The following is a 56,181-nucleotide window of genomic DNA, read 5'->3' on the forward strand; positions in this document are numbered from 1 at the left end:
CCCGGGCGGCGTCGCGAAGAACTCGGACGCGAGCCGCGCAAGCGTCGCCGGGTCGGGCAAGCCGGCCGGCAGCGGCGCGTGCGGCAGCGCGTGCGCGTCGCCGCCGGCCAGGCCGGGATTAACGGTAGGTGTCGGGATAGTCATGGAACTTGGCGATTTCGACGTCATCGAGGACAGCCAGCGCATCCGGCGAATGGACCGCGAGCGAGCAATACAGCGAGATCAGGTACGACGCGATCGCCTGGTTGTTGATCCCCATGAAGCGCACCGACAGGCCCGGGCCCTGCTCGCCCGCGACGCCCGGCTGATAGAGGCCGACCACACCCTGGCGCTTGTCGCCGACGCGCAGCAGCAGGATCTTGGTCTTGCCGTCCGCGACCGGCACCTTGTCCGACGGAATCAGCGGAATGCCGCGCCACGTGAGGAACTGCGAGCCGAACAGGCTGACCGTCGGCGGCGGCACGCCGCGCCGCGTGCATTCGCGGCCGAACGCGGCGATCGCTAGCGGGTGCGTGAGGAAGAACGCGGGCTCCTTCCACACCTTGGTCAGCAGTTCGTCGAGATCGTCCGGCGTCGGCGCGCCCGTCAGCGGGAAGATCCGCTGGTCGTCGGTCACGTTGGCCAGCAGCCCGTAGTCGGGGTTGTTGATCAGCTGGCTTTCCTGCAGCTCCTTGATCGTCTCGATCGTCAGGCGCAGCTGTTCCTTGATCTGGTCATGAGGACTGCTGTAAAGATCGGAGATCCGCGTATGCACGTCGAGCACCGTGCTCACCGCGTTCAGGAAATACTCGCGCGGCTGTTCCTCGTACGGCACGAAGGTCTGCGGCAGCACGCTTTCGTCCTCGAGCTGCGTGCACGCGGCACGCACGGCTTCCGGGTTCTTCACCTGGTTCAGCCGATAGATGCCGGCCTCGACCGGCACCCATTGCAGCAGGTGGGTCAGCCAGCGCGGCGTGATCGTGGAAAGCTGGGGGACGGTCTTGGTAGCGTTCGCTAGTTGGCGGGCGGCGTGATCGCTCAGCGCGGCCGTGCCGCTTGCAACGGTCGACATGTATGGCTCCGGGTTCTTTAGATGAAAAACGGGATTGCTTATGACGCTCGGTGATTATCGGAAGCACGCCCCTGCCGGCTCAACATGCTATAGCCGTCATGTCGCGTGCAACCGAAAGGGAAACGGAACGGGGCAGCCTCAGGTGACGTACGCGCCCGGCAGCAGCGTCGAGATCGACACGTCGAACGCGCGCGCGATCTTGTCTGCGGTGACGATCGATGCGATCGCCTCGCCGCGCTCGATCTCGCCGACATACGAGCGGTTCAGCCCCGCATGCTCGGCCAGCTGCTCCTGCGACCACGTGCGCGCTTCGCGCAGCTTGCGCACGTTGGCGCCGAAGTGATGGATGAGGTCGCTCATCGCGCCTCCTAGGCGACGCGCGCCGCCGCGCGCGGCGCGGTATTCGCTTCGCTGCGCAGCACGGCCTGCGTGATGTTCGCGCCGGCCGGCACGTCCTGCGTGAGCCACACGTTGCCGCCGATCACCGCGCCGCGCCCGATCGTCACGCGGCCGAGGATCGTTGCGCCCGCATAGATCACCACGTCGTCCTCGACGATCGGATGGCGTGCGAGCCCTTTCTCCAGATGGCCTGCCGCATCGCGCGGAAAGCGCTTCGCACCGAGCGTGACGGCCTGGTACACGCGCACGCGCTCGCCGATGATCGCCGTTTCGCCGATCACGACGCCCGTGCCGTGATCGATGAAGAAGCCCGCGCCGATGCGGGCGCCCGGATGAATGTCGATGCCCGTTTCCGCATGCGCCTGCTCGGCGATGATCCGCGCGAGCAGCGGCAGGCCGAGCCCGTACAGTTCGTGCGCGAGCCGGTGGTGGATCATCGCGAGGATGCCCGGGTAGCACAGCAGCACCTCGTCGACGCTGCCGGCCGCCGGATCGCCGTGGAACGCGGCCAGCACGTCGCTGTCGAGCAGCCGGCGAATCTCGGGCAAGCGCGCAGCGAAAGCCTGCACGGCCGTCGATGCAACGTCATCGACGTTGTCGACCGGCCCGTCGGCATTGCGCTGTCGCGCCGCGTAGCGCAATTCGAGTTTCACCTGCGCGAGCAGCGCATTCAGCGCCGCGTCGAGCGCATGGGCCACGTGGAAGTTCTCGCTCTCCTGGCGCAGGTCGGGCGGCCCGAGCCGCATCGGGAACAGCACGCCTTTCAGCGCGCCGATGATCTGCGCGAGCGCCTCGCGCGCCGGCAGGTCGCGCCCGCCCGGTTCGAGCGAGCGCCGCTGCTTCTCGCGCCATGCGCGGCGCACGCTTTGCAGCGATTGAACGATGTCGTCGATGTCGAATGCGGCCATGCTGCTTTCTCCCGTAACGGCCGTGAATCAGTCCTGTGCCCACGGCAGGCCGCGAAAACGCCAGCCATTGCTGCCGCCGCGATGCTGCCGCTCGTCGAGGTCGCCCTCGAATCCTTCGAGCACGTTGAATACCTGCGTAAAGCCCCCCTTCGTCGCGGCTTCGGCCGCCTGCGCCGACCGATTGCCGCTGCGGCACAACAGCAACACGACAGCTGTCTTGCCGGTCTTTGCTTCCAGTTCGCGCACGAAGCGCGGGTTGCGTGTCAGGCTCGTACCCGTTGCCCACGGCACATGCAACGACTCCGGCACGTGGCCGACGAATTTCCGTTCCTCGGCCGTGCGTACGTCCACCAGCAATGCGTCGCCGGCGGAGAACAGCGCCCACGCGGCTTCCGGCGCGACGCCGCCCGCATAGGGCGTGCCGGCCGCCGTAGCCGCCGCGCGCGCGTCTTCGAGCGCCTGCTGCGCAGCGGTTCGTTCTTCCAATGCAACCGTCATGACACTTCCTTGTTTTCGTTGATTCGTATGATCAAAAAACACCGGGAATGCGGCCGTTGCAGCTTGCGTGCTGTCTATAGCCGTCAGCGCCACTATGCGAGCGAGGAAGAGCAAGCAGAACCAATAAAAATTCATTTCCTAATCAGCGGCGCGAGAAATGCAATAGCAGACGTGCGCTATCGGGATGGGCTCGCCGGCGAGCAGGACGGGAAGGTGGGTGGCCGTTCGATGTCACGCATCGAAGGACTTTGAAAGGTATCGCGGGAGCCGATCAACGCGGCGTGCGGCGCGTTGCAATGGAATCCGAAATGGCATGCATGCACGGGCGTGCATGCATGGACGACTCAGGAAATCAGGCGGGTGGTCGGAATGCATCGACACGACGCCGGACGGGCATCGCCGATGCACTCACGCTTCAGCGCGTCACACCACCGGGTCAACCGGCGCGACCGGCACGCCGCGCGCTTCGATATCGCGCCCCGCGAGCAGGCACAGATCCTCGCGATGATGCGCGGCAACCACCTGCACGCCGACCGGCACGCCATTCACGAGCGCCGTCGTGACGGCCAACCCCGGCAGCCCCATCGCCGGCAGCGCGCGCAACGTGAGCTGCGCCTCCCACACGCGATCGAACCCGTCCGGCCCCTGCCGGTCGAGATCGTCCGGGAACGGCAGCTCCGACGACACCGGCAGCAACACGACCGCATACGCGTCGAGAAACAGCCGCCACTGCCGCGTCAGCGTCGTGCGCCGGACGAGCGCGCGGCTGATTACGTCGGCCGGCAGGTCGCGCACCTTGCCGCGCACCGCGTCGACCACGGCAGCCGCGCCCGGATCGCCGTCTTTCACGACCGCGTTCGTCAACGCGTCGAAGCCATCACCGAGCCAGAGTTGCTCCTGCAACAGTGCCGCCTCGCGCATCGGCGGTGTGTCGTCGATCTCGTCGACGGTCCAGCCGGCATCGATCAACCGCCGTGCGGCATCGCGCAATGCGGCCTCGACCTCGGGCACGACCTGCAAGCCCCCCGGCCGCACGCACAGTGCCGCGCGCTTCGGCACCTCGCGCCCGTCGAACGGCACCGCCACGTGCCACGGGTCGCGCGGGTCCGGCGCGGCGAACGCACGCAGCGCGAGCGAGAGATCGTCGATCGTGCGTGCAATCGGCCCCGCCGTCGACATCAGCTGCGCGCCGATCGCCCGCTCGGGCGATGACACATTGAACGCCGGCACGCGTCCGAGCGACGGACGAATGCCGTGCACACCGCACGCGTAGGCCGGATAACGCACCGAGCCGCCGATGTCGGTGCCGACGGCAAGCGGGCCGATCCCGGCGGCCACGGCTGCCGCCGCGCCGCCACTCGATCCGCCCGGCGTCAGCGACGGATGGCGCGGATTACGCGTGTGGCCATGCACGAGATTCGACGTGAACCAGCGCAACGCGAACGTCGGCGAATTGGTGCGGCCGAGCAGGATTCCGCCGGCCTTTCTGATGTTGCTGACCACCGGGCTGTCGGCGTGCGCGATCAGGTTCTCCTGCAGGCGCGTGCCGTTGGTCGTCGCGAATTCCGCCTGGTCGACGTTGATCTTCACGGTCACGGGCACGCCTGCGAGCGGCCCCGGATCGTCGCCGCGCGCGATCGCGCGATCGACTTCGTCGGCCTGCCGCCGGACATCGTCGGGCCGGTGTTCAATCACCGCGTTGATCGCCGGATTCACTGCATCGAGACGATCGAGCACCGCATCGGCCACTTCGCGCGCGGACACGTCACGATGCCGCACGCGTTTCGCGAGTTCGGTTGCGGGCAGTTGCCAGAGTTCCGTCATGACTTCTCCTTGTGGAAGGACATCACACTCACTCATGGCGCCGCGCTTCCCCACGAAAGCGCGGCGCCGCGTTCACTCACTGCGTATCCTGCTTCGCGCGTTCGGCCGCCGCGATGATCGCGTCGGCCACGGCCTTCGGCTGGCTCAGCATCGACACATGGCTGCCGTTCACGCGCGTGACCGTCGCACCGATCCGCTTCGCCATCGCTTCCTGCAGCGTCGGGTCGATCATCTTGTCCTGCGTCGCGACGACGAACGTCGACGGCTTCGCATGCCACGCGGCCTGCGTGACCTTCTCCGAGATGCAACCGCTATACCACGGCCCCTGGGTTGCCGCAACGAGGCGCTGCTGCGCGGGCGGCAGGTCGGGCGCGAAATCCTGTGCGATCGCCTTGTCCGACAGCGTCGCGAAACCGCCCGCGTCCTTGCGCAGCTCACCGGCCCACGCGGGCGCCGGCAGCCCCTGCGTGACGTCGGCGATCGACTGGCCGTTGTCGGGCGCGAACGCGGCGACGTACACGAGCGACTTCACCTTGTCGTTGTTGCCCGCCTCGCTGATCACGACGCCGGCCCACGAATGGCCGACCAGCACGACCGGCCCCTTCTGTTCGTCGACTGTACGCTTCGTTGCGGCCGCATCGTCGGCGAGCGAGCTCAGCGGATTCTGCACCGACACCACGTGCAGCCCGCGCGCCTCGAGCAGCGGAATCACGCGGTTCCAGCTCGACCCGTCGGCGAACGCGCCGTGCACGAGCACGACGTTCGTGCCCTTCAGATCTTCTTTCGGCGCGGCCTGTGCCGCCACCGCACCGAACAATCCGCCGATCACCGCGGCGGACACCAGAACGCGTTTCATCAAACCGGCCATCGTCATGCTCCTTGCTCTGTTGTGTTTTTCACATGTAGTGCTGCAGTGGTGGCCGCGCCCGCCTGCGGCGAGCGCGGCAGCAAATCACGAATGCGCGTACAGGTCGTCGGCGGCATTCCGTGCGGAGCGCGATTGAGCGGCATCGTGATGGCTGGCAGGCGTCGACGCATCGGCCACGTTGTCGCCTTGCGATTTCGACGGGCCGTTCTGGTCGGAACGCGCGACCTGCTGCGCGGCGACGGCGTTCTCCGCGGCCGCGATATCGTTCGGGTAGTTCGCTTCGCTGCTGGCCGGGCTGTAGCCGGCCTTCTCCAGGCGGACGAGATCGGCGCGCACGTCGGCGCGCGTGAGGCCGTGGCCGGTATCGGCGAACGACAAGGCGGGAATGGCAGCGAGGACGGCAACGGCGAGGATTCGAGCGGCTTTCATGATGGTTCTCCTTGAGAGAGGTAGGTCAGTCGATCATTCGGCATCCGATCCAGATCGCCTGGCATCGAACGTTTCCTGCATGTCGACAGTAGAACCCGCGCACGTATCTGCCATGTTTCCGAAACCGGGGCTTTCTGCATGCCAGTTTTTCAGGAACGGCCGCAGATACAGTGCGATACAAGCCGGGCTGCCGCATCGTTCACGGCCCGTCTGCCGATGGGCTACCCCCAAACCCACCCACCATGAAAAAAGGCGTGCCACGCATGGCACGCCTTTCCGTCGAACCCGTCACACCACGCACGTCACGGCGCAAGCCGCGTGAACACGTAGTCGTGGTTCTTCACACGCGCCTGATGGCACGCAAAGCACGTCTGATGCTGGCCGATATCGGCCGGCACGCCGTTGATGAAGCGTCCGAAACCCCAGCCGCCCGTCGACGCATAGCGGCGCGAGTCCTTCACCATCACCTGCACGGTCGTCGCCTGGCCCGGCACCGTCGCCGGCGCGAACTCGTCGGATTGCTTGCGCTTGTACGCGAGCTTCACGAGAATCGTCCCGTCCGGGAACGGTAGCGTCGCCTGTTCGAGCGCACGGATCGCGACGGGGTTGCCGAGCACCACGCGCAGTTCATCGAGTGGTGCGGCTTCCTCGGCCGGCGCCACCATCTCCCACTTCCGGTAGCCGGGCGGGATCGTCACGCCATAGATCGGCGAAGCGGCGGCGGCCGGCTTCGGCTGCTCCGCGAATGCGGCCGGGCCGCTCGCCGACCACGCACCGGCCAGCAGCACACCCGCGACGAACGCACGGCGCGCGCCGCGACGGACCGTACCCACGCGCGCCCGCATCACAGATGCTCCACTTGCAGGATCGCATCCGCGAACGCCTGCGGTGCTTCCTGCGGCAGGTTGTGGCCGATACCGCCGGAAATCGTCCGGTGCTGGTACTTGCCCGTGAACTTCTTCGCGTACGCGGCCGGTTCCGGATGCGGCGCGCCGTTCGCGTCGCCTTCCATCGTGATCGTCGGCACGGTGATCGCGGGGGCGGCTGCGAGACGCCGCTCGATGTCGTCGTACTGCGCCTCGCCCTTCGCGAGCCCGAGGCGCCAGCGATAGTTGTGGATCACGACCGCCACGTGATCGGGGTTCTGGAACGACGCGGCCGAGCGTGCATAGGTTTCGTCGGAGAACTGCCACTTCGGCGATGCGAGCTGCCAGATCAGCTTGTTGAACGCATCGCGGTTCGCCGTGTAGCCCAGCACGCCGCGCTCGGTCGTGAAGTAGAACTGATACCACCACTGGAACTCGGCCTGCGGCGGCAGCGGCTTGGCGTTCGCCGCCTGGCTGCCGATCAGGTAGCCGCTCACCGATACCAGCGCCTTCACGCGCTGCGGCCACAGCGCCGCGATGATGTCGGCCGTGCGCGCACCCCAGTCGTAGCCGCCGAACACCGCGCGGTCGATCTTGAGCGCATCCATCAGCGCGATGATGTCGACGGCCGTCACGGCCTGCTGGCCGTTGCGCACCGTGTCGGCCGAGCGGAACGTCGTCGACCCGTAGCCGCGCAGGTACGGCACGATCACGCGATAGCCGGCCGCGACGAGCAGCGGCGCGACTTCCGCGTAGCTGTAGATGTCGTACGGCCAGCCGTGCAGCAGGAACACGACGGGGCCGTTCTTCGGCCCGAGGTCCGCATACCCGACGTTGAGCACGCCCGCGTCGATCTGGTGGATCGTGCCCAGCGACGCGACGCCGGCCGTGCGCTTTGCGGGCGCAGCATCGGGCGCCGACTGCGCATGCGCCAGGGCGCCGAAGCCGAGGTCGGCGAGGCTCAGGCTTGCGAGCGTCGTACCGAGGATCAGGCGGCGGCGGGTGTTCACGGTTTCAGGCATGACTCGTTCTCCAGTGTCGATCGCTAAGGAAGGGGGCCCGCGGCGCACAGGGGCGCTCGGGAATCGGCGTTCGCGGCGGCGGAGCCGGCGCTGCGCTGCCGTGTGAATCGCTTCACCGGATTTATATCCGAACCGCCTGGAGGCTTTGTATCCCAACGTATCTGTGCGCGAACACGACACACGGGGATTCAAAAATCGGGCTGGAGAGGCGCATTTTCGGGGAATCGGCCCGCATTCCCCCCTTCAACCACGCGGATGCGAGAAGCCGCTCACACCTTCCGATCCGGCAGGATATGCGCGCGAATCGACCGTCCCCGCCACGACAGGTGATCGATCCGCGCGCGCAGCGTGTAGAGCGCCACCGACGACAGCGTACTGAACCTGAGCAGCGCGATCGGGTTGCCAATCCCGGCCGGCACCCGCTCGATCGAATCGAACAGCGGGAATCCATACCGGGTCAGGAACGCGCCGACCTCGTCGTCGCGTGCGTGTTCTTCGACATTGATCAGCAACAGTTCGGCCATGACGCCTCCTTTCTTGATTCGACCGCCGTCACCGGATCAGCCGGCGCGTATGGTGCGCGATCATCAGTTCTTCGTTGGTCGGGATCACCCACGCCGGCACGCGACTCGACGCCGTCGTGACCTGCGGGCCGCCGGCATGGTTCGCGTCGACGTCGATCTCGACGCCGAGCCAGGCCGCGCGGCGCATCACCCCTTCGCGAATCGCCGGCGCGTGCTCGCCGATCCCCGCGGTGAAAACGATCGCGTCGATGCCTTCCATGGCGGCGGCGAGCGACCCGAGTTCGCGCGCGATGCGGTAGATGTATAGCTCGATCGCGAAGCGCGCATGCGGATCGTCGCTCGCGAGCAGCGTGCGCATGTCGCTCGACAGGCCGGACACCCCGAGCAACCCGGAGCGCCGGTAGATCAGATCCTCGACGGCGCGCACGTCCATCCCGAGTTCTTCCATCAGGAAGAGCACGACGCCCGGGTCCAGGTTGCCGCAGCGCGTGCCCATCGGCAGCCCGTCGACGGCGGTGAACCCCATCGTGCTCGCGACGCTCTTGCCTGCAACGAGCGCGCACATGCTCGCACCGTTGCCGAGGTGGGCGACCACCGTGCGCCCGCGCGCCGCCTGTGGCGCGACGTCGGGCAGCACGCTCGCGATGTACTCGTACGAGAGCCCATGGAAGCCGTAGCGGCGCACGCCCCGGCTGGTGATCGACTCGGGCAGCGCGAACGCCTGGGTCACCGCGGGCTGCGTGCGGTGGAATGCCGTGTCGAAACAGGCCACCTGCTCGATACCGGGCTGCACCGCTTCGAGGATGCGAATCGGCGTCAGGTTGTGCGGTTGATGCAACGGCGCGAGCGGCGTGAGCTTTTCCAGTTCGGCCACGATCTCGGGCGTGACGCGCACCGGGCCGCTGAAGCGTTGCCCGCCATGCACGACGCGATGGCCCACCGCCGCGAGACGATGCCCTTCCTGGTGAGCCTCCAGGAACGCGGCGATCTGCTCGAGCCCTTCGTGATGGCCGAACGCCTCGCCGCCGGCCCATTGCTGCTCGTGCTGTTCCCCGTGATGGTCGACGGCGCTGAAGTGCGCGGTGGCCGTGTAAAGACCGTCGACCTGGCCGTGCACGATCAGCCCGAGCGTGTCGCCCTGCACGTCGAATGCGGAAAACTTGATGCTCGACGAGCCGGCATTCAACACCAGAATCACGTCTGCCATGGCATCACCCCGCGCGCGTGGCCGCTTCACGCCGCACGTTCGCGACGAGCATCGCGACCGCGCATGAAGCCAGCCGGGTGATCAACGAATCGGCGCGACTCGTCAGGATGATCGGCACGCGCGCGCCGAGCACGATCCCCGCCGCGTCCGCGCCGGCCAGGAACGACAGGCTCTTGGCGAGCATGTTGCCTGCTTCGAGGTCCGGCACCATCAGCACGTTCGCCTGCCCGGCCACCGGCGAATCGATCTGCTTGATGCGCGCGGCCTCGGGATCGATCGCGTTGTCGAGCGCGAGCGGGCCGTCGACGAGCGCGCCGGTAATCTGCCGTCGGTCCACCATCTTGCACAGCGCGGCGGCTTCGAGCGTCGACGGCACTTTCGGGTTGACCGTCTCCATCGCCGACAGGATCGCCACGCGCACCTGCGGAAAGGCCAGCGCATGCGCAAGATCGATCGCGTTCTGCAGGATGTCGACCTTGTCCTCGAGCGTCGGCGCGATATTGATCGCCGCGTCGGTCACGATCAGCGGATCGGCATGCGCCGGCACGTCCATCACGAAGCAATGGCTGATGCGCCGGCCCGTGCGCAATCCGGCATCGTGACGCACCACTTCGGCCATGAGCTCGTCGGTGTGCAAGCTGCCCTTCATCAGCGCGGCCGCCCGCCCGTCGCGGACGAGCCGCACCGCAGCGGCTGCCGAAGCCTCGCTGTACGGCGCATCGACGATCTCGTAATCGCTGATCGACAGCCCGCACGCCGCGGCGGTCGCTTCGATACGGGCACGCGGGCCGACCAGGACCGGTTCGATCAGCCCCTTGCGCGCCGCCTCCAGCGCCCCCTCGAGCGCGCTTCGATCGCACGGGTGCGCGACGGCCGTCGGCATCGGCGCCAGCGTCCAGCAGTGTTCGATGAGGCGGAGATATTTCTCGTGTCTGTTTTCCATCGCGGTTCCTGGCTGTCCGTCACTGCACATGATCGAGGGCCGCCACCGGCCCCTTGGCCGGCCGCTTCGCGGGCGACGCACCCAGCACCGCGCGGATGCGTTGCAGGGCCACCCACTGTTGCTCGCACACCGACGCGCTCTGCACGCGCGGATCGCCCAGCAACTTGTCCAGCAACGTCAGCAGCCGCTGGCGGTCCTCCGGCCGGGCCAGCAGGGCCGGCAGCGTGGCGACGGCCTGCTGCGGCTCGTAGGTCGCGATGATTTCCTGTTCGCCGTAGATGCGCCGCCACTGGTCGGGCGGCAGGTCCGGCAGATACTCGGCGTAGGTTTCGGCGAGTTCACGCTCGGTCGCCAGCTTCGCCAGCGGAAACGGTTCGCCGCTGCGTTCGAGCAGAAACGCTGCGCGCGCAACCGCTTCGGTGTAGCCACCCTGGTCGATCGACGCGAGCGCGTCCTTCACGAACGGCAAGTCGCGCGGGTCCGTCGCCACCGGCGAAGCGGCATGACGGTCACAATACTGTTCCGCGAAATGCAGCATGAAGGGCTGCGTGTACATCGTGAAAAACAGCGACTCGGTGCTCGCATCGCGCATCGCACGGAAAAAATCGAGCGACGCGCTGACGATGTCCGAACCGCGACGTTCGAGCTTGCGCCACGGCTCGATATCGTCGCCGGGCTGGCGGTTCGCCTTGACCGTGTCGGCAGCCGGCTTCAGCCAGCCAAGCCATGGATTCAGGTCCGAAAATGCCCAGCGCTGAAAGCGCAGCGGATGAAAATCGCGCAGCAGGCGCGCCGTGGTTTCGTTCGACGCCTGCTGCACGAACGGCTGCAGGAACAGTTCATAGGCGCGCTGCGTGAATTCGGACAGCTCGGCGACGGCCTCGAACGCATGCTCGTCCTTGCGCCCGAAGCGATTGAAGTGTTGCGCGATCTCTTCGAGACGGTGCTCGGCGAAGGTGACCTCGTAGGCAACTTTCCCGTCGGCGCCTTTCACTTCCTCGATCGACATCGCATAGAGGCCGGGCGGCAGCGTTTCGACGGCATCCAGGACGCTGACGATCTGTGCGTGCTCCTTCTTCGCGACCTTGCCCGACACGAAGATGCCGAGATGCCCGACATCCTCTTCCATCAATCCGATGATCACCTGACCGCGCGACTTGATCTCCTCCGTGCTGCCGTAGATGTCCGCGACCCAGTTGAACGCCTGCTGCGGCGGCGTGATGTTGTCGCCCATCGACGCGAACAGGATGATCGGCGATCGGATCTCGCGCAGGTCGAACGCCTTGCCCGCTCCGTCCCGCACGTCGCCGGACCAGAGCTTGTTGCCGATGAACAGGTTGCGCGTGATCCATTCGATCTCTTCGCGGTTCATCAGGTAGTAGCCGCCCCACCAGCGCTCGAACTCGAGGAAGCGTGGCGGTTCTGTGTCTATGTTGTCGTACACGTGGTAATACTTGTCCCACAACGTGTTCGCCGGGTTCAGGTTCTCGAAGTTCTGCACGAGATACGCGCCGTCGAACTTGCCGTTGCCGAGGTCCGACGAGAACGACGCGAGCCAGGTGCCGCCGAGCAGCCCGCCGGCATAGCGCATCGGATTGTCGCCGGGCCCTTCGCTCCACGCGCCGCTCCAGTACGACATCGGGGCGCCGTTGATGACGATCGGGCCCGTATCGTCCGCCGACGAGCTCGCGAGCATCATTGCGGCCCAGCCGCCCTGGCAGTTGCCGACGATGGCCGGCTTGAGGCTGTCCGGATGCAGCGCCCGCACTTTCCGGACGAACGCCTGTTCCGCCGCACACACGTCGAGCAGCGTCTGCCCGGGCTCGGGTTCCTGGAAGAACACGACGAAGTACACGGGATGCCCCGCGCGCAACGCCACGCCGACCTGCGAATCGTCCTTGAAGCCGCCAATACCGGGGCCGTGCCCCGCGCGCGGATCGATGATCAGGTAAGGCCGCTTGGCGGCGTCGACGATCACGCCGTCAGGCGGCTGGATGTGAACGAGCGCGTAATTGACGGGCCGTTCGAACTGCCGGCCATCGAGCACGACGTCGTAGTCGAAATGCAGCACCGGCTTGAGCCCCTGGCCCGCGCGCTCGACGTATTGCGTGCCGCGCTCGCGCAGCGTGTTCCAGAACAGCAGCGAGCGCTGGACGGCGTCGACCGCGTAGTGCCATGCGCTCAACGGCGAGAGCGCTGTGGTGAAGGGCGCGGCGCCCGGGTCGTGACTGAGGCTGTCGCTGCCGTCGAATGCTTCGCTCAACCGCTTCCCGTACTGCTCCAGCGCGTGCTGCGTGCGCTTTTGCAGGACGTGGACAATTTCCGCGGCGATCTCATGACTGCGCGCCAGTTGCGTGGCAGCATCCATAACACTGTTCTCCAGAGGGCAAGGTGAATCCCGACGCATTCCGGGAGCGGCCGTCTCGCGTCAGCCGAGCACGTGCATCCCCGCGTCGATGTAGTGAACGCCGCCGGTCATCGCGCGTGCGGCATCGCTGGCGAGAAAGGTGCACAGCGCGCCGACGTCGTCGATGTCGAGCGGCCGGCGCAATGGCGCACGCTGTGCGGTGTCGTCGAGCAGGTGATCGAAGTTCGGCAGCCCGGAGGCCGCTCGCGTGGGCAATGCACCGGGCGAAACCGCATGCACGCGGATGCCTGCCGGCCCCAGCTCGACGGCCAAGTAGCGAACGGCGGCCTCCAGCGCCGCCTTGACCGGCCCCATCACGCCGTACTCGGCGATGACCTGGTCGGCGCCGATATAGGTCATCGCCATCAGGCTGCCGCCGGACCTCATCAACGGCTCGGCAAGCTTCGCCATCCTGATGAACGAGTGGCAGGAGGTATCCATCGCGAGTGCGAACCCTTCCGGCGAACTGTCGACGACCCGCCCGTGCAGGTCGGCCCTCGGTGCATAGGCAACGGCATGCAGCAGAAAATCGAGGCCGCCCCACTGCTCGCCGATCGTGTCGAACACTTCGCGCATCTGGTCGGTCCGGCTGACATCGAGCGGCATCGCGATCGCCGGCTTCAACTGCTCCAGCAGCGGCTCGACGTACGGCAATGCGCGGTCGGATTGCCAGGTCACGGCCAGCTCGGCCCCCGCTGCATGAAAGGCGCGCGCACATCCCCAGGCGATGCTCTGCTCGTTCGCCAAGCCGACGACGATGCCTCTTTTGCCTTCAAGCGACCGCATGCCATTGCCAGGCGCGCGCGACTCGCGCACGTCGTTATTCGTCATCGCGAAACCTCGGATCGTATTTTTTCACCGGGCGAAACCGTGAAAGGGCCGATTGGCCTTTCTGCCGCGAATCATTGTATTGAGGGTTTCAAACCATCAGACGATTCATGCGATATATTGTTGATTTTTATCAAAATCGCTTTTAAATCAGATAATTACGATGGATTGTTTCGATCCGGCAGGATGGATTTCATCGATATGTCATTCAATCGTGTACGAAAACGCGTGTTACTTCTGCAGGCAGAAATAAAGTAACCACCGTTTCCGCGATAAAACAGAAACGAACGCAGGCCGCATGACTACCCGCCCGCGTTCGCCACTCCCCCTCGCTTACACGCGCCGCAACGGCCGGAACCCGGCACGCACTTCACGCGCAAATAATTCCGGTTCCTCCCATGCCGCGAAATGGCCGCCCTTGTCGACTTCGTTGAAGTAGATCAGGTTGTGATAACTGCGCTCCGCCCAGCTGCGCGGCGCCTGGTAGATCTCGCCCGGAAACACCGTGATCGCGGCCGGCAGCGAGATATCCACCGCGTTGAAGTTATTCGAGTGATCCTCCCAATAGATTTGCGCGGCGGACGTCGCGGTGTTCGTCAGCCAGTACAACGAAATGTCGTCGAGAATCTCGTCGCGCGGAATCGAACGTTCGGGCACGCCGCCGCTGTACGTCCACTGCGAGATCTTGTCGTACATCCACGCAGCCTGACCCGAAGGCGAATCGGCGAGCGCATAGCCGACCGTCTGCGGGCGCGTGACCATCATCGCCGAGTAGCCGCAGTTGTCGCGATAGAACGTCGCGAGCTTCTCGTACGCGGCCTTCTCCTTCGGCGACAGTGAAGCCGGCGCGGGCGCATCGGTCGCGAGCAGCGTCGCGATATCCGGCGGCACCGTCGCCGGCATGTTCACGTGAATCCCGGCCAGGCCCTGCACGCGCTGCATCGCCATCCGGTGCGAGATCACCGAGCCGCAGTCGCCGCCCTGCGACACGAAGCGCGTATAGCCGAGCCGCGCCATCAGCTCGCCCCATGCGCGCGCGATGTGATCGGAACCCCAGCCGGTCTGCGTCGGCCGGCCCGAGAAGCCGAAGCCCGGCAACGACGGCACGACGACGTGAAACGCATCGTCCGCGTTCGCGCCATGCGCGGTCGGATCGGTCAGCGGGCCGATCGCCTTCAGCAACTCGAAGATCGAGCCCGGCCAGCCGTGCGTCATGATCATCGGCATCGCGTTCTCGTGCCGCGATCGCACGTGAATGAAATGAATGTCGAGCCCGTCGATTTCCGTAATGAACATCGGGAAACCGTTCAGGCGCGCCTCGCCCTTGCGCCAGTCGTAGTCGGTGCCCCAGTAACGCAGCAACGCCTGCATGCGGGCAAGCCGCACGCCTTGCGATTCGTCGGCGACGGTCTCGCGGCCCGGCCAGCGCGTCGCGGCAATGCGGCGGCGCAGGTCGGCCACGGCGTCATCGGGAATGTGCGCGGTGAACGGGCGTATGCCGCTCGCGCCGGTCGCCGCATGCAGCGCGGTGGGCAGCATCGCCGAGACCCCGGCGGCCACGGAGGCGGCCAGCAGGTGGCGACGCATCGGGGAAAACGGTGTGGAAGACATCGTTCGGCATCTCCTTTCGTGAAGTGGAAAGTGAACATGCCGCGCGCGCGGGCAATGCGCCCGGGCTTTCAATCCGGCGCGCCCGCGTCACGCGGCGTCGCCCATTTGAAAGGTCTGATGTATCCCGTATTTGTCTGATTTGTACGCGTTTGTAGCGGCTGCACGGCGAGCGGCCCGGCCTCTGCGGCCGCCCGCCGGCGCGACGCTCAGAGCGCCTTGACGATCGCGCCGTCGACGCGAATGTTCTGGCCGGTGATGTAGCCCGCGCCGTCCGACAGCAGGAACGCGACCGTCTTCGCGATCTCGCCGGTCTTGCCGAAGCGGCCGGCCGGAATGCGCGCGACGATCTCCGGCGTTTCCGGCCAGCTGTCGATGAAGCCCGGCAGCACCGCGTTCATCCGGATGTTCTCGGCCGCATAGCGTTCCGCGTAAAGCCGCGTCCACGCGCTCAGCGCCGCGCGCAATGCCGACGAAACGGGCATCGGCTGCTCGGGCGCATCCGCCGCGAAACTCGAGATGTTGACCACCGCGCCGCCGCCCTGCTTCTGGAAGATCGGCGTCACGCGGCGCATCACGCGCACCACGTTCAGCAGGATCAGGTCGAGCCCCGCGTGCCAGTTGTCGTCGGTGATCGCCAGCAGATCGCCTTTCGGCGGGTGCCCGGTGTTGTTCACGACCGCATCGATGCGACCGTAGCGCGCCACCGTTTCCTGCACGAGCCGGTCGATGTCGGCTTCCTCCGTCACCGAGCCCTGGATGCCGAACCCGCCCAGTTCCTCGCCGAGCGCCACCGCGCTGCCCGACGGCGACATCAGCGCGACGCGATAGCCCGTCGCCGCCAGTTCGCGCGCGATCGCCGCGCCCATGCCCTTGCCTGCCGCCGTGATCAACGCTACTTTTTCTACAGTCACGATGTGCTCCTCGTTCGAATCCTGCCGCCGCGCAGCCGCCGTTCGGCGCGCCATGGTGGTAATGTAGGCGTATCCATCACGACTGTCGAACCAGTATTTCTGGCTCCAGCCGATAGTTTTTCTACAGCCTGACGATGCCGCCTCGCCCCTCCCGCCTGCCGCCGCTGAATGCGCTTCGCGCGTTCGAAGTGTCCGCGCGACACCTCAATTTCCGCGCCGCCGCCGACGAGATCGGCGTCACGCAGGGCGCCGTCGCGCAGCAGGTGCGCCACCTCGAGGACGTGCTCGGCCTGAAGCTGTTCGAACGCCTGCCGCGCGGCCTCGCGCTGACGCACGACGGCGCCGCGTATTTCTCCGACGTGCAGCGCGCGCTGCATGCGATTGCCGACGCGACCGACAAGCTCGTGAAGCGGCGCGCGGCGCTGACGATCAGCACGACGCCGTCGTTTGCGTCGAAATGGCTGATCCCGCGGCTTGCGCAGTTCACCGAAGCGCATCCCGACTACGACGTGCGCGTGATCGCCGACCCGCAGATCGCGACATTCCGCCACGACGGCGTCGATCTCGCGATCCGTTACGGCAAGCCGCCGTTCGGCAAGCATCTCGCCACGCATGCGCTGTTTCCGCTCGACGTGTGCGCCGTGTGCAGCCCCGCGCTGCTGGCTGCGCCCGCGTCGCCGCGCGCGCTCGCCGGCCACGTGCTGCTGCACGACGCGCACGACCTGTGGCCCGAGTTCCTCGCCGCGATGCCCGAGCCTGTCGACATCGATCCGCACAAGGGGCTGCGCTTCAACCAGACGTCGCTCGCGATCGATGCGGCCGTCGCCGGCCAGGGCATCGCCCTCGCCACCGATCCGCTGGTCGAGCGCGACATCGCCGCGGGCAGGCTGTGCAAGCCGTTCGACTTCGCGTTTCCGCTGTCGGTGGGGTTCTATCTCGTGTATCCGGCCGAGCGGCGCGACGACGATGCGATCGTCGTGATGCGCGAATGGATGGCCACGCAGGCCGTGTCGGACGGGCGCCCTTGAGCGGGCTTCGGCAGCGTCAGGGCGCGACCCAGCGGCCTTCGTAGCCGCCTTCGTGCAGGTCCAATACCGCGCGGCGATGGCCGGCGCGCGCGAGTTCGAGCCAGTCGATGCGCGTCACGGTCACGTGGAGCAGGCAGAAGTTGTCGTAGCCGTCGCCGGTTGAGGCGGCGCTGTCGACATGCGCGGCTTCCGGCGACGCAACCGGCGTACCCGGCGGCAACGGAGCGCGATACAGCAGCAGCGTATGCGGCCGGCTCGCTTGCCAGACCGCGCGCCGTTGCGCTTCGTCGTCGCAGATCGATGCCACACCTTCCACGCGAATCTGCACGAGCGCATCGAGATCGTTGGCGACGAGCGCGACGCGTGGATCGCGGCGCAGCTCCGCGACCTTCTCCGAACGCGCGTCGGTATGAAACGACAGCACGCGATCGGCGCGGCTCACCTGACGCAACACGATCGTGCGCACCTTCGGCGCGCCGTCGACACCGAGCGTCGCGGCCTGCAGCATCGTGAACGGCGAACGCTGCGCACTCACGCCGGATTCGAGGCAGGACCACAGGCGCTCGTAGGTTTGCGCGAGTGATTCGGAAGGGGAGTCGGGCATGACGAAGCGGTGATCGTGCGGGTTGCGATCGCGCCAGCTTAACCGTTTGCCGCGGCGACGGCACGCGTGCGACGCGCCGGCCGTCGCCGGGCGGCTCAGTTGTAGCCGAGTACGACCGGTGCCGCGTCGCCGAGGTCGGCCGCCGGCTCCGCGCCGAAGCGGCCGAGCACGTCGGCCACATACTGCGGCCCGGCGCTAATCTGCGACGACCGGTGCGCAACCGGCCGGTTATCGCCCGCGCCCGGCGCTGCGCCCATCGATACGGTGTCGTTGACGGTGATAGTCATGTCGGTGTCTCCTCACGCGGCCAGCGCCGCACCATACGCGCGCACGAGGCGCGCAACGCCTTCCCGGATCGCGTCGACGTCGGGCGCGGCGAACGACAGGCGCAGCGAGGCCGCGTCGACGTTGTCCGCGAAGAACGCCTTGCCCGGCACGAACACGATCTTGTTCGCGATCGCCTGTTGCAGCAGCACGTCCGACGACACCGCGCCGATCCGCGCCCACACGAACATCCCGCCTTCGGGACGATGGAATTCGATCGCATCGCCCAGGCCGTCGCGCAGCGCGTCGCACATCGCGTCGCATTTGCGCTGGTACGCGGCCGTGATGCGCGGCAGATGGCGTTCGAGCGCACCGTCGGCCAGATACTCGGCGGCGACCGCCTGGGTCCACGGCGTGCTGCACAGATCGACCGTCTGCTTCGCGATCACGCAGCGCCGCGCGATCTCGGCCGGCGCGATCGTCCAGCCCACGCGCAGCCCCGGCGCGACGATCTTCGACAGGCTCGCGAAATGCACGATCCAGTCGCGCGCGCCGTCCACTTCATCGGCGAGTGCCAGCATCGACGGTACGGCTTCGCCCGCGAAACGCAGGTCGCCGTACGGATCGTCCTCGATGATCAGGAAACGGTATTGCACCGCGAGACGCAGCAGCTTCAGCCGGCGCTCGCGCGTGAGCGTCGCGCCCGTCGGGTTCGCGAAGGTCGGGACCGTGTAGAGCAGCTTCGGCTGCGCGATCGCGCCGGACGCCAGCTGTTCGCCGAGACGATCGACGTCGAGGCCCGCGCCGTCGACCGGAATCGTCACGATGCGCGCCTGCTGCAAGCGCATCGCCTGCAGCGTCGCCGGGTAAGCCGGCTGCTCGGTCAGCACGACGTCGCCGGGCGACACCATCACGCGCAGCAGCAGGTCGAGGCCCTGCTGCGAACCGGTCGTGACGAGCAGTTCGGCCGGTGTGCACGCCACGCCGCGGCGCCCCATCAGTGCGATCAGTTGCTGCTTCAGTTCGGCGAGGCCGTCGGTCGGACCGTATTGCAGGCAACGCACGGGCTGCGCGTACGCGCGCTCGGCGGCTGCGTTCAGGCCGTCGACGTCGAACAGGTCGCTGGCCGGATAACCGCCCGCGAACGAAATCATGCCCGGTTCGGACAGGTACTTGAACAGTTCGCGGATCGGCGAGCCGGCGGGATTCTGGAATGAGGGAGTGAACGCGTACATGTCGTCGTGAGCTGGATGGCGCGGACGGCCGGGATAGCCGCCCGATACCGGCCACCGCGGCGCTTCTGGCGCCACGGCGGTGAAATCGAGCCACGATTGTCGATAGTCATTAAGGCCGCGGCAAACGATATCTATGCACTAGGTCTTGCGGTTTGGTCATCACATGGGGCGTGAGCGGGAGCAGCGGAACACGCTGTTGCGCCAGCATGTCGACACCGAGGTCCACGCACGTGTTGCCGGCGGAAAGCCAATCCGCCCGATTGTTTCGTTTCGCCACGCGCTCACCCTGCCCGTGCCCCGCTCGGCCGGGATCCAGCCGAATCAGTGCGCCGGCCCCGCGGGCGCGGGCGGCGGCGGCTTGGGCTTCCACGTCGAGAGCGCGCGCGTGAGGTCGTCCGACACGTAGTGCGGACCGTCGAACAGATAGACCGAATAGCCGCGATACGCGACCAGCTGCGTGCTCAGCTCGTCGGCGCTGGCGGCGCGAAACCCGCCCCGCTCGGCAGGCCGGAACGCCTCGGCGATCACCCGCACGCGTTGCTTGCCCAGTTTTGAAACGAGTTCGTCGAGGTAGCTGCGCGCGACGTACGGCTCGCGGGCATAGACGCCGCAGCCATCCTGGAAGAACACGCCGACGTCCGCGGGCAGCCACGCTGCGAGCCAGTCCGCGAGCGCCTTTCCGCCGATGTTGGTCTGGTCGTACACGCTCACCCAGAGCGGGCGCGGCAGCCGTTGCAGGATCGCGGCGAGCTTGGGCGCGTCCTGCCAGGTCGGATCGATTTCGACGGGGAAGTAGTAGCCGGTGACATGCAGCGGGATCGCTGCGCGCGCGACTTCGAGGGACTGGTCGGCGAGCGTCGACAGATGGGTGCGTGCACGTTTTTCGTCCTGATAGCCGGCGAGGCCCAGGATCACGTTCCTGGCCCATGGCTCACGACTGATACGTTCCCAGTCGGGCAGGTGCGCAGCAGGCTGGATGCGGGTGTCGGCGATGAACGCGGTATCGTCGACGACGGCCCATTGAATCAGCAGATCGTGTATGCCGAGTATCTGCCAGTTGCCGACGGGATTCGTCGTCGTGTTGTCCACCTGCCAGACGATGCCGTCCGCGTGCACGTCGTGCGCGGTCCAGCTGCAGGCGGCCACGACGAGCGATGCGCCGATCGCCGCGAGCGTCGCCGCGCGGGGCGAACGCGGCGCGTCGGTAAGCGGGCCTGGTAGCCCTGCGAGCCGAGGCCGGCCCATGCGCCGTCGAATCCTGCGCCAGGCCGGAATCGCATACGTGGTCATCGCTGGCTCCCCGGAAGCATGCCTGCGCGTCATCGTAGCCGATCAAATGCAAACGTGCGACCCGCGTTGTCAATACGGGTCGCACGGGGTTGTCGCTACGTCGGCGTCACTTGGCCGTCGTGCCGTCCACCCACGTGTAGCCGAGATTCGTGATGCCGGTAATCATGCTCTGGAAGTCCTGATACGCCGGCAATCCAAGATCCGGTTCGAGCCAGTACGGATGGAAGAAGAACGACGCGAAACCGTCCCGCACCGCCAGGCCATACTGGGCATTGGTCACGATTTGCTGCCACGTGTAAGTGATGCACGAGAACGGGTCGATATTGCAGATGTTGTACTGCACGCTGCCCAGGTTTTCCGGAATGATCCGCTGCCCGTAGTAATCGGAGTTGATGATGTACGGGAAAAACTGCCCGGCCGAAAAGTCCTGGTTGGCCGCACCCGTGCCGAGTTGCGGATTGGTCGACGTGTAATACACGGCTCGCTGGAACGTGGTCGGGAACGTGAGGGCCGTGGCCGACGAAGCAGCCGGCGACATCTGATACTGCGGTGCAGCCCAGCCGACGACCTTGTAGCCGTTGAGCGTGAACTCGAGCAGGCCGTCGGCCATTCTGCCTTCCGCCCATTGGACGGAGTCCTCATCAACCGGCCGGTTCTGCACGGCGTACCAGAACTCGTAGTCGCTGCCGCTGACTGCAGTCAGCAGGTTCGGCGTCGAATCGTACTGGTGCGTATAGCCGTGCATCACGATCGAGCCGCCGCGCAAGAGCGCGTAATTCAGCGCTCGCTTGAGGCCCGTTGCCTGCGCCAGATGGATCGTCTCGGGCACGCCGCCGTTGTAGTAGCCGTTCGGATCCGTATACAACGGGATGGTTGCCATCGTGAACGGGATCTTCTTCGAGTACATGTAGTTCGTCAGCAGCTGCATCGAACTCGTGGTCGTATGCGCGTCGAGGTCCTCCAGACGGACGAGCGCACGATGATTCACCGGTGCATTGGTCTGCAGGATGTCGTGCAGGATGTCGCATATCACCAGGTAGCGGTCCGTCGGCCCGATGTAGGAAAACGGCATGTCGGCGAAGTACCAGAAGTTGCCCGAGCGCATGACGTAGGGCGCGGTTGCGCCGCTCTTGCTGTTCTTGATGGTGACGAGCGCCTGCGCCTTGGTGGCATCGACGACCTGGGTCAGTCCGATATCCGGATCCGCGTTGATGACGCCGGTCGACGCGTTGTAGGCGTAATACTTGACCATCGGCAGGTTCTTGTACGTGACCGTGTCGTAGAAGCCGGGATTCGGATTGCTCGACGAAGGCGTCGCGTTCATCCCGGCAAGGCCCACGAAGCTGAACCCGAAGGTCTGGTTGAACGTGTAGGCCGTGTTCCATGCAAGTTGCCACAGGTTGTACTTGAACCAGACCACCGTCTTCTTGGTGGTCATCACGTCGCTCATGAACGCCGTCGGAATCGGGTTGTTGTAGTAATCGCCGATATAGAACGTGGCATCGTGATTCCCGACCATGCCGGCCGCGTAGTTCTGGATCGGAACCAGATCGACCGTCGTATTGAAGTGACCCAGCAGGTTCCTCAGCATGATGCTGTACATCAGGCCCAGCTTCGAAAACGGATCGTTGGCAGGATTGTCGTACAGGATGAGCGTGTGGGCAGTGGTGGCCTGCGCGTATGCTGTGCCCGGCAATGTCATTTGCGCGAGCCCCGCAAGCAGGGCGATGACGAGCAAGATTTTTTTCATGACCGTTTCTCCCTATTCACGTTCCACATTGCCATTGAGTTTCTTGACGGAATTCTTGCTGAACTTCGGGCGGCCCGTTTCCTTGTACGCCTTTTCCCAATCCTCGTCGGACATGCCGGCTTTCACGTTGACCTGCGCCGAACCGTTCGGCAGCGGAGGCGGCTTGATCTTCTGGGCAGAGGAGTTACTCGTCTGCTGCGCATCCACATCCTGAACGCCGACGGCGAAGACGAGTGTCGTGATCAATGCGGCGATTGATCCGGCGGCGCTCAACCCGTTTCCAAAAGATTGATTGCGATGCGAAGGCATGATTTTCATCCTTTGATATGCAAAATAAATTCATCTCGTTAGCGAAACGATTACGTCGAATCACCATCCGGAATCGGGGCGCCATGTCGTGAATATTTTGATGCGCAATTGAAACCAGACAAATAAATCCGGTAGGAGACGGCTTGATATTCAAGCTAGAACCGTACCATCGGTCGCAAATGGGCATAGCGCCAAGGCGCCGAAATTAGCGCATCGAGGCCCTTGAAAAATGCGTCGATAAAACGTTTCAGGCGTGCAACGCGGCGGTGTCACGAATTTAATCGGACAAACACGCGAAACCCGTTCATGCACCCGGGTGAAACCTGTTGTGCCCCACGCTTCGCAAGTCGTGATGCGACGATCGTCGCGGACGGCACGCTCGCACGCGCAACAGCGACCGACGCGCCCGATATTCGGTTCAGCGCCAATTCATCCCGCCCGTCACCGCCGGCATCGCGTAACGATGTGCAGCGGGCGGCAGCCGGGCACGTGCCGAGGGTCCGAGAACGATGTGTCATCGGGTCGATCCGCCGCGTGTTTCAGCACTGAAACATTTGGCTCGGATTCGGCGGGTCGATCCTGTGCGGCAGTCCGCGACGCACCCAACCGCAAGGGTCGCGCAGCGATGGCGCACGACTTGCTATATGAGCAGTACGTTGCGAAGTCGGTGCGGGGGCACTGCGTGTACGTCGGGTGGAGAGCGGCTGCAAGCGTCGAAGCGTGCAGGGACGGAGGCTGGCAAGCAGGAAACGGGCGGTCGAAAAGTCACCCACTGAACACGTTGCATCGCGCGCGATGCGACGTGGCCACATCGAGAAAGCTCGCGTGTTGACACGGCTTTTTTGGATGGCGGGAATGCGCGTGGCGCAAGCCACGCAGTGGACGTGACGGGGGCGACGAGGACGGGGAAAGTTTCGTCTTGCGTCGATACGACGAGTATTAAACAAATACAAGATATAACAGCGCGGGAAAAATGATGGATAACATGATTTGGAGTGCATATTTATATGCACTTAACCTTGTCGCCATTGTCACCGCAATCGTCATCCTGGTGAGCACCCTGGATGACCTCACGCTGGATGCCTGTTATTGGTCCTTTGAAATCCGTCGTATCCTGCGTCGCGAAAAATCGCAAACGATCGATATCGGCATGCTGCGCGCGCTGGAAGAGCGGCATCTGGCGCTGATGGTGCCGGCGTGGAAAGAATATGACGTGATCGCCAAGATGATCGAAAACACGTTGGCGACGCTCGAGTACGAGCGATACGTGATATTCGTCGGCACCTATCACAACGATGCCGAAACCACGGCCGAGGTCGAACGGATGGTCCGCCGGTATCCGGGCCGGGTCACACGCGCGATCGTCATGAACGACGGGCCGACCTGCAAGGCGGACTGCCTGAACTGGATCGTCGAAGCCATCCTGCGCTACGAAGCGGTCCATCACATTCAGTTCGCGGGCGTCGTCATGCACGACTGCGAGGACGTCATTCACCCGGTCGAACTCAAGTACCTCAACCACGCGGTGGCGGATAGCGACCTGGTCCAGCTTCCCGTGCTGTCCTTGCCGCGGAAATGGAACGAGTTCGTCGCCGGCTGCTACCTCGACGACTTCAGCGAAACGCACCAGAAGGACGTACCGGTGCGCGCCCGGCTGACCGGCATCGTCCCGGGCGCGGGCGTGGCGTCCTGCTACAGCCGGCGCTCGATCGAAGCGGCGATGAAGGAACGCAACGGTTGCCCGTTCAACACCGATTCGCTGACCGAAGACTACGACTTCAGCTTTCGGCTGCGGGACCTCGGCATGAAGGAAACCTTTGCCCGTTTCCCGCTTTCGGATATCGCACGCGACACCGGCGGCCAGCGTGCAACCGACAACGTCGTCAATCGAAACCTGCTGGCCACGCGCGAGTATTTTCCGAAGACATTTCGCACCGCGTACCGTCAGCGCGCGCGCTGGATTCTCGGCATCGCCTTCCAGGGCTGGGAGCAGCTCGGCTGGAAAGGCAACCTGCTCACCCGCTACATGTTCTTCCACGATCGCAAGGGCATCGTGACATCGTTGTTTTCGGTGATTGCCTATGCCGTGCTGCTCAACTTCCTGCTGCTTGCGGCGCTTCAGCGCGCCGGCGTTGTCCTCCCTGCCGGCGCCTCGGCCATCATCGCGAACTCGTGGGTCACGCCGCTGCTGTGGGTGAATACCGCCATGCTGTTTGCGCGTGCCGGGCAGCGCTATCACTTCGTCAGCAAGCTGAACGGCCCGCTCCAGGGGCTGCTGTCGATTCCGCGGATGTTCGTCAACAACCTGATCAACTTCTACGCGGTCTGCCGTGCGTGGCGCATCTATCTCGATCATCTCGTGAGCGGCAAGCCGATCGCGTGGGACAAGACCAGTCATACCTACCTGTCGTACAAGGAGCTCGGGAAGGCGCGCCTCAAGATCGGCGAGATCCTCGTCGGTTGGGGCGTGGTCACGCTGGAACAGTTGCAGGCGAGCCTCGAGAAACAACTGACCTGCGGCAAGCGGCTGGGCGAATTGTTGATCGAAGGTAGCGAGATCTCGACCGAATCGCTTGCGGATGCGATCGCCGAGCAATCCGAGCTGCCCCGGGTGAGCCTGGGCAACGTCGCGGTGGGCCACTTCGCAGATTCGCTCGCATTCGAGCTGCAGTACGCGTACCGGGCCGTCCCGTTTTCAACGGCAGACGACGGCACGTTGAACATCGCGGTCGGGCGACCGCTCACGCCGGACGAACAGGATGTCGTGCGGCGCGGTGCCCGGGCGAAGGTGGCCTATTTCATTGCCAGCGATTTGGAGATTACCGCCGAGCTCGCCCGCCACTCGCGCTTCGTCGAACTCACGCGGATGCGCGACGGCGACCCGGCCGCGCAGCAAGGTGCTCCCGCGCAAAGACCGTCGGGAGAACAGGCATGAAGCATTCGAGACTCCGGATCGCGGCCGGCCTCAAGCGCTGCGCACGGTTGAGCGCGCTGGCGATCGCCGTGTCGCTGGCCTGGCAGGCGCCGGCATCCGCCGCGCAGCCACTGACGCCCAAGGCCTACAAGCTCGCCGACAGCGCCTACAAGGCAATCAATGCCGGCGACCTGCCCCTCGCGGAAGTGTATGCGTCGCGCGCCATCAAGATTCAGCCCGGAAGCGAACAGCTCGGGCTGCTGCTCGTCGATGTCTACCGACGGGAAGGAAAGGTCGACGAAGCGGATTCGATGGTGGAATCGCTGATCGTTCGTTTTCCGAAGAGTGCAGCGGTACGCGCGCAGCATGGCTACCTGGCCCAGCGTCAGATGCACTACGACGTTGCCTGCCATGATTTTGCGGCCGCCGTCGCAACCGGGAAATGGAGCAAGGAACAGCAGCGCAACCTGCGTCTCGCCTGGTCGGACAGCGCGCTCGCGGCGAAGCTTCCGCATGAAGCCGGCATCGCGCTGGCGCCGCTAGCCGATGAAAAATCGGCCGTGATCCAGGTGCGCATCGCACAGATGAGCCTGCAGGCAGGCGACCGCGACACCGCCATCCGCATGGCCGACCTGGCGGCCGGCGACGCGACGACCGACGGCGAGCGCAACATGGCCGCATCGATCGCGGCGCAGGCGCGGCAGGACGATCAGGCCGCCGACGCGCCAGTCGACAATACCGCGCAACAGAAGTTGCAGGACGCCTATGACCTCCTGCGCGACCACAAGGATCGCGAGGCGCTCGACGCATTTCAGGCGGGATTTTCCGGCGGTGCCGGCAATGCGATGAACTACGCGGACGCGGGCTACGCCGCCAAGCGGATCGGGCTGAACCAGGAGTCCATCGATCTGTTCGAGCACAGCCTCGACGCCGATGAAAACGAACACGCCTTCGATGCGCAACGCAAGTTCGGCTATCGACGGGAGGTCGAGCAGCTTCAGCGCAGCTGGGGTTTCGTGCTGAGTGTGCCGTACCAGTCGGCCGCGTTCGGTCCACAAGGCACCATCAGCGTGCTGCAGCCGGGTGTGGAAGCGTATTGGCAGCCGCCGAAGATCGGCTATCAGAACGGCCGCATCTTCCAGTTCTTCGTGCGCGGATACGGCACGGCCTACGACGGATCGGGCAACACGACCGGACTGCCGACCGTGCAGGGTTCGGTGGGCGCGCGCTACAAGCCGCTGCCCGACCAGAACGTCGTGCTGACCGCCGAGCGGCTGTTCCACGTCGGCAGCCAGTCGATGACGGACTGGCTGATGCGCCTGGGTTACTCGTCGGAAGGCGGGACCGACCTGAGGGTCACCGAGCCGAGCTGGCGCAGCTGGCAGGCATACGTTGAAGGCGCTTACTTCATCAGCGCGGGGCGATACATCATTTATTCGGAGTTGCGTTACGGGCACACGTGGCGTTTGCCGATGATCAGCGATCGTCTGACCATCTACCCGCACGCCGCGGTGGCCGGCGATCACGACAATCGGCAACCGGACAAGACGGCGATCGGTGCCGGGCCGGGCATCCAGCTTCGATACTGGTTTCGCGAAGGCCGCTATAGCGCGCCGGCAAGCTATCTCGATGTCACGGTGCAATACCGGTTCGGGTTGACGTCAGCGGCACGCGCACGTGGTCTCGTGGTACGCGCGACATTGTGGTTCTGACAACGACGCTGACGCTTGCTCTTGAATGGCACCGTTCGCTTAGTTGGGCGCCTTGAGCGTGATGATCGTCTGACGCAACAGCTGGAAGTACGAGCTCGTCGAATACGGGACCATTTGCTCGACGTAGTTCCACCAGAAGAATCCGCCGATGAAACGCGGGTCGGTCATGCTGTTGACCATCGGGTAGTACGTCTTGATCAGGTTCTGCTGCACCGACGCCGGCGCGGCCGTATCCGAGGTACCGATTTCGCCGAAGCCGACCTTCGCGTTCGGGAAGATGCTTTCCAGCGCCGCGAAATCGTTCTTCCACGTCGGATTCAGCCCCGGGCAATCCTGGTACGGGTAGTAACTGAACAACGCGTAGTCGGCCTGCTGGCGGACCGTCGAGGACAGGAAGGTGGTCGGCCACGTCTTCCAGTAATCCTGCGGCTTCGCCCAGCAGTTGGTGCCCTTGCTGTCGTCGTTGTAGTACAGCGTGATAGCCGTCTTGCCGCCGTTCGATTTGACGATCTGGTTCGCCGCGGCAACCATCTGACCGATCTGCTGCTCTTCCGAGTTGACCACGGCGTTCGTGCCGCTCGGGTCGGTACGCAGCCATTCGCCGTTGATTTCGTTCGCGATCTCCCAGACGTCGACCGTGTTCTTCAACTGCGACACCAGTTCCTGCGTTCTGGCCTTGTACGTGGCGAGATCCGTCGGGAAATAGTAAGAATCGTAGACTTCGCCCATCACGTATGCGACGGCGTGCAGGCGCAGCAGCGGTGCGTAGTAGTCGGCGGCCGACGTACCCGGATCGAACACGACACGCACGGTGGGCTTGTACGGCAGGTTCTGCAGCGACGCGACGATGGCGTCCAGCTTGGTCAGGTCGTCGAGGGTCACGCCGTAGACGGGATTCTTCAGAGGTTCGACCTGGGCTTCAGCGGGCCGGGATAAAGGCAGGAGCCCGGCATAAGCGACACAGGCGGCGATGGCCGTGCGCGAGAGATTTTTCGTCAGTTTAATCAAAACACTTCCCGTCATAAAGTAAGAAGAAGCGCGATTTTAGACGAAAATAAAAGGTAATTATCGGAAGATATCGAGGGTGGCGAGCCCCAGAAAGATCGTTAGGATCGGTATCGAAAGAGGATGCGGCAGGATGTCGCGCCGAGGAAGTTGTTACGTGATACTTATTAAATGCACTGCAGCATCGGCACGGGAAGCGGGTGCGGAAGGAGAAGGCGGCGCGTGCGTATAAGGGTAAAGCCGAGGTCCGGGTGGCTGCGTGCAAACGATTGCCAACGTCCGAAGCAGGCCGCAGCCGACCCGCCAATGACACACGCGGCGCGACGACACGAACCACCCACGACACCTGCTCCCCAGGCGACCGGTTAGCGGAACCCGCTACCACCCGGATTCCGCTACGCGGCGCGTTGCGGAGCCGCCACGCCCCGCCTTCATTGCCTGCTCAGGCAGACGCGTTGCGATTCGCCTCGATCACCGTCAACGCCGCCATGTTCACGATCCGGCGCACCGTCGCGCTCGACGTCAGGATGTTCACTGGCGCGTTGACGCCCAGCAGGAACGGCCCCACCGCCACGTTGCTGCCCGCCTCGGTCTTGAGCAGGTTGTACGCGATATTCCCCGCATCCACGTTCGGGCAAACCAGCAGGTTGGCAGCGCCCTTCAGCGGCGACATCGGCAGCAGCTTCGACCGCAAGCCCTCGTCGAGCGCGCAGTCGCCATGCATCTCGCCGTCCGCCTCGATATCCGGCGCCTGCTCCCGGACGATCTCCAGCGCCCGGCGCATCTTCACGCCCGACGCCGCACTCCCCGACCCGAAGTTCGACCGCGACAGCAACGCCGCTTTCGGCGTCAGGTTCAGCCATTCCATCTGACGCGCCGCGGCAATCGTGAATTCCGCGATCTGCTCCGCGTCGGGATTGTCGTTGACGTGCGTATCCACCAGCGCGACCGTCCGCTGGTCGAGCAACAGGATGTTCATCGCCGCATAGGTCGACGCCCCCGGCTTCTTCCCGATCACCTCGTCGACGAACCGCAGGTGGTTGTGATACTCGCCCACCGTCCCGCAGATCATCCCGTCCGCATCGCCGAGCCGCACCATCATCGCGCCGATCAGCGTCAGGCGGCGGCGCATTTCCACGCGCGCCATTTCCTTCGAGATACCGTCGCGGCACCGCAGTTCCCAGTACTTCGTCCAGTACTGCGGGAAGCGTTCGTCATATTCCGGATTGGTCACTTCGACATCCTGCCCGAGCCGGATCCGCAGGCCGAATCGCTCGATGCGCGCCAGCAGCACCTCGGGGCGCCCGACCAGGATCGGCCGCGCCAGCTTCTCGTCGACGATCACCTGCACCGCGCGGAGCACGCGCTCGTCCTCGCCTTCGGTAAAGACGATCCGCGCCTTGCCGCCGTCGCGCACCAGCCGGCGCGCCGTCGCGAACAGCGGCTTCATGAACGCGCCGGAATGGTAGACGAATTGCTGCAGTTGCTCGACGTACGCGTCGAGATCGGTCAGCGGGCGCTTCGCCACGCCGCCTTCCATCGCCGCCTTGGCCACGGCCGGCGCGATGCGGACGATCAGGCGCGGGTCGAACGGCTTCGGAATCAGGTATTGCGCGCCGAACGCCACGTCGTACGCGCCGTAGGCCGCCGCGACGACTTCGTTCTGCTCTTCCTCGGCCAGCCCCGCGATCGCGTGAACCGCGGCGATCTCCATTTCACGGGTGATCGTCGTCGCACCGACGTCGAGCGCGCCGCGGAAGATGTACGGGAAGCAAAGGACGTTGTTGACCTGGTTCGGGTAATCCGAGCGGCCCGTCGCGATGACGACGTCGTCGCGCGTCGCATGCGCCAGTTCCGGGAAAATTTCCGGGGTGGGATTGGCCAGCGCGAGAATCAGCGGGCGCGGCGCCATGGCCTTCAGCATGTCGGCGGTCAGGATGCCGCCGACCGACAGGCCCAGGAACACGTCCGCGCCGCCGATCACGTCGGCCAGCTTGCGCGCATCGGTTTCCTGCGCGAAGCGCGACTTGGCCGGGTCCATCAGCGTGGTGCGGCCGCGATAGACGACGCCCTCGATGTCGGTCACCCAGACGTTTTCAACCGGCAACCCGAGGTCGACCAGCAGGTCCAGGCAGGCCAGCGCGGCGGCGCCGGCCCCCGACGTCACGACCTTTACTTCCGAAATCGATTTCCCGACGACCTTCAGCCCGTTGATGAACGCGGCGGAGACGGTGATGGCGGTGCCGTGCTGATCGTCGTGGAAGACGGGAATTTTCATGCGATCGCGCAGCTTCTGCTCGACCGTGAAGCACTCGGGCGCCTTGATGTCCTCGAGGTTGATGCCGCCGAAGGTCGGCTCGAGACCGGCGATGATGTCGACCAGCTTGTCCGGATCGGTTTCGTTGATCTCGATGTCGAAGACGTCGATCCCCGCGAACTTCTTGAACAGCACCGCTTTGCCTTCCATGACCGGCTTGGACGCGAGCGGGCCGATGTTGCCCAGGCCGAGCACGGCCGTGCCGTTCGTGATCACGCCCACCAGGTTGCCGCGGCTCGTGAAACGGTGCGCCTGCAGCGGATCGGCGGCGATGGCCTCGCACACGCCCGCCACGCCCGGCGTGTACGCCAGCGCGAGATCGCGCTGCGTCACCAGCGGCTTGCTGGCGACGACCGAGATCTTCCCCGGGGTCGGAAATTCGTGATAGTCGAACGCTGCCTGCTGCTGTGTCTCAGTCTGTTTCATGTTTTTCGATCCGGGCACGGGCGCCAGGCCAGTCCCGGCGCGATCCATGAAGGGGATTCTAGGGATCTGCCATAAGGTGTTGATTCTGTTTTAATATCGGTCCATCACTTTTTCATGATGCATACGTGACCAGTCAATGACTTTTGACGCAAACGACGTGGTCAGGCGGCTGGGCGCCCGCTTGAAGATGCGGCACCTGGTGCTGTTGCTGCAGATCCAGCAGCACGGGTCGCTGACGCGCGTCGCGGAGCACATGGCCAGCAGCCAGCCTGCCGTGACGAATGCGCTGTCCGAGCTGGAGAGCATGTTCGGCACGCCGCTGTTCGAGCGCTCGTCGCGCGGCATGCGGCCCACCGCGCTCGGCGCGGTCGTGCTCGAACGGGCGAAGGCGATGATCAAGGATCTCGACCACCTCGCCCGCGAGATGGAGGCCGTCGCCGCCGGGCACGCGGCCCACCTGCACATCGGCGTGATTCCGTTCATTTCCGGACAGATGCTGTCGGCGGCGCTCAAGCGGCTACAGGCGCGCATGGAGCGGCGCCTGACCGTGACGATTCACGAGGGCACAAGCGATCAGCTGCTGCTGCAGCTCAGGGACCACAGCGTCGACATCGTGATCGGGCGGGCCTCGTCGGCGATCGACCTGGGCCAGGTTTCCTTCGAAGTGCTGTACCAGCAGCAGCCGCGCATGATCGCGAGCCGGCGCCTTGCCGCGAAACTGGCCCGCACCGCGCTCGACTGGCACAAGCTGCACGCGCTCGACTGGATTCTCGGTGCACCGCATACGCCGATGCGGGAACAGGTCACCGACCTGTTCCTGTCGGCCGGCATCGCGCCGCCCGTTCCGATCGTCGAGAGTTATTCATCCAAGCTGATCGGCGAAATGATCGCGTCGAGCGACGAGGCCGTCTCGATCGTGCCGGCCGATATCGCAGAAGAACTGGTGCGGATCGCCGGCGTGGCGATCGTGCCGTACACGCTGGTGTGGACGCTTCCGCCCATCGCGCTGTTTACCCGCGCCGCCGATTCGCGTGCGCCGGCGCGGGATCTGCTCGTGGAGGCACTGCGCGAGGTGTGCAGGGAGACGTACGGGGACGCGCAGCGGTAGGCGGCTACTTGCTGGCGGCGAGGCGCCGCAGAATCTCCGCGCGCTCGGCGGTCAGCACGTGGTCCGAGCCCTCGCCGCGGTCATAGCGCCTGGTGGTCTGGTAGGAAAACCGCTTCCTGTACTGGCTGATGGCGGGATCGAACACCCACGCATCGACTTCGAACACGTGCGCTTCGAAATGGCTCTCGCCCTTGCCCCACACATAGTCCGCGCGAACGAACACCGGATAGGGCGACACTTCCGGCACCTTCCACATCGCGCGGTCGGCCTGCTCGGTCTGGGTGACTTTCGGCATCACGTTCTCGATCTTGCCGTTCGCGCCGTAACGCAAGACCGCCACGCGCTCCAGCATGCCGCTGCCACCGCCGGAGAACATCCCCGAGAAGAACACCCAGGAGCCGCCCGACGCAATCGGCAACCGTTCGGATCGAGGATCCAGCCCGAACTGGTACTGCACCTGCGTCGAGCCATCGGGAAGCGGCGCGGGCGGCATCTCGAAGCACGGCGCATGGTCGGGGAGTACGCAGAGTTTCACGCCGGACAACGGGAGGCCGTCGTTGTCCGCCCGGCCCTGCGTCTGAGTGAAACGCGGGAATGCAAGTTCGGTGGATGCGGCTTGCACATCCGCGACGCCCATGACAGAAAAGCCCAAGATCACAGTGAGCGTCTTATCGATCCAGCGCATGCCCCACCCTCTCTCATTTTTTTGAATGACGCAGATTGTCGATGATCTGGCCGGTTATTGCCAAGAATCATCACCGGTTTCATTCCATACGCCGCTTGCGGAGCACGACCTCCAGCATCTCGGCCGGCGCAAGCGCTCGTCCGTCGTACGTTGCGCCGAAATAGGCTTCCGGCCAGAAGATGAGGTCCGAAATGCGGCCATCGCCGGTGTTGACCGACAGACATCGAACCCAGTAGTCGATCAGCGTCTCGTCTCCGCGACACGCGCAGACTGCATCAAGCAACTCCAGAAGCTCCGGCTCCGACAGATCGGTCGGTACGGCATGCCAGTCGATTGCCAGCCGCTTCGCAAATTCGTCGGCACTCGTCGAACCAAACGCGCCGAGCACGTCGATTTGATCGATGGCGTTGCCAAGCAATCGGGAAATCTGCTGCAACTTCGCGACGTAGTCGTGTCCGTTCTCGTGCAGCAGGAACACCGCTCTCGTCAACGGCAGCAGCAGCTGAAGCTTGTCGTGGTCGACGGGGTCGCGCAGTTCGGCTCGCATGCTTGTTCTGGTTCTGATGACGCAACGACTATTTGGCCCCTGCAATCGCAGCAACGCAGAGCGCATGATTGGCGATCTGTTCGCGGCCGTAGATTTGCTCACACTGCATCAATCCCGCATACAGATGCTCGACCGTGGGCATGTCGACCGCCACCTCTTTCAAAGCTTCGTATCCTCGCACGCACCGGTTACGGTTCAGGTAGTAAGTAGTCGGTGAGTGATTCACACCAGGAAATGCGGGAAAGACTCTCGGCAATTGCTGCGGAGCGATCGGCGAACTCGGCAGAATCGACGACGTGCTTGCGACGAGAAAATCGTCGAAGCGCATCAAGGCGGATACGGCAGTCTGCACGCAAAACTCGGAGGTTTCCTCACGCGACTCGTCGGCGGACGGAGCCGGAAAACTGAAAATCATGCCCAGACCAAAGCGAGGTTTGGGCTGGCCAAAGAATGGCGGTTGAGAAAAGGGAAACTGTGCGGATGCATCGAACGCATACAACACGAGAACCACAAGCAGCAGATATTTTCGCAAGGGCAAGTATTCCGATTCGAGATGGGTATCGAGTCAGCCAGATGCCAACTCGATTCCAGGTCCTGCGTGATTTGCCTGAACGCTAACCCACGGACAAGTAAATTCCGGCGCCAGCATCAACGATGAACAAGAGCGCAATGAAGAGGCCGGCAACTCGCCATGCGCCGCGCAGGCGAGTCACCCCGAAATACACTCCAACCACGCCGACACAAAGCGTCACGGGCCAGTATTCCATGCCAGTTCCAAGCACGACGAGATAAAAAGGCCAATCAATGGTGATTTCACTCATCGCGGAATGCTCGGTTGCGTGCGTGTCGCGTGCGTGTCGCGTGCGTTCGCTCATGTCTTGGTTTGAATGACAGCGATCAGTCGCCCGAAGCGCTCCCCTCCGCCTGATGACACACCACCTCGATATTGTGCCCATCCGGCCCGATGACGAACGCCGCGTAGTAATTCGCGTGATAGTGCGGCCGCAGCCCCGGCGCGCCATGGTCCTTCCCGCCCGCCGCCAGCGCCGCGCGATAGAACGCGTCGACTTGCTGCCGGTTGTCGGCCACGAACGCAATGTGAAGATGGGCCGGTTTCTCCGACGTCTGGAACAGGCACAACGAAGGCTTGCCCGGCGGAGAGATCTCGATGCCGTACGAAGGCTCGCCCTCCCCCTGCACCACGACGCCAAGCGGTTCAAGTGCGCTCAGGAAAAACGCCTTGCTCGCTGCAAAGTCGGTCACGCCGAATTTGACATGGTCAAACATGACTCCCCCTCGGATAGATGGGTCTGCCGGCACCCGGATGGAATGTGGAAATCACCGCGATGTTGCCACACGCAGCCGTCGCCGACATCCCCTGCGCGACCGAACAAGAAAGGCCCGACACAGTCGGACCCACGAGCGGGATGCTCACCCCTCATCGAGCGGTCACGGCGTGCTGCACAACGTCATCGTGATGCTGGCGACACCGGGCGATCGCGCACGAAGCTGTGACCGATCGTCGATCGACAGGCAGTCTGGAAGGATTCCGAAAGAAAAGACTACTGCGAAACAGGCGCATCGGGTGACCCGCCCGCCGGCATGGTCGGCAAGAGAATGGCCGCGCCCTTCGACCTTCATCGCTCGTCCTCTCGTTTGTGCGGAATCGCCCGGTCGTGAGATCCCGGCGAATCGGACAGATGATACGGGAATGTCGAGGCCCGGGAATCCCGGAATGAAACAGCGAATCGGTGACGGGATCTCGCTGCCGATTCGCTGCGCCGCACACTCGATACGTCGCACTGAACTTCCGGTCTCGCCGGTTTCAGCGCCATGCTTCCGCGATCTTGGAAGTTCGATTCCGCGCTGCTATCGTTGTGCACCTTTTGACGATTTCGGAGCGGCCGATACATGCCCTTGATCCTGCGTCGAGCGATTGCTGCGGATGCCGCTGAGGTGGCCGAAGTCTATCTACGGTCGCGCAACACACTGGCATCGTATGCGCCGCTCGCACACTCTGAAGCCGCTGTCCGCGATTGGATTGCCAACCTGCTTGTTCCGTCGGGCAACGTTACCGTTGCCGTGAACGATAACTGCATAGTCGGCATGGCCGCGCACGTTGTCACGGACGGCGTGGCATGGCTTGACCAGTTGTACGTGTGCCCCGAATTCAAGCGACAAGGGATCGGGTCTTCCCTGCTGGAATCGGTGAAGTCACAGACGGTTGGCAGGCTCCAGCTCTACACGTTCCAGATGAATCGCGATGCCGCTGCGTTTTATGAGCGGCACGGGTTCGTGGCGATCGCATACAGCGATGGAAGCAGGAATGAGGAAGGCTGCCCTGACGTCTTGTACTGCTTGACCCGGTAGCGCACGAAACGCCCGTCTGCCCTGCGCAGACAAGCGCTTCCCCAAGGGCCACCGGCATTGCCCTTGGAGCATGCGCATCAACGTAGCGGCTCACACCCCGCCACCCTCATGCTCAGCGAGTGCTCAGCTTGAGTGCCCCTCGTCGGCGACGCGGGCAAGCCACGCCGAGAAGCTCTCCGCAATGCGCTCGCGCCGCGCGTCATCATGCCAGACCCGAATCACTTGTCCGGAGCAACCGCCTTCCGCGGGATCGAGGTCGATACACAGATGGTTGCCGCTGCCGTCATGCGTGAATGGAATCCACTTCAGGTTGTACCAGTCGTCCGCGACGCCTGGATCCGGCTCCGATTCCATACCGTCGAAATCGCCTCCGTCGACGAGACCTTTCCAGATACGCCATTGCGCGAGGATCTCGCGCGCGCTCAGCAGCGCATCACTTCCGGAAAATTCATCCCCCGAATCGGCCTGGCCATCGTGAATGCGCAGGCTGTCGACGAATGCGTCAGGCAGCCGCGTTCCCAGCGCAGTCTGCAAGGCTGCGATCTCATCGTCGGACGCCGGCCCGTTGAGGCCCCCCGGCAGACGTGACGCATCGGCGGCGAAGGCTGCTTCGAGCCGTTGCCATGTTTCGCGAAGATCGATGCCGCGTGCGTCGTCGATATCGCGGGTCGACACGCGGGCGTCGACCACCGGCGACGGTGGTGACGCTGCGTCGACGGATGCCTCCGCCACGGAGCGCGGCGGTTCACTGGCGAGGTCGCGGTCGAGACGCAGGAACAGCACGGACGAACCTGCTGCCATGGGGCCTTCCGCAGCGGGGATCGCGACGAGCACATCGGCACGAACGACGCCGCCGATCAGCCCGTCGCCTTCGGACGGCAACAGGCGGACGACCAGATTTCCGTCGACGCCACGATGCAGACTGCCCCATCGCATCGCGTTCAGTCGGGCATCGCGCTCGACGCCGTGGTCGACGATGCCGGACTCCCAATGAGGCCCCGGCGTTGCAGCATGCTCGAGCAAATCGAGCACGCGCGGCATGATCGCGTGCATCAGCATCGCCACTGCGCTCGTGTGGCCCGGCAGGTTGATCAGCGTGGCCTGATCGTAGCTGGTCAGGACCGTCATCCCGCCTTGCGTACCGTCCGGGCGCGTGAGCGTCAGAATGGTTTTCTTCGGCGGCGAGCGATTGTCGCTACGTCCGAAGTTGAAGCGATCGGCTGGCGTTTGCTCGATGTCGACAGTCGTTTCGTCGTAGGCGTACACCAACGGCATATTCAGCCCCAGATTCCGAAAGGGCGGCACGGCAGGCAGCCCGGCACCGACGATCAGGTCGTAACGCTGCGCGAGCTCGGCCAGTTTCTTCTTGAACGCGTATTCGTTCTGCTGCACGTCAAGCGGCGGCCGTGCCATGTCCGGCGGCTCGATGTACTCGACCGAACCCACCTCGTATCCCCAGCGCTGCAGTACCGCCCGGATGTACGGTCCGCTCGTGTCGAGCCGCTGCCAGTGCTCGCGCGCGGTGCGGGGTACGCACTGCTCATACCCGACGATCACCACGCCGATGCGCGGCCGCTTCGTCACCTCGATGTCGCGTACGCCTGCGGCCGTCAGCGCGATCTGCCGTTCGGCCGTTATCCGGCTGCCCCTGGGCAGGAGCAGGCTGCCTTGCCGAAATTCGCTGCCCGGTGCGATCACATGCTGGCCGGCGGATAGCGGCGCGTGCAGCAACAGAAACGATCGAGCGCCACGGTACGAAACCTCGAGGTCGCTTTTCGGCACGACGGTGTCGGCATTTTCCGGCAGCGGGAAATAGGGTGGGACATCGACCGCACACTGCGCGCCGATTGCGCGAGCCGCCGGACTGCCAGCCGGCGAGGCCAGCGCGCGCCGGCTGAACTGGAAGTCCAGCTCAGCCGGTGCGCCACGCGTCGCATGCGCGGTATCGGATGCACGCAACGCATAGCCTTCGACCGCAGCAAGCGGAACGGGCGGAACATTCTCGGGGGCGAAAACGTCCGCCGCCGTCACGCGCGTCAGCGCATCCTCGACCGGAATCGTCTCGGATTGCATCGCGCCCGGCACGACCCGTCGGCAGAGCTTGTAGGGCTGGTCGAGCCAGAAGGGGAAGTTCTCGTGATCGTTCATGGTGATGGGTGTTGTCATGCCGTGGTTCGAAGGAGGCCTGCGAACCACGGCACAGGTACGGTTATCGTCGCCCGTGGCTTAACGTTTTGCCGCAGGCTGCGGAGAACCGACATCGACGTAAAACTGCTCCTGGTCGAGCACGCGCTGATTCAAATAGAAATTGCCGAGGAAAGCGCCCGCACGTCGATTATCACTCGCATCGATACGCTTGACCGATACTTCCGGATCCCTCGATGCGCCTTCCTCTGTCGAGGCAAACGGATACTCGTCGCAATCGCAATCGGACGGCGTTTCGTCCGGATCACCGGTGAACGTGCACTGGCCAGTGACCGCGCCGAATTTCGCGACGCATTGCTGTTTGGACGTGTCCCGATTGGCCCGCCGGAGTGCTGCGTCGCGGGTGCGTGTCAGCGGCTTGGACGCAAAGGTATCCGGAAAGATCGTGCCATCCCCCATCGGTACGAACTTGCCGGGACGGCCGGCAGCTTGCGCCTCGCGTATATGGATCGCGGATTCGTCGACGTCGGGATTCGTGGCGACGATAGTGCGAAGGACTGCCGGTGCGTCCGAGTAGATGCATCCTTGCGAGTTGCTCTTGACGAGCGCGACGTCACATCGAATGTTGGGAATATAGCCGGCGCCCGCGTAGGGATTCATGCTTGCGCCGTTCTCGAACGAGTCTCCCGATTTGGCCACCCGGTACTCGAGCGTCGGACTGAACCTGAGCGGATTACCGGATCCCATGTTGGGCGTGATCATCACCGATAGCTCGTTGGACAGCCCGCCAAGGGCGAGTGGCACGCCGGCATTGGCCGCAACCGTACAATCGGAGCCGCATTCGACGATCGGCTTGATCATCAGGCCGGGCGGATTGCCGGACAGCACGCGCGTGCGGAAGCGGAACGTCACCGGCCATGCGAGCTGGTTCGACGGATTGTCGGAATACGCATAGGCATCAATCGCCACCCGGCCGATTTCATTGTTCTGGCCGTCTATCGCGACATAGACGAGCGGCTCGGTTTTCTGGCAGTAACTGGTCCGGCTCAACAGCGCATTCTTGCTCGTTTCGGTCCGGACCGTCGTGCAGACGGGCGAAACGTCCGTGGCGCTTTCCGCGTGGGCAGGCATCGCCGTCGCAAGCACGAGCGCACCGGCACACAGCCGGCCAAACAGCATTCGATGCATCACATCCCCTCCTGAAATTTCATCAATCGAAATGATTTATTTTTTCCGCGGCTCAATTTGAATCTCGATTCGATTGAAAACAAACTGTTATATTTGTCAGGAAGATGTAAATGATATTAACAAGACCCCATCCCGATCGTTTCTTTTTCATAAACGATCCAATCCAATTCGACAGTTTTTGAATCCTTTATCGATCAAAGCAGCTCACGACGCGGTTCGCTACGAGGCTGCGCATGGATGGTGTTTTGAGGCTACCCCGTATGGAGATTCCAGATCAATCGATTCCAGTTTCCAGAGTGGTCGAATCACTTTGAAACTATCGCATCAACAATTTCATCTGAATCAGTCAATTTAAAAATACACCCGGATATATTTCATTTACCTTGCAATGACTGGAGAATGATGTAGGCTTGCTGGCGCCGTCATGAACTTCTTACAAACCCTCTTCGTGGTTCATTTGACCATGCGCAATTTATTAGATCGTTCTGCGTCGAATTCGAATCAATACTTCATTGGCATCCTGCTGATTGCGGCCAGCCTTGCCGAAATCGCTCATGCGGCGCCAATCGAGACGTCGTTGCAACGCTCGATCGGGCAGGCGCTCGCATCCCGATCGGCTAGGACGTTGACACTGCCGGCCCGGTCGGACGACAGCCTGGTCGAGGCAATAAAAACCGACGACGCTTCCGGATGGGTATTTGGCACTACGACACAAATCCTGCGCGAGGATGAATCCGGCGATCCCGTCACGAAGCTGTTCATCGCGCGCAACGTGAATGGCCGATGGATCTCGGGTGTGGAGGGCAGCAGCAAGTTCGGAGAATTGCTCGATGCGGCGCCCCCCACGCTGCTCGCGGCCGACGAGCGGAAAAATCTGGCGTCGAGACGCCCATCGCTTGCACCACGATCGGCTGCATTGCCGCAACCGGGCCTTGCGTTGCCGTGGGAACTGAATGCCGGGTGGTATTGGACGGGCGGTGCACACGGCTGGTCCGGACAAAGCAGGCCGTATAACTCCCTCGATTTCTCGGGTGGCAACGGCCGCGTGCTGGCGGCGCGAGACGGCTATCTTTACAAGAGCTGCGAGCGCGACGGCAGCGCCATCGTGAAGGTGGTTCACGACAATGGCTATGCGACGACTTATTACCACATGGTCCAGCTGACGTCGCTGAACAGCGGTACGCGGGTCCGTCAGGGGGAATATCTCGGCAGCGTCGGAAACGGCCTGCCGTGCGGCGGACAAACGACGGGGCCGCATGTTCACTTTTCATTGAGCAAGGATGGCAATGACGTGTCCGTCAATGGCATGACGATCGGCGGCTGGCAATTCTTCGAAGGCACTTCGCCGTATTCCGGATACGCGGTTCGCAATCAGCGACGCGTCTCTCCGCAGGCATGGCTGGTTAACTACGGGAGCGCGGATTCCGGCGATCCGTCCACGCCCGTCAGCGCGCGTGTACAGGCACCGGGTCCGGCCAATCTGCGCAGCGCGCCTTCATTGTCGGCGCCGGTCGTCGGTTCGCTCGAGAATGGGCGCACCGTGCAGCTCGCCTGCCACAAGTACGGCGATTCCGTGAATGGCAACTGGGGCGCCACACGGCTTTGGTATCGACTCGAATCGAATCAATGGATCTCCGACGGATTCGTCTACACGGGCAGCAACGACCCTGTGGTGCCGGAATGCGTGAATTAGCGCGGGCGCACCGCGACAGGGACTACGACGCCCCAACGTCACGCAATGCGCAGAAACATCCCCGCCTTCTCGGGCAGCAGCGACGGTTTGAAACCGTAGCGCTCGTAGAACTTCGGTGTCCCGTGATCCGCCATCAGGCTGACATAGGCGGTCGGCGGCGCATGCTCGTGAACGTAGCCCATGAGTGCCCGCATGATCAGGTCGCCCACGCCTTTCTTCTGGTGAGCGGGCAACACCGCGATATCGACGATCTCGAAGAAACAGCCGCCGTCACCGATTACCCGGCCAATTCCGATCGGGACACCATCCCAGTAAGCCACGACGCTAAAGAGTCCATTCTTCAACCCGATCGTCGCGGCCTGTTCCGACTTTCTGCTCAGCCCCGCAGCAAGACGAATGCCGATGTAGTCGGATACCGACGGGACTTCCTGTCGAACGACATATTCCATGTGAGCCCTTCAGGTTGACCGTACAGGCCAATGGACCGACCTCGCTGTGCATGGGTACACCAACCATGAACCCGAACGCGCGCATCGGACAAGACCATGACCATCCATCCAGCGAGACAGTAGACCACGGTCGCACGTACCCACCGTCCACTGCCTCGCCCACTCCGCGAAGCGCCTTAAAGAATCCGGTTCAGCGCATCCGAGAACCGCGCAACCGCGCCATCGACATCATGCAGCTTGTCGAGGCCGAACAGTCCGAGGCGGAAGGTCTTGAAATCCTCCCCCTCGTCGCACATCAGCGGCACGCCAGCCGCGATCTGCAAGCCGACGTCGGCGAACTTCTTCCCGGATCGAATCCCGTCGTCGTCCGTATAACTGACCACGACACCCGGCGCCTCGAACCCTTCCGCCGCCACGCTCCGGAAACCCTTCTCGGCCAGCAACGCACGAATCCGCTTGCCCAGCTCGAGTTGCTCCTCTTTCACCTTGTCGAAGCCGTACGTCTCGGTTTCCTTCATCACGTCGCGCAGCGTCGCAAGACTGTCCGTAGGCATCGTCGCGTGGTAAGCGAACCCGCCGCCTTCATAGGCTTCCATGATCTGCAGCCACTTGCGCAGATCGCACGCGAAGCTGGTGCTGGTCGTGCCATCGATGCGTTCACGGGCAAGCTCGCTGAGCATGACCATCGCGCAGCACGGCGACGCGCTCCAGCCCTTCTGCGGCGCGCTGATCAGGATGTCGACGCCGCTCGCCTGCATGTCGACCCACACCGTGCCGGACGCGATGCAATCCAGCACGAACATGCCGCCGACCGCATGCACGGCGTCGGACACCGCGCGCAGATACCCGTCGGGCAGCATCATCCCGGACGCGGTTTCGACGTGCGGCGCAAAGACCAGATCCGGCTTGTGCGCGTTGATCGCGGCGACCACTTCGTCGATCGGGGCCGGCGCATAGGCGGCCTGCCGTCCCGCTTCGACCGGGCGCGCCTTCAGCACCGTGGTTTCGGACGGAATGCTGCCCATGTCGAAAATCTGCGACCAGCGGAAGCTGAACCAGCCGTTGCGGATGACGAGGCACTTCTTGTTGGTGGCGAACTGCCGCGCGACGGCTTCCATGCCGAACGTCCCGCTGCCGGGGACGATCACGACGGACTTCGCGTTGTAGACCTTCTTCAGCGTGCCGGAGATGTCGCGCATGACGCCCTGAAAGCGCTGCGACATATGGTTGACCGAGCGATCGGTGTACACCACCGAATATTCGAGGAGCCCCTCGCGGTCAACATCGGGAAGTAAACCTGGCATGCTCGCCTCCAGTAAAAGATGAACGATGGAATCTGGGCGAGCAGTGTCCGTGATGCGATACCGCGATGCACCCATGCAATTGCGTTATTTTCTCGACGAAAGCAGATTCTAACGAAGGCCGCGCGCCGCTTGGGGCATATTTTGTCGGCCGACCCGTGCAGGTGTGACGTGGCGCCGCCGCCAGCCGACGCGCCGCGCTGCAACGCCGCCGCCGCGGCCCCCGGCTGAATCGCCCGCCCGGTGGCCGTCCATGCCGGCCGTTGCAGCGCACGATGCCCGCGAAGCCCTGTTCCACGTATGGATAAATGGCACGCCCGCCGCGTGCCGCCTACCATGTCGGCTCCCCCTTCACGACAGAGTCTTCGATGATCCCCAACCGAGCATCATCACGGCAGCCGTCGGCCGATCCCGCGCTTGCCGAGCGCGTCGATGCGGTACTGTCCCGTCAACTCGACATGCAACGCCTCGTCGGCGTGGTCGTCCTGGTCGCACGCGACGGCGAGCTCGTCTATCGCCGCGCGGCCGGGTTCGCCGACCGCGAAGCACGCACGCCGATGCAGGAGGACACGCTGTTCAGGCTCGCGTCGGTGACGAAGCCGATCGTCGCGGCAGCCGCCATGGCGCTCGTCGCACAGCGCAAGCTGTCGCTCGACGACGACGTCACGCGCTGGCTGCCCGAATTCCGTCCGGCGCTGCGTGACGGCAGCGTGCCGGTAATCAAGGTGCGCCACCTGCTCACGCATTCCGCTGGCCTCGGCTATCGCTACGCGGAAGCCGACGCGACCGGCCCGTACGCACGCGCAGGCGTCTCCGACGGGCTCGACGGCGCATCGATCACGCTTGCCGAAAACATGCGCAGGATCGCGAGCGTGCCGTTGCAGTACGCACCCGGTACCGGCTGGAACTATTCGCTCTCCATCGACGTCGTTGGAGCGGTGATCGAGGCCGTCACCGGGCTGCCGCTCGCCGATGCAGTCGATGCGCTCGTGCTCCGCCCGCTCGGCACGCGCGACACGGGATTCATCGCACGCGACGCCGCGCGGCTCGCGACGCCATACGTCAACGACACGCCGCGGCCGCACCGGCTCGCCGAGAACGAAGCCGTGCCCATCTACGAAGGCTCCGTCGGCGTGACGTACTCGCCATCGCGCGCGCTCGACAAGGATGCGTTCGCATCAGGCGGCGCCGGGATGGTCGGCACCGCCGCTGACGTGCTGAACGTGCTGGACACGTTGCGCGCGGGTGGCGGCGCCATTCTGCCGGCCGAGCTGGTCGACGAGATGGGCCGCATCCACACCGGCAACCTCGCGTTGCCCGACCTGCCCGGCGCGGGGTACGGAATCGGGTTTTCCGTGTTGCGCGACCCGCGCGCGGCGCTGTCGCCGGAGTCCCCGGGCACGTGGCGCTGGGGCGGTGTCTACGGTCATTCGTGGTTCGTCGACCGCGCACAAGGGCTCACCGTCGTGTCGCTGTCGAACACGCTTTACGAAGGAATGAACGGCCCGTACACGCTCGATCTGCGCGACGCGGTCTACGGCGTCGGCTGACCCGCGCAATTGCATGCAATTGCACGCGCAACAAAAAAGGCCCGACACAGTCGGGCCAATGAGTTGAGACACAAGGAGAATCCCGCCCACCACACCGGGCGGGTCACGCCGCGCTACACGACGTTCTTTTCGACGATCGGCCGGTTTTCCAGCACCCGCGCCCAGCCGAGCGTCGACAGGTCGAGCGTGTCGTAACGCCCGCCCAGAATGAGTTCACTGACGCCGCGCCCCGTCGCCGGCCCCTGCTGCAGCCCGTGGCCGCTGTAGCCGTTCGCGAACACGACGTTGTCGAGTTCCGGGTGATACCCGATGATCGCGTTGTGGTCGAACACGTTGTACTCGTAGTACCCGGACCAGCAGTTCTCCACGCGCAGCGCCTCGAACGCCGGCACGCGGTTCGCGAGCGTCGGCCAGATCACCTCGTCGAACAGGTCGTGGTCGACTTCGTCGAGCGGCAGGTCGTCCGGGTCGCGGTCCGGGCTCGGCGACGTCCCGCAGATATACGTGCGCCCTTCCGGCCGGAAATACACGCCGGTCGGATCGATCAGCAGCGGGCAATCCGTGAGCTTCGCCGGCGACGACACGTTGAAGATGCTGCGGCGCCGCGCATACACGGGGATGTCGATGCCCATCATCGACGACAGCGTGCGGGTCCACGCCCCTGCCGCGTTGACGAGCGTGTCGCACGCATAGCGTTCGCCGTCGGCCGTGACCACGTGCGTCACCCTGTGGCCGTCACGCACCACCTCCTTCACATCGGACGGCACATAGCGCGCACCGAGCGCCTGCGCCTTCTTGCGCAGCGCCTGCACGAGCCCGTAGCCGTCGAACCAGCCTTCGCCGCTCACGCCGTACGCACCCGACACGAGATCGTCGACGTTCAGCCACGGAAACTTCGCGCGCAGCGCATCGCGATCCATCAGCCGGATGTCCGCGCCGAGGCTCGTCTGCAGCGCGTGGTTCTCGCGCAGCGTCGCATCGCCGGCCGGCGTCGCGAGGAACAGGTAGCCGCCTTCGTGCAGGTCGATCGACGGCTGGTGGCCATCCACTTCGAGGCGTTCACCGATCGTGCGCAGGAACTCGATGCCGAACAGCGACATCTCGATCGACAGCGGCGTCGAGAACTGCTGGCGAATCGACGCGGCCGACAACGCCGACGACGATCGCGCATAGGTGGGGTCGCGCTCGATCACGGTCACGGAAACCGTGGGATCGGTGGCGCGCAGGAAATAGGCGATCGAGCTGCCGATCACACCACCGCCGACGATGACGACTTGAGAACTCACGACTGACTCCAGTTGCACAGATTGGGCGCGGCCAGCCGGCCCCGCCCGTGGGTTGTTTGTGCCGCGTCACGCGCGGCGTCGCGCGGGCAGACCGGTGCGGCTGCCACACCGGCGTGCGCCACGATCGTCACCGATCGCTGATGGCATTTCAGCACGTCCGGCATCGCCGCGAAAGTCCGCGCGCGCGGGTTGCGTTCAATCCGCCGATTTCGTCGTGACGGGCTGCCACGCGGCGTTCTTCACCTCATACAGCGTCGAGCTCGGGTTCTTCAGGTCGCCCGTGTTCGTGAACGCGATCGTGCCCGTGATGCCGTCGAAGCGCGTGCCCTTCAGTGCGCCGTTGAAATCGGCCGGCTTCGTCGAGTTCGCCTTCTGCATCGCGTTGATCGCGATCCACGTCGCGTCGTACGCGAACGGCGCGTACGCGAGCATGTCGATGCCGTACTTCTGCTTGAATTTCGTTTCGAACGCCTTGCCCTTCGCGAGACGCGCCAGCGGCTGCCCGTATTCCCACACGGACGAGCCTTCCGCCGCATTGCCGGCCAGCTTGATGAAGTTCGCGTTCATCACGCCGCCGCCCGCGAGGAACTGCGCGCGGATGCCGAGCTGGCGCATGCGCTTCACGAGCATCGCGGCCTGTGCGTCGAGCCCGCCGAAGAACACGAGATCGGCGTTGGTGCTCTTGATCTTCGTGAGCTGCGCGCTGAAGTCCACCGCCTTGTCGTTCGTGAATTCGCGCGCGACGATCGTGCCGCCATTCGCCTTCACCGACTTCTCGAATTCGTCGGCTTCGCCCTGGCCGAACGCGGTGCGGTCGTCGATGATCGCGATGCGCTTCGCCTTGGTCACGCTCGCTGCATACGCGCCTGCGTTGCCGGCGTTCTGCGTGTCGGTCGCGATCACGCGGTACACGGTGCCGAGCCCGGCGCGCGTGATGTCGGGATTGGTCGCCGACGGCGTGATCATCGGAATGCCGGCCTTCGCGTAGATCTTCGAGGCGGGCAGCGTCGTGCCCGAGTTGAAGTGGCCGATCACGACGGCCACCTGCGCGTCGGCGAGCTGCTGCGCGGCCTGCACGCCGGTGCGCGGATCGCTCTGGTCGTCCTGCGACGCGACGACGAACTTCACGGGCTTGCCGCCCACCGTCGTATGCGCGGCATTCGCTTCGTCGACGGCCATGCGCACGCCGTTCTCGATGTCCTTGCCGTAGGCGGCGCCGCCGCCCGTCAGCGGGCCGGCCACGCCGACCTTGACGACCGTCTCCTGCGCGTGAACCGCGCCCGTCTGGAGCGCGAGGATCGCGGCGGTCAATGCGACGCCGGAAAGCGAACGAATGCGGAACGTCATGACAATCCTTGTTCTGGGGGCCGGGATGCAACGCGCGACTGCCGCGCGTCGGCAACCTCTCGCGTGCCGGTCATGTCGTCCGCCGGCGGCGCGTCATGCAACGCCCCTGCCGGCCGGTCGATCGCCGCGGCTCCGTCTCCGAAGAGCCTTTCATCGCGAAAGAGGTGAATGGATTGTGGGTAGCCAATACCCGTGCAGCAAACGAAATATCGGAACTATGTTGTGAGGATTTGTCATCAAGTTCCGCGTTCGCGGGCGGCCCGCGGCCCGCGCAACGGTGGGCCGCGGGTAAATCGCTACCGAGGAATGCCGCGCCGGCGCCCGGCCATCAAGGCCGGCCGTGGTCATGCCGGCGGCGCATCATCGTTGCAATGACGCCCGGCCGGCCATCGCGACGCCCACGGCGCCGCGTCATCGGTCAGTGCCGATCGGTGCCCGTCTGCTTGCGCACCGCATCGGCCGCCTCGCCGGCCTGCTCCTGCATCCTGCCGGCCTCTTGTTCAGCGACGCCTTCCGCTTCCGTTTCGCGGTCGCCCGTGACCTTGCCGAGCGCTTCCTTGACCGAACCCTTGACTTGTTTGAGCTTACCTTCGATGCGATTCCTGTCCATGGTCGTCTCCTGCGATGGTTGGGGAGAGCCGACGATGCAACGGCCTGCGCCGCACCGCCGAGTGGACAGGATCGCAAGCGGGCGCCGCGCGCGGCAGATGCGAATGCACCAGCGCCTCTGGTGCATTCGTACTGACCGCGTCAGTCCTTGTCCTTCGCGCCGCCCTTCTCGCCACGCACGCCATTCGCTTCGGCCGCACCGACGATCCCGCGTTCGCGCGCCCATACGATCGCCTCGCCGCGGCTGTGCACGTCGAGCTTCGCGTAGATCGTCGCGACGTGATTGCGCACGGTGTTCGGCGCAAGCCCGAGGCGGCCGGCGATTTCCTTGTCGGCGAGACCATGGCACAGCAGGTCGAACACGTCGCGCTCGCGCGCGGTCAGGTCCGACAGCTGCGCGCCCGCATCCGGCGCATTCGCGCGCCGCACGTTCGCGAGCTTTTCGATCAGCGTGCGGCTGAACCACGACGCATCCTGCATCGCCGTTTCGATCGCGTAGACGAGCTCCATCTCCGTGCGCTTGCGATCGCTGATGTCGAGCAGCGCGACGAGCAGGCAGTCGCGCCCGTGAATCGCGACGGGATCGGCCGACACGACGCAATCGCGCACGTCGCCTTCGCGCGTGCGGATCTGCACGTCGGCGTTGCGCACGTTGCCGTCGCGTGCGAGCCGGCCTTCGATGCGCTGCCACGCACCGCGTTCGGCCCACAGCCCGATCTCGTCCGCGGATTTGCCGAGCAGGTCATCCTGCGCGTGGCCCGTCATCGCGGCGAACGCGTCGTTCACGTCGAGCAATTCGAAGCGGTCTGCCGTGACGATCGCGGTGGCGACCGGCGCCATCCGGAACGCCGTCGCGAAGCGTTCCTCGCTCTGCCGCAGCGCGCGCTCGGCCTGCTTGCGCGGCTCGAGATCCATGAACGTGAACAGCATGCACGCCTCGTCGTTCATGTCGATCGGCTGCCCGGCGACCACCACGGCCTTCGTGCTGCCGTCCGCGAGCTTCAGCACAGCCTCCATCTGCGGGATCGTCGCGCCTTCGCCGAGCCGCTCGATCGCGAGGTCGCGCCGGTCGGCCTGGTCGAGCACGTCGATCTCGTACACCGAGCGGCCGAGCACGTCTTCACTCGCGTAGCCGGTCATGTCGAGAAAGCCCTGGTTGACCTTCACGTAGCGCAGGTCGTCGAGCCGGCAGATCACGGCCGGCGCCGGGTTCGCATTGAAGGTGCGCTCGAAACGCTCCTCGGCGCTCGCCCATTCGGTCGCGTCGTGCAGCACGAGCGCGAGGCAGTCGGGCTCGCCGGCCGCATTCGTCAGCACGAGGCTGCGGATGCGGTGAACCCAGCTCACGGTTTCGTCGGCGGCCGATTCGACTTCGACCGTCACGTCGCTGAACTTCTCGCCCGCGATCACGCGATCCATCGGATAGTGGCCGTCACGCACCGGGTGGTTGTTCCGGTAGCGCAGCCGGAAGCGCTCGCGGTAGTCGGTGACGGTCGCGCCGAGCGCCGTCAGCTCGGTCACGCCATGCATCGCGAGCGCGGCTTCGTTCGCCCAGACGATCCGCTGATCGGGCTCGATCAGGATCACACCCTCGGTGAGCCCCGCAATGATCTGGTGCAGCTGGCGCCGGTCGGTATGCGACTTCAGCGCCTGTTCGTTTACCTGTTCGTTCATCGAATGGTTGTCCATGTCGTCAACATGACGGCCGGCCCGGTTGCCGCTTCGTCGACACGCGCCGGCCCGCGCGTGTGGCGATGATCGCGTGCCGCACCGGTGCACGACAGGCGCGGATGCACTATTCGTCATAGTACATTCGTACGGCCTGCCGCGACCGTGCGGCATCCCGCCGATCCCGGAAGCATCCACTGCGCCTGCTTTCCGCGCGCCGCCCCAGACGGTTCCCCTCCCCCTTCACGACGCCCCGTGCAAACGCACTAGCCGATCAGGTGAATTTGCGCGATGTCCATGCAAGTTTGCATCGGTACGCTGGTACTGCATCGGCGCTCATGCGCTGCCTTCCGACCCGCAGAGGAGAAGCACGATGAAGCTGCATCAGACACCCGATCCGACGCGGCCCGAACCGCCGCCTGACAGCCCGCCCGAACCGCCGCCCGGCACCGATCCGCCGGTCCCGGTACCGCCCGACGTGCCGCGCCCGGACATACCGCCGCGCGAGCCCGGCTACGACACGCCGATCGCCCATTGATCCGGGCACGCGCCGTGCTCGGTCGTCAATCCATTCACCACGCCAATCGAAGGAGAACATCAATGAACAAGACCTCGCACCTTTCGACGCTGCTCGCCGCCAGTGCGGCTTTCCTGCTTTGCGCCGCACCGCTCACGAACGCACAGGCACAGGCCTCGTCTACCGACAGCGGCATGACGGCCGAATCGAACCAGCCTGTCACCGACACGTGGATCACGACCAAGGTGAAAGGGGAACTCGCGACCACGGAGGGCGTGAAGAGCACTGACATCAGCGTGAAGACGGTCGACGGCGTCGTCACGCTCACCGGCGTGCTGCCGACGAAGGTCGCCGTGAAGAAGGCTATCGCCGTCACGCGCGCAGTCAAGGGCGTGAAGCACGTCGACGCATCCGGCCTGAAGGCAAAGGCCTGACCTCCCGGCGCGGCAGCCGCCGCGCTTTTATCCCTGCATGACAAGGAGCACACGATGAACGAGGACAAGATCAAGGGCCAGTGGAAGCAACTCTCCGGCAAGCTGAAGGCCAAGTGGGGCAAGTTGACCGACGACGACCTGAAGGTGGCCGACGGCAATCGCGAGTATCTGACCGGCAAGATCCAGGAGCGTTACGGGATCGCCCGCGATGAAGCCGAGAAGCAGTTGAAGGAATTCGACCGCGAGCTGTAACGCGATAGCGCTTCAATACAACCGCCGCGGCCCCAACGGCGTCGCGGCCATCAGGACGACGACATGGGTAAATACCTGATCGCCTGGCTGCTCGGCGTGCCGGTCGGGCTGCTGCTGCTGTTCTATCTGATCACGCACATCTTCTGACCGTATCCGCTCGATAAAGCCGAACAATACGACTCGCTTTTCAGGGAGATGACCAATGAAATTCCTTTCCATTTCGGCAGCCTGCATCGCGTTGCTGACCGCTTCGATCCCGGGACATGCAGCAGGATGCCTGAAAGGCGCGGCCGTGGGCGGAGTCGCCGGCCATGTCGCAGGGCACCACGGGGCGATGGGTGCCGCTGCGGGTTGCGCAATCGGCCATCACCACGCGGCAAAGAAAGCCAAGGCGGCAAGCGCGGCAACGGCCGCGTCGCAATGAATGCGTCACGACGAGGCCGGTCAACGTTCTTCGGAACGGCCGGCGTTGCGCCGCGTGCGCGATGCCACCGGTAAGGACATGACCACCGGATTTACAACAATTTCGCCAATCCAAGGGGAAGATCGTACATGGATATGCATGGCTTGATCGTATGGCTGATCATCGGCGCCATCGCCGGCTGGCTCGCGGGCGTACTCGTCAAGGGCGGCGGTTTCGGCCTGGTCGTCGACATCGTTGTCGGCATCGTGGGCGCGGTGATCGGCGGTTGGCTCGCCGGGTTGCTCGGTATCGGCTTCAGCGGGATGCTCGGTTCGATCGTCATCGCGCTCATCGGTGCCGTGATCCTGTTGCTCGTGATCCGCCAGTTCCATCGCGCAACGTGACGGGTCATTCAGCGCGCCGGACTCACGGCTGGCGTGCGGTGGAAACGACAAGAAGCGTCTCATGTCAAATGGACGAGCCCGGCGTTCGACACCGGGCTCGCCACACTTAGTGCCCCTTGTAGAGTTCGAGCAACTGGCTCTGCAAGGCCATCATTTGCTTGTCGTACTGCATTTGGATCTTCGCCATTGCTTCGTTATGCTCCATTTCCATCGCCATCATCTTTTGCTGAATGCCGATGGCCTGAGTGCGTTGCTCGGGTGTGAGCTTGTCCATCATCATCATGGTCCAGTCGCTGGTATGCGACATGTAGGTGCCGCTGCGACCAATGCCACCACCGTCTGCCTGTGCCGCACCGGCGACGAGCAGGAACGGAATGGCGCCACACAGCATGAGCTTGCGAATCGGGTTCATCCGGGTTCTCCTGTCAAGAAAGGACGTCGGGAAGCGCCCGTGTCGCATGCACGGGTTTCCTGAGCGTGTGTCATGAACTGCCAGCTGACATCAAGACCTCGTCCAATCAATCGACCAGGTGATCGAGACAAGTGCTACGACGAATCGGCTGATGAATGATGGTTCGACTGGCGAGACGTTTGTCGTCCCGTACCGGCGGATATGACACGGCTCGATGAGATTTTCGAGGTCGTGTCAACCCGCGCGCCCGGCCGTGGCGTCCATGACGGCCCACACCCGAAATGGCAAACGCCCTGCATTCGCAGGGCGCTTCAGGCCTCGGTGCATGCGTGCGCCGGCTAATCGGTCGCGGCCGGCGCAGCCCCCCGCTTTCCTTTCGTTACTTCGCCGCGTTCGCCGTCATCTTGAAGATGCCCTGCGCGTTGCCCGCATCGAAACGCAGGTCGGTCACCCAGCGGCGCGCCGCCTGGTCGAACGTGCGCTTGCGCGTGATGAACTCGTAGAACGAACCCGGCACGTTGCGCTTCACCGTGCCGCCGTCGCGCGTGCGGAATTCGCGCTCGACGGTATCCGCGCGATACGCGGTCTGGAACACGCGGCCCGAGCGCGAGCGTTCGACTTCCGGCTTCATCGGCCGGCCCTTCGCCTTCTCGTCGTCGGACAGCTTGAACACGTCGGCGACGCGGTCGGTCGCGTGATTGAACGCATTGCCTTCGGTCGCGATCCACGCCATTTCCGCCGATTCCATCAGCAGCGTCTCGTAGTCGAGTTCGTTCGGGACGTCGTGCTGGCGTGCGAACGCGCCCACGATCTCCGGCAGCAGCGCGTGCGCGGCCTCCGGCGACAGCCAGCCTTCGCGCTCGACTTCCCACAGCAGCGCGACGGCCGCCGGCGACAGCGGATCGCGCGACGTGCTCACGACGTTCGTCACGGCCTGCTGGAATTCCTTCGAGAAACGTTCCGGATGCAGTTCGCTGACGAAGAACTGCGCGATTTCGTCCGGTGCGTCTTCATGCGCATACGCGCGGCCCGTCATGCCGAGCTTGTCGAGCGGGTAACGGCCGTTCAGGCGGAAGCCCAGCGGACGCAGGATGCGCGTGAACGCGGCCTCGCCCGGCGGCAGCGCGCCGGTGTGCGGCCAGCGCACCGTGCGCAGCGCGCCGTGGTCGAAATAGACCGAGCCGCCACTTTCGACCGCGTCGGCCGTATACGCACGGCCGTTCGCCGAACGTTCGAGCAGCCCTTCGAACAGCGCCATGTTCATCGCCTGCGCGATTTCCGCGCGCGTCACGACGCCGTCTTCCCATTCTTCGAGGATGGCCGGCATGTTCAGGGTCGAGAACAGGGCGTCGGTCTTCGCCTGTCCCAGCAACTTCGTCAGCAAGCTCTCGATATTCGGATTGCGCATCAGGATTCTCGTCTCGGGGGACCGCCGGCAAACGTGCCGGCAACTCGTCGGCCGGCCGCCCCACGGGCGCCTGACCTTGCGTGGGGAGCATTATTCAAAGGGTTGCGGCCGGGCGTAAAGCGAGATTAAATTGATATGTGATGAGTTTTTGGAATTATTGGCTGTTGCCCGCCCTCGCCTTCCGCCTTGTGCCGTATGGGCCTGATCGTCAGACGAATCGAACATCATGCGTAAATTCAAGATTCCCAACATGGGCGCGCTCGTGGCTTTCGAAGCCGCCGCGCGCCACGAAAGCTTCACGCACGCGGCCAAGGAGCTGTTCCTGACCGAAAGCGCGGTATCGCGCCAGATCGCGACGCTGGAAGCGAGCCTCGGCGTGCGGCTGTTCGCCCGCGTGAAGCAGCGTGTCGTGCTGACGCGCGCCGGCAAGCTGTACGGCACGCAGGTGCGGCGCGCGCTGGAGGCGCTCGACCGCGACACGCTGTCGATCATCGCGCACGGCAGCGGCGGCGGCTACCTGGAGCTGGCGGTGCTGCCGACCTTCGCGTCGCACTGGCTGATCCCGCGCATCAAGAGCTTCTACGACCGCACGCCCGACGTGCGCGTGAACATGGGCAGCCGCACCGACCTGTTCTCGTTCGAGGACACCCACTTCGAGGCCGCGATCCACTACGGCAAGCCGACCTGGCCCGGCACGTCGTCCGACTACCTGTTCGGCGAGGAAGTCGTGCCGATCTGCTCGCCGGCGCTGCTCGACGGGCCCGTGCAAAGCGTCGAGGATCTGCTCGCCTACCCGCTGCTGCACTCGACGACGCGCCCCGGCGCATGGGCGCAGTGGTTCGAGACGCACGGCGTCGAGGACATCCGCACGATGCAGGGCGTGCGCTACGAGCTGCACACGATGCTGATCAGCGCGGCCGCGGCCGGGCTCGGCATCGCGCTCGTGCCGAAGTTCTTCGTCGAGGAACAGTTGCAGCAGCTCGGGCTGGTGGTGCCGTGCGACGCGGCGACGGTCGGCGATTCCGCGTACTACCTCGTGTATCCGACGGAACTCAGCCACAGCAAGCCGCTGGAGCTGTTTCGCGGCTGGCTGCTCGAGCAGGCGAGCGCGTATGCGGCGCCCGGTTTCGACGCGGATGGCGGCGATATGGTGGACGACGAGGACGTCGAGTAACGGCGCGGTCGCGCCAGCCTCATGGCGCGGTGGCCTCGCATGCGTATCGCGTCGGCTGGCTGGCCTTCACCACCTTCACCAGCCGCGCGTGATCGGGCTCTTCCAGCCCTGGGCACACGGTTTCCAGATCGCGGATCACGACCGTTGCACGCCCGTCGAAGCGGCATACGCCAACGGGCTGCGCGGCGGGGAGCCGCAGACTGCGCCGTGCATCGCGCTGGTTCGTGAACCGGATCACACCCGCGCGTTGCGAACGGTCCGGCAGGCGCCGCGCCGATGCGTCGTCCTCCTCGAACCACACGTCCTCCCCACTCTCTTCGTCGCCGTAATCGACTAAGTAACGGCCCGACAACGTGATCGCACGGCCGACGTACACCGAATGGCATTCGGGTTCGGCGTCGGCCGGGATCGTCTGCGCGTGCGCCGCGGCCGCGCCACAAGCCAGCCACCACACCGCGCACAGCACGCTGGCGCGGCCGATCAGGCTCGACACATCAATCGATTGGCGGATCATGGGCAGTGAGGTGCGGGTCATCGTGACGAAGACCCGCATTGTCACCCGGCGCATGCATCACGTGCATTACATGTGCCACTTCACCGTGGCGGTCAGCGTGCGCGGATCGCCGGGCATGTTGTACAGGTCCGCGTTGCCATGCGCGGCGATGAAGTAGCGGCGATTGAACAGGTTGTCGAGCGTGAGCGTCACGTCGACCTTCTTGCTGCGATAGCCGGCGCCGAGGTTGAACACGGTGAACGACGGCAGCGTGACGAGATCGCTCGCCGACGTGTAGCGCGCCGACTGGAACTGCATGCCGGCCGCCGCGTAGAAGCCGTACGGCAGCTCGCGCTTCACCCACAGGTTCGCGCTGTGGCGCGGCATCAGCCCCGGCGTGTTGCTCGACACCGCGACGCCTGCCGCGGTCGATTGCGCCGAGCCGTCGACCGTCCCGTTCAGGTACGCGTAGCCCGCATATACCGACCACTTCGGCGCGATCTCGCCGGTGAAGCCCAGCTCCATCCCGTGCACGTGCTGCGTGCCGATCGGCAATGCATAGCCGGGATTCGCCGGGTCGCCGATCTGCTGGTTGGTCTGGCGCATGTCGAACAGCGCGACGCTGGCCGTCGCCTTGCCGCCGAGGTCGAAGCGCGAGCCGACTTCATACGCGGTGGTCTTCTGCGGCGCGAGCGCGGCGCCGTTCGAGAACGCGCCGGAGCTGATCAGCGTGTCGGCCAGCGGCGAGAACGACTGGCTGAACGACCCGTACAGCGTCAGCCAGTCGAGCGGTTCGTAGATCAGGCCGACGCGCGGGCTCCACGCGTGATCGGTGCGATCGAGGTTGACGTTCGACGACGTGTAGTCGTGGCGGATCTGGTTCAGGTAGTCGAAGCGCAGCCCCGCGAGCACCTTCCAGTGCTCGGTCAGCGAAATCAGGTCCTGCGCATAGACGCCCGCGAGGCCGACGACGGTCGACGCGTTCGTCTTTGCGCGCGCGCCGGTCGGCACACCGGGCAGCACCACTTGCTGCGGATTGAACAGATCGTAGGTCGCGACCTTCGACACGCTGTAGATCGTGTCGAACTTCTGCTGCTGCGACAGTTCGAGCCCATACAGCAGTTCGTGGCGCATGCCGAACAGCGACGTCTTTTGCGTGAGCTCGAACAGGCCGTCGATGCCGTGGTCGGTGCGCTGGCGCGTCGACTGGTCGAGCGTCACGACCGGGTGCGCGGCCGTCTTGATCGGCTCGTACGTCACGTAGTTCTTGCGTTCGAGCGAGAAGTCGTACGCGCGGATCGCGCCATGGAACGACAGCGAATCGTTGAAGCGATGATCGAGCGACACCGTCGCGCTCTTCGCGGAGACGTCGTTGTACGAGCTGTTCGCCGCGTCGGCCGAGCTGTAGACCGTGTTGATCGGCACGTCGACCGGCCGGCCGAGATACGCGGGCAGCCCCTGGTCGGACGTGCGGCGGTCGTGCAGATAGTCGAATTCGACGTTCAGCACCGTGTTGCTGTCGAGCTTGAACTGCGCGGACGGCGCGATCGCCTGGCGGTTGAGCTGGAACTGATCACGGAAGCTGTTC

General features: G+C 64.6%; 56 protein-coding genes (1 of these 56 only partly in view). 13 read left to right on the top strand and 43 right to left on the bottom strand.

Annotated elements, in window-relative coordinates:
- Positions 1-118 precede the first annotated feature (118 nt).
- From F3J15_RS18410 to F3J15_RS18485, 16 genes are all read right to left on the bottom strand, one after another.
- Positions 119-1,051: a family 2A encapsulin nanocompartment shell protein gene (locus tag F3J15_RS18410; RefSeq protein WP_021156739.1), complete on the bottom strand. Its 933-nt coding sequence runs from the start codon at positions 1,049-1,051 to the stop codon at positions 119-121.
- A gap of 138 nt (positions 1,052-1,189) precedes the next feature.
- Complete coding sequence (locus F3J15_RS18415) at positions 1,190-1,411, bottom strand: helix-turn-helix transcriptional regulator (protein WP_011356215.1); 222 nt, start codon at positions 1,409-1,411, stop codon at positions 1,190-1,192.
- An 8-nt stretch (positions 1,412-1,419) separates the two neighbouring features.
- Complete coding sequence (gene epsC / locus F3J15_RS18420; RefSeq protein WP_069250788.1) at positions 1,420-2,358, bottom strand: serine O-acetyltransferase EpsC; 939 nt, start codon at positions 2,356-2,358, stop codon at positions 1,420-1,422.
- Positions 2,359-2,385: 27 nt separating this feature from the next.
- The gene (locus F3J15_RS18425; protein ID WP_089486519.1) at positions 2,386-2,856 is read right to left on the bottom strand and encodes a rhodanese-like domain-containing protein; all 471 of its coding nucleotides are present in this window, start codon (positions 2,854-2,856) and stop codon (positions 2,386-2,388) included.
- A gap of 423 nt (positions 2,857-3,279) precedes the next feature.
- Complete coding sequence (locus F3J15_RS18430) at positions 3,280-4,680, bottom strand: amidase family protein (RefSeq protein ID WP_166893250.1); 1,401 nt, start codon at positions 4,678-4,680, stop codon at positions 3,280-3,282.
- Positions 4,681-4,756: 76 nt separating this feature from the next.
- Entirely contained in the window at positions 4,757-5,548 is a 792-nt protein-coding gene (locus F3J15_RS18435; RefSeq protein WP_166893252.1) for an alpha/beta hydrolase, read from the bottom strand.
- Positions 5,549-5,632: 84 nt separating this feature from the next.
- Entirely contained in the window at positions 5,633-5,977 is a 345-nt protein-coding gene (locus tag F3J15_RS18440; RefSeq protein ID WP_166893254.1) for a DUF4148 domain-containing protein, read from the bottom strand.
- Positions 5,978-6,279: 302 nt separating this feature from the next.
- Positions 6,280-6,822 (bottom strand): cytochrome P460 family protein, encoded by a 543-nt coding sequence (locus tag F3J15_RS18445; protein ID WP_166893256.1) that lies wholly within the window; start codon positions 6,820-6,822, stop codon positions 6,280-6,282.
- On the bottom strand, positions 6,822-7,865 hold the full coding sequence (locus tag F3J15_RS18450) for an alpha/beta hydrolase (RefSeq protein WP_166893258.1): 1,044 nt from the start codon (positions 7,863-7,865) through the stop codon (positions 6,822-6,824). Before F3J15_RS18450 ends, F3J15_RS18445 begins: the two co-directional genes overlap by 1 nt.
- 269 nt (positions 7,866-8,134) lie before the next feature.
- On the bottom strand, positions 8,135-8,389 hold the full coding sequence (locus F3J15_RS18455) for a hypothetical protein (protein WP_089447082.1): 255 nt from the start codon (positions 8,387-8,389) through the stop codon (positions 8,135-8,137).
- A gap of 28 nt (positions 8,390-8,417) precedes the next feature.
- A complete protein-coding gene (locus F3J15_RS18460; protein WP_166893260.1) occupies positions 8,418-9,596 on the bottom strand; it encodes an acetate/propionate family kinase in 1,179 nt (392 codons plus the stop codon).
- Between the two features lie 4 nt (positions 9,597-9,600).
- On the bottom strand, positions 9,601-10,539 hold the full coding sequence (locus tag F3J15_RS18465) for a phosphate acetyltransferase (protein ID WP_166893262.1): 939 nt from the start codon (positions 10,537-10,539) through the stop codon (positions 9,601-9,603).
- 19 nt (positions 10,540-10,558) lie between these two features.
- Positions 10,559-12,907, bottom strand: a complete 2,349-nt coding sequence (locus F3J15_RS18470) for a DUF3141 domain-containing protein (RefSeq protein ID WP_166893264.1) — start codon at positions 12,905-12,907, stop codon at positions 10,559-10,561.
- Positions 12,908-12,967: 60 nt separating this feature from the next.
- Complete coding sequence (gene fabI / locus F3J15_RS18475) at positions 12,968-13,777, bottom strand: enoyl-ACP reductase FabI (RefSeq protein WP_205190861.1); 810 nt, start codon at positions 13,775-13,777, stop codon at positions 12,968-12,970.
- A gap of 330 nt (positions 13,778-14,107) precedes the next feature.
- Positions 14,108-15,385, bottom strand: a complete 1,278-nt coding sequence (locus tag F3J15_RS18480; protein ID WP_166893266.1) for an epoxide hydrolase — start codon at positions 15,383-15,385, stop codon at positions 14,108-14,110.
- A gap of 206 nt (positions 15,386-15,591) precedes the next feature.
- Entirely contained in the window at positions 15,592-16,296 is a 705-nt protein-coding gene (locus F3J15_RS18485) for an SDR family oxidoreductase (RefSeq protein ID WP_034188601.1), read from the bottom strand.
- 134 nt (positions 16,297-16,430) lie between these two features.
- Here F3J15_RS18485 and gcvA point away from each other — a divergent pair, with 134 nt between their 5' ends.
- Positions 16,431-17,324, top strand: a complete 894-nt coding sequence (gcvA, locus tag F3J15_RS18490) for a transcriptional regulator GcvA (protein ID WP_089447077.1) — start codon at positions 16,431-16,433, stop codon at positions 17,322-17,324.
- 16 nt (positions 17,325-17,340) lie between these two features.
- Here gcvA and F3J15_RS18495 read toward each other — a convergent pair whose 3' ends face one another.
- The 6 genes from F3J15_RS18495 to F3J15_RS18520 form a co-directional block, all read right to left on the bottom strand.
- Complete coding sequence (locus tag F3J15_RS18495; protein ID WP_166893268.1) at positions 17,341-17,928, bottom strand: pyridoxamine 5'-phosphate oxidase family protein; 588 nt, start codon at positions 17,926-17,928, stop codon at positions 17,341-17,343.
- Positions 17,929-18,023: 95 nt separating this feature from the next.
- Complete coding sequence (locus tag F3J15_RS18500) at positions 18,024-18,215, bottom strand: hypothetical protein (protein WP_069250768.1); 192 nt, start codon at positions 18,213-18,215, stop codon at positions 18,024-18,026.
- Between the two features lie 12 nt (positions 18,216-18,227).
- On the bottom strand, positions 18,228-19,427 hold the full coding sequence (locus F3J15_RS18505; protein ID WP_069250767.1) for a PLP-dependent aminotransferase family protein: 1,200 nt from the start codon (positions 19,425-19,427) through the stop codon (positions 18,228-18,230).
- Between the two features lie 321 nt (positions 19,428-19,748).
- On the bottom strand, positions 19,749-20,717 hold the full coding sequence (locus F3J15_RS18510; protein WP_166893270.1) for a hypothetical protein: 969 nt from the start codon (positions 20,715-20,717) through the stop codon (positions 19,749-19,751).
- 106 nt (positions 20,718-20,823) lie between these two features.
- Positions 20,824-22,467: a DUF2334 domain-containing protein gene (locus F3J15_RS18515; RefSeq protein WP_166893272.1), complete on the bottom strand. Its 1,644-nt coding sequence runs from the start codon at positions 22,465-22,467 to the stop codon at positions 20,824-20,826.
- Positions 22,468-22,479: 12 nt separating this feature from the next.
- On the bottom strand, positions 22,480-22,776 hold the full coding sequence (locus tag F3J15_RS18520) for a hypothetical protein (protein WP_166893274.1): 297 nt from the start codon (positions 22,774-22,776) through the stop codon (positions 22,480-22,482).
- A gap of 976 nt (positions 22,777-23,752) precedes the next feature.
- Between F3J15_RS18520 and F3J15_RS18525 the strand changes: the two genes are divergently transcribed.
- Entirely contained in the window at positions 23,753-25,711 is a 1,959-nt protein-coding gene (locus tag F3J15_RS18525) for a glycosyl transferase family protein (RefSeq protein ID WP_240158876.1), read from the top strand.
- A 68-nt stretch (positions 25,712-25,779) separates the two neighbouring features.
- Positions 25,780-27,402, top strand: coding sequence for a bacteriophage N4 adsorption protein A (locus F3J15_RS18530; protein ID WP_345891539.1), 1,623 nt, complete (start codon positions 25,780-25,782; stop codon positions 27,400-27,402).
- A 39-nt stretch (positions 27,403-27,441) separates the two neighbouring features.
- On the opposite strand, the gene F3J15_RS18535 is transcribed toward F3J15_RS18530, so the two are convergent.
- Positions 27,442-28,425 (bottom strand): hypothetical protein, encoded by a 984-nt coding sequence (locus F3J15_RS18535; protein ID WP_166893280.1) that lies wholly within the window; start codon positions 28,423-28,425, stop codon positions 27,442-27,444.
- Between the two features lie 424 nt (positions 28,426-28,849).
- Complete coding sequence (locus tag F3J15_RS18540) at positions 28,850-31,150, bottom strand: NADP-dependent malic enzyme (RefSeq protein WP_166893282.1); 2,301 nt, start codon at positions 31,148-31,150, stop codon at positions 28,850-28,852.
- Positions 31,151-31,286: 136 nt separating this feature from the next.
- Between F3J15_RS18540 and F3J15_RS18545 the strand changes: the two genes are divergently transcribed.
- A complete protein-coding gene (locus F3J15_RS18545) occupies positions 31,287-32,258 on the top strand; it encodes a LysR substrate-binding domain-containing protein (protein ID WP_166893284.1) in 972 nt (323 codons plus the stop codon).
- A gap of 4 nt (positions 32,259-32,262) precedes the next feature.
- On the opposite strand, the gene F3J15_RS18550 is transcribed toward F3J15_RS18545, so the two are convergent.
- The 5 genes from F3J15_RS18550 to F3J15_RS18570 form a co-directional block, all read right to left on the bottom strand.
- Positions 32,263-32,943 carry a hypothetical protein gene (locus F3J15_RS18550; protein WP_166893286.1) on the bottom strand — a complete coding sequence of 227 codons (681 nt, stop codon included), beginning with the start codon at positions 32,941-32,943 and terminating at the stop codon, positions 32,263-32,265.
- A 79-nt stretch (positions 32,944-33,022) separates the two neighbouring features.
- Complete coding sequence (locus F3J15_RS18555) at positions 33,023-33,490, bottom strand: hypothetical protein (protein WP_166893288.1); 468 nt, start codon at positions 33,488-33,490, stop codon at positions 33,023-33,025.
- 28 nt (positions 33,491-33,518) lie between these two features.
- The gene (locus F3J15_RS18560) at positions 33,519-34,022 is read right to left on the bottom strand and encodes a hypothetical protein (protein ID WP_166893290.1); all 504 of its coding nucleotides are present in this window, start codon (positions 34,020-34,022) and stop codon (positions 33,519-33,521) included.
- 82 nt (positions 34,023-34,104) lie between these two features.
- Positions 34,105-34,311: a hypothetical protein gene (locus tag F3J15_RS18565; protein WP_166893292.1), complete on the bottom strand. Its 207-nt coding sequence runs from the start codon at positions 34,309-34,311 to the stop codon at positions 34,105-34,107.
- A 76-nt stretch (positions 34,312-34,387) separates the two neighbouring features.
- Positions 34,388-34,777 (bottom strand): VOC family protein, encoded by a 390-nt coding sequence (locus tag F3J15_RS18570; protein ID WP_166893294.1) that lies wholly within the window; start codon positions 34,775-34,777, stop codon positions 34,388-34,390.
- A 624-nt stretch (positions 34,778-35,401) separates the two neighbouring features.
- Between F3J15_RS18570 and F3J15_RS18575 the strand changes: the two genes are divergently transcribed.
- Complete coding sequence (locus tag F3J15_RS18575; protein ID WP_166893296.1) at positions 35,402-35,860, top strand: GNAT family N-acetyltransferase; 459 nt, start codon at positions 35,402-35,404, stop codon at positions 35,858-35,860.
- A 123-nt stretch (positions 35,861-35,983) separates the two neighbouring features.
- On the opposite strand, the gene F3J15_RS18580 is transcribed toward F3J15_RS18575, so the two are convergent.
- On the bottom strand, positions 35,984-38,026 hold the full coding sequence (locus tag F3J15_RS18580) for an SMI1/KNR4 family protein (protein ID WP_240158874.1): 2,043 nt from the start codon (positions 38,024-38,026) through the stop codon (positions 35,984-35,986).
- Positions 38,027-38,086: 60 nt separating this feature from the next.
- A complete protein-coding gene (locus F3J15_RS18585) occupies positions 38,087-39,193 on the bottom strand; it encodes a NucA/NucB deoxyribonuclease domain-containing protein (protein WP_240158866.1) in 1,107 nt (368 codons plus the stop codon).
- Positions 39,194-39,656: 463 nt separating this feature from the next.
- Between F3J15_RS18585 and F3J15_RS18590 the strand changes: the two genes are divergently transcribed.
- A complete protein-coding gene (locus tag F3J15_RS18590) occupies positions 39,657-40,886 on the top strand; it encodes a peptidoglycan DD-metalloendopeptidase family protein (protein ID WP_166893341.1) in 1,230 nt (409 codons plus the stop codon).
- 38 nt (positions 40,887-40,924) lie between these two features.
- Here F3J15_RS18590 and F3J15_RS18595 read toward each other — a convergent pair whose 3' ends face one another.
- On the bottom strand, positions 40,925-41,335 hold the full coding sequence (locus tag F3J15_RS18595; protein ID WP_166893298.1) for a GNAT family N-acetyltransferase: 411 nt from the start codon (positions 41,333-41,335) through the stop codon (positions 40,925-40,927).
- A 176-nt stretch (positions 41,336-41,511) separates the two neighbouring features.
- Positions 41,512-42,639 carry an aminotransferase class V-fold PLP-dependent enzyme gene (locus tag F3J15_RS18600; RefSeq protein ID WP_166893300.1) on the bottom strand — a complete coding sequence of 376 codons (1,128 nt, stop codon included), beginning with the start codon at positions 42,637-42,639 and terminating at the stop codon, positions 41,512-41,514.
- 365 nt (positions 42,640-43,004) lie between these two features.
- Between F3J15_RS18600 and F3J15_RS18605 the strand changes: the two genes are divergently transcribed.
- On the top strand, positions 43,005-44,186 hold the full coding sequence (locus tag F3J15_RS18605) for a serine hydrolase domain-containing protein (RefSeq protein WP_166893302.1): 1,182 nt from the start codon (positions 43,005-43,007) through the stop codon (positions 44,184-44,186).
- A 113-nt stretch (positions 44,187-44,299) separates the two neighbouring features.
- Here F3J15_RS18605 and F3J15_RS18610 read toward each other — a convergent pair whose 3' ends face one another.
- The 5 genes from F3J15_RS18610 to F3J15_RS18630 all read right to left on the bottom strand — a co-directional run bounded on the left by F3J15_RS18610 (position 44,300) and on the right by F3J15_RS18630 (position 49,102).
- Complete coding sequence (locus tag F3J15_RS18610) at positions 44,300-45,472, bottom strand: FAD-binding oxidoreductase (RefSeq protein ID WP_089486546.1); 1,173 nt, start codon at positions 45,470-45,472, stop codon at positions 44,300-44,302.
- Complete coding sequence (locus tag F3J15_RS18615; protein ID WP_166893304.1) at positions 45,469-45,636, bottom strand: hypothetical protein; 168 nt, start codon at positions 45,634-45,636, stop codon at positions 45,469-45,471. Before F3J15_RS18615 ends, F3J15_RS18610 begins: the two co-directional genes overlap by 4 nt.
- Positions 45,637-45,667: 31 nt before the next feature.
- Positions 45,668-46,819 carry a branched-chain amino acid ABC transporter substrate-binding protein gene (locus F3J15_RS18620; protein WP_166893306.1) on the bottom strand — a complete coding sequence of 384 codons (1,152 nt, stop codon included), beginning with the start codon at positions 46,817-46,819 and terminating at the stop codon, positions 45,668-45,670.
- A 418-nt stretch (positions 46,820-47,237) separates the two neighbouring features.
- Positions 47,238-47,429, bottom strand: coding sequence for a CsbD family protein (locus F3J15_RS18625; RefSeq protein ID WP_069250745.1), 192 nt, complete (start codon positions 47,427-47,429; stop codon positions 47,238-47,240).
- A 140-nt stretch (positions 47,430-47,569) separates the two neighbouring features.
- Complete coding sequence (locus F3J15_RS18630; RefSeq protein ID WP_166893308.1) at positions 47,570-49,102, bottom strand: helix-turn-helix transcriptional regulator; 1,533 nt, start codon at positions 49,100-49,102, stop codon at positions 47,570-47,572.
- Positions 49,103-49,469: 367 nt separating this feature from the next.
- Here F3J15_RS18630 and F3J15_RS18635 point away from each other — a divergent pair, with 367 nt between their 5' ends.
- From F3J15_RS18635 to F3J15_RS18645, 3 genes are all read left to right on the top strand, one after another.
- Positions 49,470-49,634 (top strand): hypothetical protein, encoded by a 165-nt coding sequence (locus F3J15_RS18635; RefSeq protein WP_166893310.1) that lies wholly within the window; start codon positions 49,470-49,472, stop codon positions 49,632-49,634.
- 62 nt (positions 49,635-49,696) lie between these two features.
- Entirely contained in the window at positions 49,697-50,047 is a 351-nt protein-coding gene (locus tag F3J15_RS18640; RefSeq protein WP_069250744.1) for a BON domain-containing protein, read from the top strand.
- Between the two features lie 54 nt (positions 50,048-50,101).
- The gene (locus F3J15_RS18645; protein WP_069250743.1) at positions 50,102-50,299 is read left to right on the top strand and encodes a CsbD family protein; all 198 of its coding nucleotides are present in this window, start codon (positions 50,102-50,104) and stop codon (positions 50,297-50,299) included.
- Between the two features lie 12 nt (positions 50,300-50,311).
- Here F3J15_RS18645 and F3J15_RS18650 read toward each other — a convergent pair whose 3' ends face one another.
- Positions 50,312-50,518, bottom strand: coding sequence for a hypothetical protein (locus tag F3J15_RS18650; protein WP_166893312.1), 207 nt, complete (start codon positions 50,516-50,518; stop codon positions 50,312-50,314).
- Between F3J15_RS18650 and F3J15_RS18655 the strand changes: the two genes are divergently transcribed.
- Both F3J15_RS18655 and F3J15_RS18660 read left to right on the top strand, forming a co-directional pair.
- A complete protein-coding gene (locus tag F3J15_RS18655; RefSeq protein ID WP_083266045.1) occupies positions 50,502-50,723 on the top strand; it encodes a hypothetical protein in 222 nt (73 codons plus the stop codon). The genes F3J15_RS18650 and F3J15_RS18655 overlap by 17 nt on opposite strands.
- A gap of 128 nt (positions 50,724-50,851) precedes the next feature.
- Positions 50,852-51,106: a GlsB/YeaQ/YmgE family stress response membrane protein gene (locus F3J15_RS18660; RefSeq protein ID WP_205190863.1), complete on the top strand. Its 255-nt coding sequence runs from the start codon at positions 50,852-50,854 to the stop codon at positions 51,104-51,106.
- Between the two features lie 106 nt (positions 51,107-51,212).
- Here the strand turns inward: F3J15_RS18660 and F3J15_RS18665 are convergent, their stop codons facing one another.
- Together F3J15_RS18665 and F3J15_RS18670 are read right to left on the bottom strand one after the other, a co-directional pair.
- Entirely contained in the window at positions 51,213-51,518 is a 306-nt protein-coding gene (locus tag F3J15_RS18665; RefSeq protein ID WP_166893314.1) for a hypothetical protein, read from the bottom strand.
- A gap of 379 nt (positions 51,519-51,897) precedes the next feature.
- Positions 51,898-52,926: a DUF1338 domain-containing protein gene (locus F3J15_RS18670; protein WP_166893316.1), complete on the bottom strand. Its 1,029-nt coding sequence runs from the start codon at positions 52,924-52,926 to the stop codon at positions 51,898-51,900.
- A gap of 226 nt (positions 52,927-53,152) precedes the next feature.
- On the opposite strand from F3J15_RS18670, the gene F3J15_RS18675 reads away from it, so the two are divergent.
- Positions 53,153-54,100, top strand: a complete 948-nt coding sequence (locus F3J15_RS18675; RefSeq protein ID WP_166893318.1) for a LysR family transcriptional regulator — start codon at positions 53,153-53,155, stop codon at positions 54,098-54,100.
- A 19-nt stretch (positions 54,101-54,119) separates the two neighbouring features.
- On the opposite strand, the gene F3J15_RS18680 is transcribed toward F3J15_RS18675, so the two are convergent.
- On the bottom strand, positions 54,120-54,653 hold the full coding sequence (locus F3J15_RS18680; protein ID WP_240158858.1) for a hypothetical protein: 534 nt from the start codon (positions 54,651-54,653) through the stop codon (positions 54,120-54,122).
- 27 nt (positions 54,654-54,680) lie between these two features.
- Positions 54,681-56,181, bottom strand: the 3' portion of a protein-coding gene (locus tag F3J15_RS18685) for a TonB-dependent siderophore receptor (protein WP_166893321.1). It continues 629 nt past the right edge of the window; only the last 1,501 of its 2,130 coding nucleotides appear in the window; the start codon falls outside the window, past its right edge; the stop codon is at positions 54,681-54,683.

It is taken from the genome of Burkholderia sp. Ap-955 (assembly GCF_011753045.1).
Taxonomy (GTDB): domain Bacteria; phylum Pseudomonadota; class Gammaproteobacteria; order Burkholderiales; family Burkholderiaceae; genus Burkholderia; species Burkholderia lata_D.

Bases quoted from the DNA above. Each gene is read 5' to 3' on its own strand.
- F3J15_RS18565 (WP_166893292.1), bottom strand. From the start codon at position 34,311: ATGAGTGAAATCACCATTGATTGGCCTTTTTATCTCGTCGTGCTTGGA.
- F3J15_RS18585 (WP_240158866.1), bottom strand. From the start codon at position 39,193: ATGCATCGAATGCTGTTTGGCCGGCTGTGTGCCGGTGCGCTCGTGCTT.
- F3J15_RS18575 (WP_166893296.1), top strand. From the start codon at position 35,402: ATGCCCTTGATCCTGCGTCGAGCGATTGCTGCGGATGCCGCTGAGGTG.
- F3J15_RS18425 (WP_089486519.1), bottom strand. From the start codon at position 2,856: ATGACGGTTGCATTGGAAGAACGAACCGCTGCGCAGCAGGCGCTCGAA.
- F3J15_RS18445 (WP_166893256.1), bottom strand. From the start codon at position 6,822: ATGCGGGCGCGCGTGGGTACGGTCCGTCGCGGCGCGCGCCGTGCGTTC.
- F3J15_RS18655 (WP_083266045.1), top strand. From the start codon at position 50,502: ATGAAATTCCTTTCCATTTCGGCAGCCTGCATCGCGTTGCTGACCGCT.
- F3J15_RS18520 (WP_166893274.1), bottom strand. From the start codon at position 22,776: ATGCCTTCGCATCGCAATCAATCTTTTGGAAACGGGTTGAGCGCCGCC.
- F3J15_RS18630 (WP_166893308.1), bottom strand. From the start codon at position 49,102: ATGAACGAACAGGTAAACGAACAGGCGCTGAAGTCGCATACCGACCGG.
- F3J15_RS18470 (WP_166893264.1), bottom strand. From the start codon at position 12,907: ATGGATGCTGCCACGCAACTGGCGCGCAGTCATGAGATCGCCGCGGAA.
- F3J15_RS18640 (WP_069250744.1), top strand. From the start codon at position 49,697: ATGAACAAGACCTCGCACCTTTCGACGCTGCTCGCCGCCAGTGCGGCT.
- F3J15_RS18460 (WP_166893260.1), bottom strand. From the start codon at position 9,596: ATGGCAGACGTGATTCTGGTGTTGAATGCCGGCTCGTCGAGCATCAAG.
- F3J15_RS18665 (WP_166893314.1), bottom strand. From the start codon at position 51,518: ATGAACCCGATTCGCAAGCTCATGCTGTGTGGCGCCATTCCGTTCCTG.
- F3J15_RS18410 (WP_021156739.1), bottom strand. From the start codon at position 1,051: ATGTCGACCGTTGCAAGCGGCACGGCCGCGCTGAGCGATCACGCCGCC.
- F3J15_RS18660 (WP_205190863.1), top strand. From the start codon at position 50,852: ATGGATATGCATGGCTTGATCGTATGGCTGATCATCGGCGCCATCGCC.
- F3J15_RS18650 (WP_166893312.1), bottom strand. From the start codon at position 50,518: ATGGAAAGGAATTTCATTGGTCATCTCCCTGAAAAGCGAGTCGTATTG.
- F3J15_RS18500 (WP_069250768.1), bottom strand. From the start codon at position 18,215: ATGACTATCACCGTCAACGACACCGTATCGATGGGCGCAGCGCCGGGC.
- F3J15_RS18515 (WP_166893272.1), bottom strand. From the start codon at position 22,467: ATGAAAAAAATCTTGCTCGTCATCGCCCTGCTTGCGGGGCTCGCGCAA.
- F3J15_RS18480 (WP_166893266.1), bottom strand. From the start codon at position 15,385: ATGTCTTCCACACCGTTTTCCCCGATGCGTCGCCACCTGCTGGCCGCC.
- F3J15_RS18620 (WP_166893306.1), bottom strand. From the start codon at position 46,819: ATGACGTTCCGCATTCGTTCGCTTTCCGGCGTCGCATTGACCGCCGCG.
- F3J15_RS18600 (WP_166893300.1), bottom strand. From the start codon at position 42,639: ATGCCAGGTTTACTTCCCGATGTTGACCGCGAGGGGCTCCTCGAATAT.
- F3J15_RS18545 (WP_166893284.1), top strand. From the start codon at position 31,287: ATGACTTTTGACGCAAACGACGTGGTCAGGCGGCTGGGCGCCCGCTTG.
- F3J15_RS18435 (WP_166893252.1), bottom strand. From the start codon at position 5,548: ATGGCCGGTTTGATGAAACGCGTTCTGGTGTCCGCCGCGGTGATCGGC.
- F3J15_RS18680 (WP_240158858.1), bottom strand. From the start codon at position 54,653: ATGCGGGTCTTCGTCACGATGACCCGCACCTCACTGCCCATGATCCGC.
- F3J15_RS18510 (WP_166893270.1), bottom strand. From the start codon at position 20,717: ATGACCACGTATGCGATTCCGGCCTGGCGCAGGATTCGACGGCGCATG.
- F3J15_RS18580 (WP_240158874.1), bottom strand. From the start codon at position 38,026: ATGACAACACCCATCACCATGAACGATCACGAGAACTTCCCCTTCTGG.
- fabI (WP_205190861.1), bottom strand. From the start codon at position 13,777: ATGACGAATAACGACGTGCGCGAGTCGCGCGCGCCTGGCAATGGCATG.
- epsC (WP_069250788.1), bottom strand. From the start codon at position 2,358: ATGGCCGCATTCGACATCGACGACATCGTTCAATCGCTGCAAAGCGTG.
- F3J15_RS18455 (WP_089447082.1), bottom strand. From the start codon at position 8,389: ATGGCCGAACTGTTGCTGATCAATGTCGAAGAACACGCACGCGACGAC.
- F3J15_RS18635 (WP_166893310.1), top strand. From the start codon at position 49,470: ATGAAGCTGCATCAGACACCCGATCCGACGCGGCCCGAACCGCCGCCT.
- F3J15_RS18495 (WP_166893268.1), bottom strand. From the start codon at position 17,928: ATGCCCGACTCCCCTTCCGAATCACTCGCGCAAACCTACGAGCGCCTG.
- F3J15_RS18675 (WP_166893318.1), top strand. From the start codon at position 53,153: ATGCGTAAATTCAAGATTCCCAACATGGGCGCGCTCGTGGCTTTCGAA.
- F3J15_RS18465 (WP_166893262.1), bottom strand. From the start codon at position 10,539: ATGGAAAACAGACACGAGAAATATCTCCGCCTCATCGAACACTGCTGG.
- F3J15_RS18535 (WP_166893280.1), bottom strand. From the start codon at position 28,425: ATGACGGGAAGTGTTTTGATTAAACTGACGAAAAATCTCTCGCGCACG.
- F3J15_RS18550 (WP_166893286.1), bottom strand. From the start codon at position 32,943: ATGCGCTGGATCGATAAGACGCTCACTGTGATCTTGGGCTTTTCTGTC.
- F3J15_RS18670 (WP_166893316.1), bottom strand. From the start codon at position 52,926: ATGCGCAATCCGAATATCGAGAGCTTGCTGACGAAGTTGCTGGGACAG.
- F3J15_RS18625 (WP_069250745.1), bottom strand. From the start codon at position 47,429: ATGGACAGGAATCGCATCGAAGGTAAGCTCAAACAAGTCAAGGGTTCG.
- F3J15_RS18595 (WP_166893298.1), bottom strand. From the start codon at position 41,335: ATGGAATATGTCGTTCGACAGGAAGTCCCGTCGGTATCCGACTACATC.
- F3J15_RS18525 (WP_240158876.1), top strand. From the start codon at position 23,753: ATGGATAACATGATTTGGAGTGCATATTTATATGCACTTAACCTTGTC.
- F3J15_RS18415 (WP_011356215.1), bottom strand. From the start codon at position 1,411: ATGAGCGACCTCATCCATCACTTCGGCGCCAACGTGCGCAAGCTGCGC.
- F3J15_RS18555 (WP_166893288.1), bottom strand. From the start codon at position 33,490: ATGCGAGCCGAACTGCGCGACCCCGTCGACCACGACAAGCTTCAGCTG.
- F3J15_RS18570 (WP_166893294.1), bottom strand. From the start codon at position 34,777: ATGTTTGACCATGTCAAATTCGGCGTGACCGACTTTGCAGCGAGCAAG.
- F3J15_RS18440 (WP_166893254.1), bottom strand. From the start codon at position 5,977: ATGAAAGCCGCTCGAATCCTCGCCGTTGCCGTCCTCGCTGCCATTCCC.
- F3J15_RS18615 (WP_166893304.1), bottom strand. From the start codon at position 45,636: ATGCCGGACGTGCTGAAATGCCATCAGCGATCGGTGACGATCGTGGCG.
- F3J15_RS18590 (WP_166893341.1), top strand. From the start codon at position 39,657: ATGCGCAATTTATTAGATCGTTCTGCGTCGAATTCGAATCAATACTTC.
- F3J15_RS18540 (WP_166893282.1), bottom strand. From the start codon at position 31,150: ATGAAACAGACTGAGACACAGCAGCAGGCAGCGTTCGACTATCACGAA.
- F3J15_RS18645 (WP_069250743.1), top strand. From the start codon at position 50,102: ATGAACGAGGACAAGATCAAGGGCCAGTGGAAGCAACTCTCCGGCAAG.
- F3J15_RS18605 (WP_166893302.1), top strand. From the start codon at position 43,005: ATGATCCCCAACCGAGCATCATCACGGCAGCCGTCGGCCGATCCCGCG.
- F3J15_RS18430 (WP_166893250.1), bottom strand. From the start codon at position 4,680: ATGACGGAACTCTGGCAACTGCCCGCAACCGAACTCGCGAAACGCGTG.
- gcvA (WP_089447077.1), top strand. From the start codon at position 16,431: ATGCCGCCTCGCCCCTCCCGCCTGCCGCCGCTGAATGCGCTTCGCGCG.
- F3J15_RS18505 (WP_069250767.1), bottom strand. From the start codon at position 19,427: ATGTACGCGTTCACTCCCTCATTCCAGAATCCCGCCGGCTCGCCGATC.
- F3J15_RS18450 (WP_166893258.1), bottom strand. From the start codon at position 7,865: ATGCCTGAAACCGTGAACACCCGCCGCCGCCTGATCCTCGGTACGACG.